Consider the following 47,558-nt stretch of genomic DNA (forward strand, 5'->3'; position numbering starts at 1 on the left):
GGGCATCGAGCCCCGTCCGACCCGGGCCTCCGGCGGGGATATTTCCGAAGCAGAGAAACGGTGGCCCGTCGCAGAACGGATGCATCGGCGGCCGTTGATCCACAGCAGGAGGCGGCGCGCCTCTCTTGCGATCCTCGCTGGACGATCTGGGCGGTGCGGAACGGCGCGCTATCTTCGGTTCACGAGTTGGAGGAGCTTCCATGAAACTATCCCGCCGCGCCGCCCTCGGCGCAACTGCCGCGCTTCCCGCCGCATCCCTTTTGCCAGCCACGGCCTCGGCCGACGCCCATTCCGGTCCGCCGCCCCAGTTCCGCACCTTCATGCTGGGCGACATGGAGGTGACCGTGCTGTTGGCCGGGCAGGCCAACCGAGAAGGCGATATGCAGGAGACGTTCGGCATGAACGTCGACGCGGAAACCTTCGCACAGGCCAGCCGGGACGCCTTCATCCCGACGGATCAGGCGGTCTTCTTCTTCCAGCCGACGGTGGTCCGCACGGGCGGCGAGGTCGTCCTGTTCGATACCGGGCTGAACGTCGAGGGGATCACTGGAGTTCTGGGCGCTGCTGGGTTCGCGCCAGAGGACGTCACCCAGCTTGTCATCACCCACATGCATCCCGACCATATCGGCGGGCTGTCCGAAGGCGGAACGCCCACCTTCGCCAATGCGCGCCACATCACCGGCGAGACCGAGATGAGCGCCTGGCAGGCCAATCCCAACGATCCGTTCACGGAGAAGGTCGCCCCGCTGGCCGACCAGTTCGAGCTGATCGCGCCGGGCGCCGAGATCGTCTCGGGGATCACCGCCGTGGACATGTTCGGTCATACGCCGGGCCATATGGGCTATCGCATGTCTTCGGGCGACGCGCAGGCGATGCTCTGCGCCGACATGACCAACCACTATGTCTGGTCGCTGGCCCATCCCGACTGGGAGGTCCGGTTCGACATGGACAAGGAAGCCGCCGCCGCGACCCGCCGCCGCGTCCTGGGCGAGATCGCCACGGACCGCATCCCGATGATCGGCTACCACATGCCGCATCCGGCCGTCGGCTATGTCGAGACGGCGGGGGACGGGTTCCGTTGGGTGCCGGAGAGCTATCAGTTGATGCTCTGAGTGGGGGCCGCTGAGGCGGCTTCTTCCCAAGCGCGTGGGACCGGACCGCATTCGCGGTCCGGTCGCTGCGGTCCAGTGGCATCCGTCCGACGCGGCGGTCAAACGGCCCGTCCGACACGATGGTGCAGGGGGCGGGAGGATGCCGGGCGCTCTGGTCGTTGCGGGCGGTTCAGGTCGGATCGACGCGCCAATGCGAACGGAGATCCCGCAGACCGGCTTGGATCAGGTCACGGAGAGCCGCTTCGTCGATCCGGTCGAGCGATGAAATATTCAGACAGGCCTTGCCCTCCCGATGAGGTCCGAGCCGCTGGAGGATCGGACCGCAATCGGCATAGCCCGGCAGGATGTAGACACTGAGCCCACGCGCGCGTGGCGCGAAGCCCGTGGCGAAGCACGTGCCGGATCTTCCGGACTCGTAGATGTAGTCGTAGCTGCCATAGCCGATCATCGCGCTGCCCCACAGGCGCGGGGCGAAGCCCGTGACATCCCGGAAGACCGCGTCGAGCCGCGCACATTCCGCGTCGCGCGGCGGAGGTTGCGCCGCGAGAAACGCGGTCGCCTCCGCCTCCGGGGCGGGGTTCTGCGGCCGGCGCGCTGTCATGCGGAAAGCCTAGCACGAACCGGCCGAGGCGTCCTGCCGCCCGATCCGCGGGGTCCGGAGCGGCCGGGCGGGAGGGGCCATATGGACGGATCGTCAAGAGACGTGGGGCAAGCGGCCTAGAGGTCGGCGGTGATCACCGGCCACGCTTCGTCCGCGGCCTCGATGAAGCCGGCGCGGTCGGTGTCCCACGTCTCCTGAACGCTGTCGTTGAAGTTCAGGTAGAGCTTTCCGTCCACGATCGCCCAGTTCTCTGGCTGGGTGGAGAAAAGCTCGGACTTCGCGGCGACCGCCCAGGCGCAGAAGCCGCCATATTGCGGGGCATAGGCCAGCGGGTCGGCGGCGAAGGCGTCCCGGTTCTCGGCGCTTGCGAAATGCCATGTCGCACCCGCCCAGTCGTGGCTGTATTCGGCCGAGCCCGTCATGGGCGCGCCGTCGTTGAAATAGGCCACCGGATCGGTGCCTCGGATCGCGACCCCGTCTTCGGCGAAGACGCGGGCGGGCGGCAGCGTGCGCGGGATCAGGGCGTAGGCGCCGGCGGCGGCCGCGACGGTGACGGCACCTGCGCCGATGAGCAGATTGCGACGGGTTGGCATGGATCTCTCCGGGTCATGGGGTTGACCGGAACCTAGCCGACCGGGGCGGACGTTTCAGCCCGCCCCACGGCGATGTGAGATCAGGTGAGTTCCCGCACGGTGCGGAGAGCGTCGCGGACGGCCTGGGCCTCGGCCTCACGGGCGGCGAGGTTCGCCTTGGTCTCCTCCACGACTTCGGGCGGGGCGGAGGCGGCGAATTTCGGGTTGTTCGCGCGTCCCGCCAGGCCCTTGATCTCTTTTTCCAGCTTGCCCAGCTGCTTGGTCAGGCGCGCCTCTTCGGCGGCGGGTTCGATCAGACCCTCAAGAGGCAGGGCGTAGCGCGCGGTGCCGACTGTGACGGCGGCGCTGCCCTTGGGGGCCTCGCCCGCGTCGGCGACGCCCTCGATCCGCGCGAGCCGCTGGATCAGCGCGCTGTTCGACGCGTAGGCGGCCTTGCCCGCCTCGTCATCCAGTCGCAGGACCGGGATGGTCTGGCCTGCGGGAACGTTCATCTGGGCGCGGGCGGAGCGGATCGCCTCGATGAAGGCGATGACCCAGCGCATCTCGGCTTCCGCCTGTTCGTCGACGATCTCTGGCGTCAGTCCGTCCGGCCAGTCGCCGTGGACGAGGGGCGTGTCGCGCTTGGCCGTCAGTGCCCAGAGCTCTTCGGTGATGAAGGGCATGAAGGGGTGCAGCAGGACCATGCAGCGGTCGAGAACCCAGCCCATCGTGGCGCGCGTCTCTTCGGCGGCCTCGCCATCCATGAGCGGCTTGGCGAACTCGACATACCAGTCGCAGACGACGTTCCAGACGAAGCGGTAGAGCGTCTGTGCGGCCTCGTCGAATCGGTAGGCGGCAAGCGCGGCGTCGACGTCTTCGCGGACGCGCGCGGTTTCGCCGACGATCCAGCGGTTGACCGTGGCGCGGGGGTCCGGGCGCGGGCCGCCGAAGGTCGCGTCGTTCATCTGGGCGAAGCGGACCGCGTTCCAGAGCTTGGTGCCGAAGTTGCGGTAGCCCTTGATGCGGTCCTCGCTGAGCTTCAGGTCGCGGCCCATGGCGGCCATGGAGGCGAGTGTGAAGCGGACGGCGTCGGCGCCGTAGACGTCGATCAGGTCGAGCGGGTCGAGGACGTTGCCCAGCGACTTCGACATCTTCTGGCCCTTGGCGTCGCGGACGAGGGCGTGGACGTAGACGTCGCGGAAGGGGACCTTCTCGGCGAGCGGGGCGTCCTTTGGCAGCACGGCGGTCTGCATCATCATCATCCGGGCGACCCAGAAGAAGAGGATGTCGAAGCCGGTGATGAGGGTGGAGGTCGGGAAATACTTCCGCACCTCCTCTGTGTCCTCGGGCCAGCCGAGCGTGCCCAGCGGCCAGAGGCCGGAGGAGAACCACGTGTCGAGGACGTCGGGGTCTCGTTCAATTGAGATTCTACGAGCAGGTCGGTCTTCAACCCGATAGTACTTAACCGAGAAGCCATGGTTCGAGCCGATAACGCTCTTCGCGTACACTTTCTCGAGCCCGTGCCGTTCGGCCATTTCGTTGTAGCCGTCTAGGTCGTCCTGCTCTTCTTCCTGTGCTTCGTCCCACTGCCTCTCGAAAACTTCGATATGAAGCCCTGGGAAAGCCTTCTCGTAGAACCGCTGCGCTTCCTGCAATGCAATGTGCGGTTCGGATGCGCAGAAGAACTCGTAATCCGCAGGGCTAGGCATCTGTTCTGCATCAAACTTAGGCCCATACCAAACCGGAATACGGTGCCCCCACCAGAGCCGGCGCGAGATGCACCAGGGCTCGATGTTGCGGAGCCAGTGGAAATAGACCTTCTTGTCGGCTTCCGGGAGGATGCGGGTCGTGCCGTTCTCGACCGCCTCGATGGCGGGGCCGACGATCTTGTCGGTGTCGACGAACCACTGGTCGGTCAGCATGGGCTCGATGACGACTTTCGAGCGGTCGCCATGGGGCTGCATGATCGCCTTTGGCCCGACCAGCGGGACGAGTTGGTCTTCTTCCGTGCGGGGCTCGCCGCCTTCCTCGGGGGCGAGCGGGGCTTCGCCGGTCGCGTCCTTGCCCGCCGACGCGGCGCCCTTGCCCAGTCGGGGGTCGGTCGCGGGGACCATGACGGCCAGGCCCTCTGCGGTGATTTCCTCCACGACCTTGGCGCGGGCGTCGAACCGGTCGAGGCCGCGCAGATGGTCGGGGACGAGGTTGATCGCGTCGGTCTCCGCCTCGGTGAGCGTGCGCTTGCCCTGCGCGACCTCCATCGCGATGGCGGCGGCTTCGGCATAGGGCGCGCCATCGGCGCGCATGGCCGCCTTGGTGTCCATCAGCCGGTAGCAGGGGATGCCGCCGCGCTGCGCGACGCCGTAGTCATTGAAGTCGTGCGCGCCGGTGATCTTGACCGCGCCGGAGCCGAAATCGGGGTCCGGATACTCGTCGGTGATGATCGGGATCAGGCGGCGATGCTCCTTCGGTCCGACAGGGATTTCGCAAAGTTTCCCGACGATTGGCGCGTAACGTTCATCCGATGGATGAACCGCGACGGCGCCGTCGCCCAGCATCGTCTCGGGGCGCGTGGTGGCGATCGAGATGTAGTCGCGCGTCTCGCGGAAAAGCTCGTTTCCGTCCTCGTCCCGCTCGACATACTCGTAGGTGGCGCCGCCCGCGAGCGGGTACTTGAAGTGCCACATATGGCCCGGCGTCTCGATGTTCTCGACTTCCAGATCGGAGATGGCAGTCTCGAATTTCGGGTCCCAATTGACCAGGCGCTTGCCGCGATAGATCAGGCCCTTTTCGTACATCTCGACGAAGACCTTGATGACCGCGTCGTGGAAATTCTGCCCCCCGCCGATGGACTGATCCGGGTCTCCGGGCGCGCCGCCCATGGTGAAGGCCTCGCGATCCCAGTCGCAGCTTGCCCCGAGGCGCTGAAGCTGACCGATGATCGTGCCGCGCGATGCGTGCTTCTGCTGCCAGACGAGTTCGAGGAAATCCTCGCGGCTCATGTCGGTGCGGCGGCGGTTGGTCTTGGCCAGTTCACGCTCGACGACCATCTGCGTGGCGATACCGGCATGGTCGGTGCCCGGCTGCCAGAGCGTGTCGTGGCCCCGCATCCGGTGCCAGCGGACGAGGATGTCCTGCAGCGTGTTGTTGAAGGCGTGCCCCATATGGAGCGAGCCGGTGACGTTGGGCGGCGGGATGAGGATGGAGAACGTCTCGGCCCCCGGTTTGGCGTTCGCGCCGGCGGCGAAGCACTTGTTCTCCAGCCACATCTCGGTGATGCGCTTCTCGGCCTCGGCGGCGTCGAAGGTCTTGTCCATGCTCGTCTCGGCGATCATCGGGGCGCTCCGTCTCGGTCGGGCGCCCGGATAGCGGGAGAGGCGGGCGAGGGAAAGCCTGCTGCTGGCAGTCTGCGATGCGCGTGGCGCTCATGTCGGCGCGCCGGGGTCCGGCGCGCCGTGGCTGCGCCCTAGATCCAGCCCATCCCGTAGGCGGCGGCGGCGAGCGTCAGGGCCGACCAGCCCAGCGTCAGGGCGAGGCCGGTCCGGTAGGAAAGCGTGCCGAACTGCACCAGCGCGAGGGCCGCGAGCGGGATGGCCTGCATCGCATGCGTCGCCATGAAATGCGCGGGCCGCAGGTCGCCGGGGGCGAGCGTCCAGCCCAGAAGCGGCAGTCCCGCCCCCTCGACCGGAGCGAAGGACAGCGCCATGCCCACCGGGATCGTCAGCGCCGCGGTCGCGATGAAGGCCCAGCCGGTCGCGCGCTCGACCTCGGACCAGCCGTGGCGCAGGAGGGGCCAGCCGAAGGCTGCCGCCGAAAGCGCCAGCAGCACCGCGATCGGGCCCATGGCCGTCTCGTAGAGGGTCTGCAACCATGGCACGGTCACGTTGTAATGCGACCGGGTGCCGAGTGCGGCTGCGCTGGCGATCCAGACCATCTCGGCCGTAGCGGTCGCGATGGCGATCCCCGTCCAGACGCGCAGCCAGCGGCCCTCGCGGATGGGCGCGGGCAGGGCGCGGATGCCCCAGTGGAGCGTGGCGAGGAAGAGCGCCAGCGCGGCAGCGAACTTGAGCGGTTTGAGCCAGATCCGCTCTCCGTCGAGCGGGCGGGGGTCGAAGGCGATCAGCACGAGGCAGGCGAGCGCGACGAGGGCGAGGATTGCGGCCGCGCGCATCAGGAGCGCCGGACGGCGGTCGGGCATGTCGAGGGGCAGGGCGGTCATGCGGGTGTCTCCTTGCGGATGAGGGTGAGCGCCGTACGGAGCGCGAGATAGGACAGCAGGCCCACGGGGCCGAGCATCAGCGTGAGGTAGAGGCAGGGCAGGATCGCCAGATGCGGCACCCCGCTGCGGCGCGCGTCGCGGGTGATCCAGCCACCGACGGCGAGGTCGAAGGCGAGGAAGTGGATCCAACCCACGGTCGTCGCGCCCCGGTCGGTGAAGAGCAGCATCACGTTGTCCAGGCTGTCGAATCCGCCCGGCGCGCCGGGCAGCCAGAGTGCCGCGCCCAGTGCGTAGAGGACGTAGAGGGCGAGCGGGATCGCATAGGCGCCGAGCGGCAGGGGCCAGCGCCATGCCAGAGGCGAGACGGCCAGCACTACCCAGCCCGACAGGGCCAGCGGCGAGGCGAGCGAGAAGAGGAAATCTGGGGTCATCGGCGCTCCGATAGCTTGTCTTGACAGTGACAAGACCGAGGATGGGGCATATCCTGACAGTGTCAAGAAAAGATTTTGACGCTGTCAGGATTGCGCGGTATGAGGCGCCATGGACGGATCGAAACCCTATCATCATGGCGACTTGCGCGCGGCGCTTCTGGACGCTGCCGAAGCGGAACTGGCAGAGAGCGGCGTCGAGGGGTTCTCGCTGCGCAAGGTCGCGCGGCGCGCGGGTGTGAGCCATGCCGCGCCGGCGCATCATTTCGGTGACGCGAACGGTTTGCTGACCGCCTTGGCGGCGCAGGGTTTCGAAAGGCTGGTTGCGATGAGCGAAGCCGCGGACGATCCGCGGGCCGGCGCCAGAACCCGCGCCCTGATCTACGGCGGCGCCTACGTGGCCTTCGCGGTGGAGCATACGGCGCTCTTCCGATTGTGCTTTTCGTCCGGGCGGCCGGATTACCGCGACCCGGCTCTTCGCATCGCCGCGGATGCCGCCTTCGAGCGTCTGGCCGGGTTCGTCGCCGAACTCGATGGGCGACCGACCGAATGGAACGCGGAAGGGCTGCGGCATAGCTACGCGGTCTGGGCGGTGACGCACGGCCTCGCGGATCTGCTGTCTTCGGGCAAGATGCACCATTTGTCCGACCTCCCGCCGGAGGCGCGCGACCGGATGGTCGCGGATCTGATCGCGACCTCGCTGGATGCGGGCAGTGGACACGGACCCGCCGACGACTAAGGTCCGCTCCGACAAGATACGTTCGTCCCCGGAGAGACCCATGAACGCTCCTCGCGAGAAATTTGGCCTGAGCCAGTCCAACAAGCGGATCGAGGATCTGCGGCTCGTGACAGGCACCGGCCGCTATGTGGACGATACCGCGCCCGAAGGCGCATTGCACGCCTATGTCCTGCGATCTTCGGTGGCGCATGGCACGATCACAAAGCTGGACGTCGACGAAGCGCGGCGGATTCCGGGCGTCGCGCTGGTGCTGACATCCGGCGATCTGGGAGACCTGGACGCGACGCTTGGGACGACGCCGGCCACATCCCCGGCCGACGGGCGCAAGGGCACGACACCCGAGCGGCCTCTTCTTGCGAAGGAGCGCGTGCGCTTCGTTGGCGAGCCGGTCGCGCTGGTCGTCGCCGAGACGCGCGCGCAGGCGACCGATGCCGCAGAGGCGATCTGGCTGGACGTGGACGACCTGCCGGTCAAGCTGTCGGTCGAACCGGGGGGTGACCCTGTCCATGAGGAATCGCCGGACAACGTGGCCTATGTCTGGGAGAAGGGCGACGAGGCGCGGGTGGATGCCGCGCTCGAGGCCGCCGCGCACAGGGTCGAACTGACCGTCGATGACAATCGCATCATTTGCGCCTCCCTCGAGCCGCGTGGCGCCTGGGCCGCGATCGAGGACGGGCGCCTGCATGTCTGCGTGAACGGGCAGGGCGTCTGGGGCACCAAGGGCAGCCTCGCCCGCATCCTGAAGATGGACAAGGCCGACATCCGCGTGACCAACCCGGATGTCGGCGGCGGGTTCGGGATGAAGGCGATGGACTATCCGGAGACGTTCCTTGTCGCCCATGCCGCCCGGACGCTGAACCAGCCCGTGCGCTGGATGGCCGAACGGGGCGAGTCGATGCTGTCGGACAATGGCGGCCGCGACCTGATCTGTGCCGCGACGCTGGGCTTCGATGCGGATCACCGCCTGGTCGCCTACAAGTGCGAGAACTGGGCGAATATGGGCGCCTACAATTCCGGCTACGCCCAGAACATCCAGTCGGAGCTCTTCGCCAAGGTCTTGCCCGGGGTCTACGATGTGCAGGACGTCTTCATGCGCTCGACGGGGATCTACACCAACACCACGCAGGTGGATGCCTATCGCGGCGCCGGCCGACCGGAGGCGATCTACGTGTTGGAGCGCGCGATGGACTACGCCGCGCACGAACTGGGCGTCGACCGCTTTGCCCTGCGGCGCAAATCGTTCATCGCGCCCGACAAGTTCCCCTACGAGACCGCCACGGGCGAAACCTACGATGTCGGTGACTTCGCCCGCGTGCTGGACCGTGCGATGGTCGAGGCGGATGTGGACGGCTTTGCCGCGCGCCGCGCCGAAAGCGAGGCGCGGGGCAAACTGCGCGGGCTGGGGGTCTGCTACTACATTGAGTCCATCCTCGGCGATCCGTCCGAGGGCGCCGCGATCGAGTTCACCGAGGACGGGCGAGTGACGCTCTATGTCGGGACGCAGTCGAACGGGCAGGGGCACGAGACCGTCTATCGCCAGTTCCTCGCGACCGATCTGGGGCTCGACCCCGAGCTGATCGACGTCGTGCAGGGCGACAGCGACCGCATCGCCAAGGGCGGCGGCACAGGAGGCTCCCGTTCGGTGACGACGCAGGGCTCTGCGAACCGGGCGATGGCGCAGAAGGTGGTGGCCGACTACTCGGCCTTTCTGGCCGATCATCTGGACGTCGAGGACGTCTCCTTTGAGGAGGGCACGTTCCGGCCCAAAGGGTCGAACCGGACGCTGACCCTGATCGAGGCGGCGGAGGAGGCGCGCAAGGCGGGCCGCGCCGATCTCTTGAAGATCGAGGAGCGGGCCACCTTGCCGGGCCGCAGCTATCCGAACGGCTGTCATCTCTGCGAGGTGGAGATCGACCGCGAGACCGGCCATCTGGAAGTCGTCCGCTACACGGTGGTGGACGATTTCGGCAACCTGATGAACCCGATGCTGGCCGAGGGGCAGGTCCATGGCGGGGTCGCCCAGGGGATCGGGCAGGCCACGACGGAGCATGTGGTCTACGACGAGACAGGGCAACTCCTGACGGCGAGCTTCATGGATTACGGGATGCCGCGCGCCTACGGGTTGCCGATGATCGCGTTCCATTCCGAGCCGGTGCCGTCGACGGCGAACGTGCTTGGCATGAAGGGCTGCGGCGAGGCGGGCACGGTCGGCGCGATGGCGGCCGTCGGCAACGCGGCGCTGGACGCGCTATGGGGTCTGGGCCTGCGCCGCGTGGACATGCCATTCACCCCCCAGCGCGTGTGGTCCCTGCTGCAAGAGGGGCAGGCGATCGCGGCGCAATAGGGCCGTGTGATCGGGGCGGCCTAGCTGGGCTAGGCCATGACCGGCGTCTCGGGCGGACGGCACCTTATCCCGGCCTCTCAGATCGGAACGCGCCCCTTTCATGTGGGGCGGGTCCCGTTGGAGACGCCGGGAACTGGAGGTCTGACGCCTTTTCAGAGGCCTGGATTGAATTCACGAGAGTATGGAGGCCGATCCCCTGATCGGCGCTCCTCTTTCGTCTTTGTGCTATCGGACAACCTGTCGATTGACCCCGAGGTGGCGGCTGCGATCGCGCATGTCGCAGCCACCAATCGCGCTTTCACCGTTCCGGCAGTGTCATCCAGTCGGTCATGGCGACGTCGGCATGGGCGAAAGTGGGAAGCTGCGCGGCAAGCTCCTCCATGTTGCCGATATCGTTCTCGTTGAGGAATTCCTGCGTGATCAGGGCGGGCGGGATGACGACCTGACGACCCGGATCCTCGCCCGCCATCAGCATCGCCAGCGCGCGGACCGAGACCTCTCCGACGACGGCCGGGTTGGTCGCCGCCGAGGCGGCCCACGGGCTGCCGGGCTCTCGCATGGCGTTGATGTTGGCAGTCGACATGTCGGCCGAGTAGATCTTCAGATCCTGAGCCATGCCCGCCTCGTTGGCGGCGATGACGACGCCCTTGGCGAACTCGTCATAGGGCGCGAAGACGACCTCGATCATCGGATTGGCCCGGAGTACCGCGCTGGCCTGATCTGCGACCGAGTTGGCGATGGGGTTGTCGAGTGTGCCCCACGAGGCGACTTCCTCGATGCCCGGATAGCGCTCCTTGAACTCGCGCCACGTCTCGTCGCGGCGGTCGAGCGGCGCGATGCCCGCGACGTAAACGTATCCCGCCTGAAAGCTTTCGCCGTTGTCGGCGATCGCCTGCTCCAGGGCGAGGCGGGCGAGGTCGCGGTCGGACTGCTCGATCTGCGGCACGGCCTCGTTCTCGACATTCACGTCGAAGGCGACGACGGGGATCCCCGCATCCACGGCGCGCTGCACGGCGGGGACCATGCTCTCGGTCAGACCGTGCTGGACGACGATGCCATCCACACCGAGCCCGATCGCCTGGTCCATCATGTCGGATTGCAGGGCGGCGTCCTGGCGGCTGTCGAAGACGCGCAGTTCTATGCCGAGCGCGTCGGCCTGGCGCTGGACGCCGGACAAGTAGGCCTGGAAGAAATCGCCGGTGGACAGGTAGCGGACCAGGGCGATGGTCGGCGTCTCCGTACCGTCGAAGGGCGGCGGGGCGTCCTGTCCGGCGGCGGGCAGTGCGAGCGTGGCGGCCGTCGCCGCCAGCAGGATGCGTCGAGTGAGCGTCATGGGTTCCTCCCTGTCATGACTAGCATTTCCGGACTGACAGCCCGAAGGTGAACATCAGCGCCGCGACCAGCACCGCGCCCTTGATGGCGTCCTGAGTGTAGTAGGGGGCATTCATCATGGTCAGCCCGTTCAGCAGCAGCCCGACGAAGAGCGCGCCGATGGCGGTGCCGATTGCATTGGGCTTGCCCGCGCCGAAGACGGCGAAGCCGATCAGCGCGGCCGCGACCGCGTCCAGCAAAAGCGAGTTGCCCGACGAGACGTCGCCCCGTCCCACGCGCGCGGCCAGCAGAATGCCCCCGATGGAGGCGCAGACGCCGGAGATCATGTAGGCCGCGATCTTGTACCGTTCGACATTGGCACCGGCGAGGCGCGCCGCTTGCGGGTTCGACCCGATGGCGTACATGACGCGGCCCCAGCGGGTGAAGGTCAGGAAGATGGTGATCGCCACGGCGAGCGCCAGCATCACGAGGACCGAGATCGGCACGGTGTCCCAGACCCGGTATCGCCCGAGCGCAAGGAACTCGGCGGTGAAGCGGCCTTCGGCCGTGGTGCCGTCGGGCAGGGACATGCCGGTCGCGATGGACCGCCCTGCCGTTGGGATCAGCTGCAGACCCAGCAGCAGGAACATCGTGCCCAGCGTCGCCAGCAGATCCGGCACCCGCAGCTTCACGATCAAGAGCCCGTTCACCATGCCCACCGCGAGGCCCAGTGCCAGACAGGCCGCGATAGCCATGAGCGTGCCGCCCTCCCAGACGACCATCACGTAGGAGGCGGCCATCAGGGCAGAGGCGGCGACCGAGCCGATGCTGAGGTCGAAACCGCCCACCACAAGCGTACAGGTCACGCCAAGCGCGAGGATCGCAACAATGCTGACCGACTGGAGGACGATCACCAAGTTGCGCACTGACAGAAAGGCCGGCTCCGCGCTGGCGAAGTAAGCGATCATCGCAACGAGCAGGACGATCAGCCCCCACCGCACGGCCAGCGCGCGAAGGTCCGCCTTCGGCTTCGCGGCCCCGGTGCGGGATGGGCTGGTAGCGGTGTCGGACATAGGGAGCTCCGGTCGGGTCGGGGAAAGGCGTCAGGCGGCGGAGGACATCTGCTGGACGATGGCTGCGCGGCTCAGGTCTCCGATGGAGTGCTCGCCCACGACCGCGCCGTGCGACAGGACGATTATTCGGTCCGCGACCTCCAGCGCCTCGTCGAGATCCGCGCAGAGGATCAGCGTGGCCCGCCCTCCGGCGGTCGCGCGCAGGGCGTGACCGATGTCGCGGCGGGCGGCGATGTCGACGCCCTGGAACGGCTCGTCCAGCATGAGGAGGCGACAGGGCGCGGTCAGCCAGCGGGCAAGCACCACCTTTTGCTGGTTCCCGCCCGAGAGCGCCGCGATCGGGTCGTCCGGGCCTTGGGCGACGATCCCGAGCCCTTCGATGGCCTCTGCGGCGCGCGCCCGTTCCCGCCCGCGGCGCACGAGGCCCAGCCCCGAGAAGGCGCCGAGAAATGGCAGCGTCACGTTCCGCGAGAGATCGAAGTCCGGCACGATCGAGCCGCCGCTGCGGTCCTCGGCGGCCATGAACACGCCACGTCCGACCGCATCGGACGGGTGCACGGGTGCGTAGGGCGCGCCGTCCAGCGTCAGCCGCCCGCCGGTCGCGCGGCGCTGGCCATAGAGCGTCTCGGCCAATTCGGTCTTGCCCGCGCCGACCAGCCCGACGATCGCCGTCACCTCGCCTTCATGGAGCGTCAGGTTCAGAGGCGCGGTCCCGCGCAGGACCGGAAGGCCCTCGATCCGCAGCACCGGGTCGCCCGCGGGCACCCGCGCATGCGCCGCGTCGTCGAGCGCCATGCCCAGCATCGCGCGCACGGCCGCATCGTAGTCGAGCGGGACCACGAAATCACCTGTGATCCGACCGTCGCGCAAGGTGACGATCCGGTCCGCCAGTCGCCGGATATCGCCCATGCGATGCGAGATGTAGAGGATCGGCACGCCTTGATCGCGCAGCCCTTCGATCACGGTGAAGAGCCGCTCGGCTTCGGTGTCCGAAAGGGCCGAAGTCGGCTCGTCCAGGATCAGCAGCTTCGGGTCGTGGGCCAGCGCGCGGGCGATGGCGACCATCTGGCGGTCGGCGGGGGGCAGGTCCCCCAGTTCCGCCGTCAGAGATACGTCGAGGCCAATCCGATCCAGCATCGCCTGCGCCGCGTCCCGGTGTGCGGCGCGGCGGAAGAATGGCGCGCCGCCCGCGCAGAGGCGGTCGATCATCAGGTTCTCGAGCACGTCCATCGTCAGGACAACGTTCTCGTTAATGATCTGATGGACGACGACGACCCCGGCGCGCAGCGCGTCCGACGGCGAGGTCGGCGCGAAGGTTCTTCCGTCCAGCCGCATCGACCCCGCCGTCGCGGTGTGCACGCCCGCGATGATCCGCACCAGCGTCGACTTGCCCGCACCGTTCGCCCCCATGAAGGCGGTCACCGATCCCGGGACCAGCGCCAGGTCGATCCCACGCAGCACCTCGGACGGCCCGAACCGCTTGGTGATGGCCTTCAACTCCAGGCTCATGATGTCCTCCCCGGCGAACCATCAGGCCGCCCGACGATGAGGTTGCATCTCGTTTTGTCATATGTCAACAAGCTATGAAAAATGTCAGAAGCGATCCGGGGGGCGGCAGAAACGCATGAACCAGCACGCCGAAAGGACGGCCGTCCAGGTCAGGCAGGGCGCCGTCGCGCCTCCGAACTTCGACGCCTACATCCCTCTCGACACCGACACGGTGGCCGACCGGCTGTCGGCATATTCGGCAGTCGCGGGGCAACTCGGGGGGGCACCCGCAGACTGGCGGGTGCGCGAGGTCGGGGATGGCAATCTGAATTTCGTCTACATCGTCGAGGGTCCCGAAGGTTCGGTCTGCGCCAAGCAGGCCCTTCCCTATGTCCGCCTCGTCGGGGAAAGCTGGCCGCTTCCACTGTCGCGTGCCTTCTACGAGCATGCCGCCCTCATCCGGCAGGCCGAAGATGCGGGGCAGGATGCCGTGCCCGAAGTCCATATCCATGATGGACCGCAGGCTCTGACGGTCATGGAGAATCTTGCGGGGCATGTGATCTGGCGCGGCGCCCTGATCGAGCGGCAACGGCACGACACCGCCGCCATCGTCCTCGGTCGCTTCTGCGCCGACACCCTGTTCCGATCGTCGGACCTCGCGCTCGACCCTGCGCTCAAGAAGCGGGAGGTTGCGCTGTTCTCCGGAAACGACGCACTCTGCCGCATCAGCGAGGATCTGATCTTCACCGACCCGTATCACGACCACGAGATGAATGCAGTCACGCCGGGCACCGAGGACGCCGTGGCCGAGATGCGCGCCGACACCGTTTGGCGGGTGGCGATCCAGGAGTGGAAATGGGCCTTCATGACACGGTCGGAGTCCATGCTGCATGGCGACCTGCATTCCGGCTCCGTGATGGTGACGCCGCCGGGCGGAGGCGAACGGGTTCGCGTCATTGATCCCGAGTTCGCCTTCTACGGGCCGATGGGGTTCGACCTCGGCGCGGTGCTGGCGAACCTCTGGCTCAACGCCGGTGCACAGCCCGGCTGGGGCGAGGGGTGGCAAGACCAGCAGAATTGGGTGCTGGACCAGGGCGGCCGTTTCTGGGACGCCTTCGCAGCTCGCTTCACGGACCTCTGGCGCACGGAACGGCGGGGCGAGGCGATGGTTGACCGCGTGCTGCGCGACGCGGACGAGGCAGCGCTGGAGGCGATGCTCGCGCGGATCCAAAACGATGCGCTTGGCTTCGCAGGTGCCAAGATGGCGCGACGGATCGTCGGGCTCGCCGGAGTGGCCGACCTGCGGACGATCCCCGAGATGGACGCCCGGGCCGCCTGCGAGATACGCGCCTTGCGCCTCGTGGGGCATCTGGTGAAGGAGGCGGCGGCGATCGGTTCGGTCGCAGCCGCAACGGACATGGCGCGCGATCTGCTGCGCCCGCGAGGAGCTGCGACATGAAGGTTAAGGGAATTCCCACCCGCACGATCTGGCCGCTGCGTGCCGACGGAGCGGTCGGCATCATAGACCAGACCCGCCTCCCGCACCGCTACGAGACGGTCGAACTGCGTACGCTCGAGGACGCCGCACGCGCCATCGCCGACATGCTGGTCCGCGGTGCGCCGCTGATCGGGGCGACGGCGGCCTACGGCATGGCCTTGGCGATCCGGGACGATGCCTCCAAAGCGCGGCTGTCGGAGGCTTACAAGGTGCTGCACGCAACCCGACCCACGGCGATCAATCTCCGCTGGGCGCTCGACGAGATGATGGGGGTGTTGAAGCCCCTGCCGGAAGGCGACCGAGAGGACGCCGCGTGGGCCCGTGCCGCCGCGATCTGCGACGAGGATGTGGAAATCTGCCGCATGATCGGCGTCCATGGCATGGACTTGATCCGCGAGATCGCCGAGCGGAAGGATGGACCGGTCAACGTGCTGACCCACTGCAACGCCGGCTGGCTCGCCACGGTCGACTGGGGCACCGCGACCTCGCCGGTCTATCACGCCCACGACGAGGGCCTGGACGTCCACGTCTGGGTCGACGAGACCCGCCCCCGCAGCCAGGGCGCGGCGTTGACCTCTTGGGAACTCCTGAACCACGGCGTGCCACACCACCTCGTCACCGACAATTCCGGCGGCCTCCTGATGATGCGCGGCATGGTCGACCTCGTGATTGTGGGCACCGATCGCACGACCGCTTCGGGCGACGTCTGCAACAAGATCGGCACCTACCTGAAGGCGCTGGCCGCGAAGGATAACGACGTGCCCTTCTACGTCGCGTTGCCCTCGCCCACGATAGACTTCCGGCTCGATGACGGCATCGACATCCCCATCGAGGAGCGAAGCCCAGACGAGGTGAGATGGGTGCCGGGGCTGACCCGCGACGGCGACATTTCCGAAGTGCTGATCTGCCCCGAAGGCACGCCTGCCGCCAATCACGCCTTCGACGTCACGCCAGCGCGGCTGGTGACGGGGCTGATCACGGAGAAGGGCGTCGTCGAGGCCGACAAGTCCGCCATCGCCAGGCTCTTCCCGGAACGGGTCGCCGCCGAATGAGCGACGACGACCCCCGCGCCGCGATACTGGCGGCTTGCCGCGCCATGAACGCGAGCGGGCTGAACCAGGGCACGTCGGGCAACGTCTCGGTGCGCGACGGCGCGGGAATGATCATTACCCCCTCGGGCGTACCCTACGATGAGACGACGCCCGAGATGATCGTCCCGGTCGATGCCGAAGGACGGCCCTCGGGACCACTCAAGCCTTCCTCCGAATGGCGGATGCATCTCGAAATCTACCGCGCACATCCCGAGGCGGGAGCGGTGGTTCACGTCCATTCGCCCTATGCCACTGCGCTCTCCTGTCACCGCCGGGGGATCGGGGCATTCCACTACATGGTCGCAGTCGCGGGCGGCACCGATATCCGCTGTGCGGACTACGCGACCTTCGGGACGCAGGCCCTGTCCGAGGCGATGCTCGCGGCGCTTGAGGGGCGCCGTGCCTGCCTTCTGGCAAACCACGGTCAGATCGCTTTCGGTCCAACGCTCGACAAGGCATTGTGGCTTGCGGGTGAGGTCGAGACGCTGGCCCGGCAGTACATCCTGGCCGCCGCGCTCGGTGAGCCCGCCAAGCTCGACGAAGCCCAGATGGCCGAGGTCTTGGATGCCTTCGTCGAGTACGGGCGCCAGCCTGACCGCGAGTCAGGGACGGCGTGAGCGATCTCGCCGCTTCCCTGCCGGGCGCCGCGGCGCGCGCGGCCTATCTTTACCACGTCGAAGATCTCAGTCAGGCGGAGGTTGCGGCGAAACTCGGCGTCTCGCGAGCCACCGTCCACAATCTGCTGCGCGAGGCGCGCGAGACCGGTCTGGTGCGGGTCACGCTTGATCCGGATCTCCTGTCCCGCGCCGAGGCCGCCCAGAATCTTACCGCGCGATACGACCTTCAAAGCGCAGTCGTATTCCCGGGCGACAATGAAGAGGCCGCCCTCAAGGCCGCAGCCGGAATGCTGGAGGGGCTCGTGCCGCATGGTGCCCGCCTCGGGGTCGCCTGGGGCGAGACCGTCTATCGGCTCGCCCAACATCTGCCGCCAGCCAGGAGGGGTGACCTGACCGTCGTGCAGGTCGTGGGGTCCATGGCCTCGCCGCACGGCTTCAACGCCGAGGACTGTTCCAGCCTGATCGCGCAGCGGTTCGGCACGACCTGTGTCAACTTGCACGCCCCCGCGGTGCTCTCGAACCCTGCCCTTGTCGCCGCGCTGGAAGCGGAGCCCATCATCGCACGTCAGCTCGACGCGCTTCGAGGGTGTGATGCGGTCCTCTTCGCGGTGGGCCTCGCGGACAAGGACAGCCACATCGTGCAGGCTGGCGTGGTCGATCCGGCGACGCTGGACGACTACGCGGCGCGCGGCGCCGTCGGTGTCGTGGCGGGCCGGTTCATCGATGCGGAGGGCCGGGAAATGCGGGGTTCGATGGATGGACGCCTGATCGGGATCGACCTTGCCGCGCTGCGCGCCGTCCCGCTCCGCATCGGCGTGGCCTTCGGTGCGCGACGTGCGGGTTCGTTGCAGGCGGCGTTGCGCAATGGCCTGGTCACGCATCTCCTCACCGATTCCGGAGCGGCAGGTCCTCTCCTCTCACGGTTCAGCGGCGCTGCGGCTGAATGACCATTGCAGCCGATCGTCCCGGAATGATCCGCGTGGATTGAATGCTGCCTCGCAAGGCGAGCGTTCGGGCACGCCCGCGCCGTCTCGGTGAACGGTTTCGGTGTCGGCTCCGGCCGCGTCACCAGAGGACATCCGGCTGAAATGCTGCAATCGCGTCCCACATTTGCAGGTCGGATCAAACGCATGCGAGCCATCACGACCGAGGGAGCCCGTGCGGTCGCTCTTGTTCGCGGGGTTCGGTAGTCCGTCCCCACCGTGGCCGTGGGCCGAGTCTCCTGCAGAGCTACGTGCGCAGGCGAAGGATGGCGTGCGCGTCCAGCGTGACGCGACCATCGAGCGGCTCCGCCGCGTCCAGGAAGGCCGGGTCGCTCCGGGCCGCCTCAAGCGATCCCGCGTCCAGGATCGCACCCGCCGCACCGTTCGGCAGCGCCACCTCAATCGGTTCGGGCCGACGGTTCGCGAGCCAGATCTCTGTTCCCCCTTCTTCGCGTGCGGCAAGTCCCGCGACCGGCCCGCTGGCCGGCAGGCCAAGATCGAGGAGCGTCGCGCCTTCGAGCCGTGCCAAGCCGCGCAAGACGTGAAAGACGGGAAAGAGTTGACCTGCTTCCCAGCCCGGTTGCGGGAAGTTGGCCGGAGCAGCGACCGCGCCGAAGGGTCCCGTACAGCCGCCCAGGGCGACGGCGCTTGCCCCTCCCGCTGCGAAGTCAGACGCATAGCCCAACGTCCAGGCGGCACCGAAGAGGCCGCGCTGGCGCGGATCATTCCAATTCATCGCCTGGCGAATGTTTTCGGGGTTGGCCTTTGCTGCCTCGCCATAGGGGTTGTCGCGCACGCCGATTGCGGACGGACCGACCGCCCACGGCGTCCCGCCCGCGATATCGCGGACGGAGGCGATGATTGCGCCGTGGGCTTCGCGGGTCTCCATGACCGAGCGGTCATCGCCCGCATGGACCATCGGCGAGGTCGTGAAGCTGACGAGGTCGAGCTTGCCATCTGGCGGATGCTTGCGGTTGAGCTCTGTGAAGTAGGAGAACATGCCCCCGCCGATCCGCGCCTTGGGGAAGGCGGCGCGGGCCGCGTCGTAGAGACCTGCGGCGTCTGGCGCGTCCGGCCAGACCGAGCCGGGCAGGGTGCATTTCAGGTCCGGGGCGGGCGATAGGAGGACGGTGCCGAAGGGCGCCCCCAGATCGGCGGCGAGATGACCCAGTGCGGCGACCTCCGCGCCGGCTGCGTCGTCGTTCGCCTCGGCAATCACGGCCTCCAACCATGGCGAAGCGCCGATGGCGCGGGCGATCCCGAGCATCGCCTCCAGCGTGGCGCGATCGTGGCCCGCGCGGGGATCATGGTGCAGCATCAGATAGGCCGGCCCGAGGGCGCGGAGGGCATCGGTTTGGGCGAGCGCGGTGTCCGCGTCCTCTGGGCGCAGGCCGAGGCCCAGAGGCGGCATCGGTCCAATCTCGGAGCCTGTCGCGATCTTGACGGCGCCACTCGCCGTCGTCGCAGCGCCTTGGCCCGAGACGGTCACGGTGACCGTCTGGTCGATCGTCTCGCCCGGCTCGATCCGGTATGGCCAGGGCAGGGCGAGGGGGCGGACATAGGTCTTGTAGGAGGCGTCGGTCCAGTTGCGCTGATCCTCCATCTCGTAGGTGTCACCTTCCATCAGCGTGCGGACCGTCAGGCCCCCCGGCGTGGTGTGGGTCAGAGCGCGAAGGTCCATCATCGGCTGGACCGGGTCGATGATGACGGGAAAGCGGCCCTCGACGGTGTCGCCGCCCGTATGCTCGATGGTGACGGGTTCGCCCGCGATGCCGTTGATCGGATGCAAGATGACAAAGCCGGTTCGGTTTGTCAGGAAGCCGGACGGGCTCTCGCCCCTTCCTTGAAAAGTCAGGGTTCCGTCGGGCCGGCCCTCGATCCGGGCATCGTAGGCGAAGCTGTCCTCGCCCTCGCGCGCCACGGCGGAATAGGTCACGCGGAAACCTGCCTCGTCCTCCTCGACTGACATATCCGAAATCTCGGGCGCGTAGGTGCCCCAATCCTTGTCGCGCACGATGAAGGAGACGGCGCGAAGCACCTCCTCCCCGTTCCAGCGGATGTAGCGCAGATTGCCGGCCTCCAGTTCGGCGGTCAGGTGGCCCGCCCGCAGGATGCGGGGGGCGGGGACGTCTTCCTCGGTTCCGAAGAGGGCGAGCGCGCGGGTCAGGGTCATGGGACTGGTCCTCAGGCGCGGGTCGAGCGCCAGTTGATGAGCCGCTCGGCGAGCAGCGCGATGATGATGATCGAGCCGATGGCAGTGCCCTGCCAGAAGGGCGACACACCCATCAGATTCAGCCCGTTGCGGATCATCACCATGATGAGCACGCCAAGCAGCGTTCCGATCAGAGAGCCGCGCCCGCCATAGAGGCTGGCCCCGCCGATCACGACGGCGGCGATGGCATCAAGCTCCAGGCCGTTGCCAGCCATCGGATCGGCGGACATGACCTGTGCGAGTGAAAACGTGACCGCCACCGCCGAGAGCGCGCCGGCCACGACGTAGGGCATGATCGAATAGAACATGGTCGACAGCCCCGCCGCACGCGCTGCCTCGAAGTTGGAGCCGATGGCGTAAATCGTGCGTCCGCCCTTGGTGTAGGTCAGGTAGGCCCAGGCAAGAATGTAGAGAGCCACGAGGAACAACACGTTCGCGGGAATGCCAAGGAAACTCGAGTAGACGATAGCGTCGAGGTCCGGCGGCAGCCCCGAGATCGAGCGCTGGCCCGAGAATATGAAGGACAGCGACCGCCCGATCGCCATGACGCCCAGCGTCACGACAAAAGGCGCTAGCCCGAACACTGCGACGAGCACCCCGGAGAAGAGCCCTATTGCTGCCCCCGCCAAGACGGTCAGCGGGATGGCAACCGGGATCGGCAAGCTCTGCAGCATGAGGGCGAGCAGGATGCCGGTCAGGCCGAAGACCGCGCCCACGGAGAGGTCGATGCCACCGGTCAGGATGACGAAGGTCATTCCGACCGCGACGATGCCGATCACGACCGATTGGTCGAGGATGTTGAAGATGTTGCGCTCGGTCAGGAAGAACGGGGAGGACAGCGACAGGACCACGGCCAGGAGTAGAGCAAGGCCAAGCATTCGGATTTCCAGCGAGCCCAGGATGGCGGTCAAGCGGCGCGGCGGGCGGGGTGCGTCGTCCTGCGCGGGGGCGGCGGCGTCGCTCATTCGGTCTCCTCCGGTCGGGTCAGGCTATGGACGCGCGCGGCCACGTCGGCCACGGGCGGCGGGTCCACGTCGCCGGGCAGGGTAAGGCCGATCCAGCCGAGGTCGTGGCCCCGGCGGTCGGTCATCTGGGTCAGGAGCGTCTGACGGGCGCCGTCGGCCTCGGGCGTGAAGGTCTCGGCGCGCACGGCCAGCGCCGCCGGGATTAGCGTCTCGTCGGCCCGTGCAGCCTCCCCGGGGGCGAGTTCCGTGCCGGGGCGCCCGCCCGCCGTGGCGAGGCAGATCAGCTCCTCGCCGTCGATCAGCGTCCAGAAGGCCGTTCCCCCGTGGCGTTGTACGAGGTCCTGAAGCAGCGCCTGATTGCGCGCCGTAGATGTGCGCGGAGCGGCGAGCAGGGTCAGTTTCTCTTCGGTCAAACGGCTTGCGGGAAGGTCCGCGATGGTCAGCCCGTCGGAGACGACGACCACGCGCTCGGCAAGGCCCAGAAGCTCCTCGAAGTCCGAAGAGATGACAATCACGGCAAGCCCCGCATCGGCCGCGTCCTGGAGGAGGCGGTAGATCGAGGAGCGCGTGCCGATATCGACTCCCTTGGTGGGCTCGTCGAGGATCAGGATGTCCGGCTCGGTTAGCAGCCAGCGGGCGATGATGATCTTCTGCTGCATCCCGCCCGAATAGTTGAGCAGGCTCGTGTCGAGCCGATCGGCGGGCAATCCCAGGTCGGCGATCAACGCGGCCATACGGTCGGCCCGACGATTGTAGCCGCGCCAGAAGCCGCGATGCTGGCCCATCAGCGCAATCAACATGTTCTCGCGGACCGACAGGTCGGGAACGATGTTCTGCGCGCGTCGATCCTCGGCGACGAATCCCATTCCGGCGCGTACGGCGTCGACCGGCTTGCGCAGCTTCGCGGGCTTGCCGCGCACGAGGATCTCACCGGCTTGGCGCGGGCGCAGGCCCCAGATCGCTTCGACCGCCTCGGAGCGGCCCGCGCCGACGAGGCCGCCGAGCCCGAGTATCTCGCCGCGCCGCACCGAGAAGCTGACGTCGCGCACATGGGGCAGGGCGCGCAGGCTCCGCACTTCAAGCACTGTCTCGCCCGCCTCGCGGGGGCGGCGCGCGGAGTAGATCGCGCCGATGTCCCGGCCAACCATATGCTCGATGATATCGCCTTGGGTGAGGCTGGATGTGGCGACGTCCTCGGCCACGCTTACGCCCTCGCGGATGATCGTAACCCGGTCCGTGATGGCGAAGACTTCCTCCAATCGGTGCGAAACGAAGGCAAGAGCCCGCCCCCCGTCGCGGAGCCGGGCCATTACGTCGAAGAGACGGTCGACCTCAGTCGCGGACAGCGACGCGGTCGGCTCGTCGAAGATGATCAGCCGCGCGTCAAGCGAGAGAGCCTTGGCGATCTCGACCAATTGCCGCTGTGCGGCGGACAGGGTGCGAACCTCCTTGTGCAGTGGGAGAATATGCTCGTGGCCCAGCCCGGCGAGGATCTCCCCCGCCCGCGCACGCATGGCCGAGTAGCTGAGCCGTCCCGGGGTGGCGAGCGAGGGCAGGAAGATGTTCTCCAGCACCGAGAGATCGGGAGCGAGCGAGGTTTCCTGGGCGACCAGCGCAATGCCCCGCCCAAGCGCGTCGCGCGTGGAGGCAAGGCGCAGAGCTTCGCCGTCGAACGCGATCTCGCCGCCCGAGGGTTGGATGTGGCCAGAGACGATACGAGAGAGAGTGGATTTGCCAGCGCCATTGGCGCCGAGCAGGCCGACCACCTCCCCTGGGCGTAGAATTAGGGACGCATCGCGAAGGGCCTGGGTTTTGCCGAAGCTTTTGGAGACGCCGGAGGCCATCAAGAGCGGCGTCGCCCGGGCGGCTTGACCCTGCGGTGAGGAGATCGCGTCTTTGGTGTCGAGCATGGACGGCTGGCTTCCGGGGCAGGCGGTTTGGCGGGGCCGGGGCGGTCGAGGCCGCCCCGGCCCATCTTAACGGTGCCGCGCGCTGCCGCGCTACTCAAGCTCGTTGGCGAAGACGGTCTCGCGGATCGTGTCGAGCTGCTCGTCGATGTTCTCGGAGGTCACGATCAGGATCGGCACGGTGATCTCTTTCTCGGGCGTGCCGCCCGACAGATGCTCGACCATCGCTTCGGCCGAGCGCTGACCCATCAGGTAGGGCTGCTGCATCCCTGACACGACCAATTCGCCCGACTGCAGCAGCGGCACGAATTCAGGGATGCCGTCGAAGGCTCCCACGAGGATTTCGCCATCCATTCGGGCCGCCTTAATCGCGCGCAGGGCGCCCAATGTGGGCCCGTCGGTCTGCACGAACATGCCTGTCATCTGCGGGTTCGCGGTGATCATGTCTTGCGTGAAGCGAAAGGTCTCGTCGGCCGTGTAGGCCTGCATTTGCTGCAGCCCGGCGTCCCCGGTGATGCCTGCCTCGGTCACGGCATCCTTGAAGCCTTGGGTCCGTGCCTGCCCATTGAGGCGCGCCTGACTGATGCCGACGATCCCGATGGAGCCGCCCTCCTTCCCCTCTGCCTGCATCGCCTCGGCCAAGGCTTGGCCCACGCCGTTGGCCCCCTCGTAGTTGTTTGAGCCGATCACCGAGACGAACTCGCCCGAGTCGGTGCCGATATCCGCGATCACGACCGGGATGCCTGCTTGCTGGGCGAGGTCGAGCACCGCAGGCGCGGTGGACGAGTCGGTGGGCGACAGGATGATGCCGGCCACGCCGCGCGCGATAGCATCCTGCGCGTTCTGCAGCTGCGTCTGCGGGTCGTTGGTGCTGTCGAGCGCAGAGAAGCCGTAGCCGTTCTCCTCGGCGACGTTGCGGACGCCTTCAGAGACGTAGCGCCAGAAGGCAAGGTCGAGGCCGGGGGTCATGTAGACGAGCTCCCCGTTCTCCTGTGCTAGCGTGGCGGACGCCGACAGCCCGAGCGCGAGGGCAGCCGTGGCGGCAAGTCCCGAGAATGTCCTGCGGTTGATCATGGTTGGTCTCCTCCGGTTGTCGGATGCCCGTCGGTCTTCATCAGTCGGCGGGTCGTTTCGTAGATACGGCGCTCATGCACGCCGAAGGCCTCCGCCGCTGCTGCGCCGTCGCGTGCCTCCAGAGCGGCAAGGATGGCCTCGTGATCGGCGATACTGCGTCCAATGGCGCCAGGGCGCGACACGGCGCGCCGCCGATGGTTCAGCAGGTAGGCGTAAAGCGTAACCGCGAGGTCCGAGAGCACTTGGTTCCCCGCCGAGCGGTAGATGACGGCGTGGAACTCGCGGTCGAGGATCAGGTAACGCACGGGGTCGTCCTTGGCGCGGCGCTGTTCCTCTATCAGGTCGGCGAGGCGGGCCAGGGTCCTCGCCTCCGGGGCGTGAGCGGCCAGCCGGGCGAGATGGCCCTCGACCAGCAGGCGCCCTTCGTGGACATCGTCCAGGTCGTACTCCGCCATCCCGGGCAGGACCTTGCGCAGGCCGAGTTCGCCCACCTCGGCCGAGGCCACGGTCGTCCGCGCGCCCTGCGCGACCGAAAGGATGCCGCGGGTCGACAGGATCAGCAGCGCGCCACGGATGGTCTCTCGGCTCACGCCCATTGCGCTGGAGAGCTCGCGCTCCGAAGGCAACGGGTCGCCGACCGACAGCGCGCCGGAGCCGATCATCGTCGCCAGCCGCTCCGCGATTATGTCCTTCATCGAGCGACGGGCGGCGGCCCGCAGGCTCTCCTTCAGGTCCGTCTGATCCAGAATCGCCGTTGTCCGCGCCATTTGTCCTCCCGCGATCCGCCCGCGCCGCGTTCGGTTCCTGTGCCTGTCCGGTGATCCCGGACCTGCGCGAAAGGAACCCAATCTACGTCGCTGGGTGATCGTCGGCATGCGCACGCCGACGACCGGGGCAGGATGTCCCTGCCGGTTTGTCATTCCTGTTCCAGACCTTCGGGCGCGTTGGGCAAGGTCTTCATCCATGCACCCAGAACGTCGGCGTAGTAGCCGGCGTTGTAAGTCGTCCCATGGCCGCGCGTCTCCGCGTCCTCGGGCACGATGTAGAGCTCCGCATCCGGGATCAGAGCCATGTTCTGCTCCAGCATCGGGAGTTCGACCGGATTGCGCTCGTCGTCCTGGCTCAGGATCACGAGCACTCGCGCCTCGATCTCGCCGAGCTTCGGCGTCGGATCGAAGTTTCGCGAGGCATTCCACATGTACATGACATCGTTGGCGTCGCCGACCGTGGTTTTTGCTTTGCGGTCGTCGACGAAGGCATCGGCCTGCTCGCGGGTAGCGCCGATCTCCTGCAGCCGCAGGTTACCGTTCGAAGTGGCGATGCCGAACCAGGCCGACATGTATTGCAGCATCGGCGGCTGCTCGTCGTAGTCGCCGCCATTCCACGCGGGGTCGTCGCGCACCGCGTCGATCACCATCCGCCGCATCATCCAGTTCCGGCCTGCCATCGGGCCGGGCAGCGAGGCTATGGGCACGCCGCCGTCCATGAAGTCCGGATATTCCGTAAGCCAAGTCCACGTCAGCATCCCGCCCATCGAAAAACCGATCTTCAGGTGCAGCCGGTCAATGCCGAGATGATCTTCAAGTAGCATCTTCTGTGCGTTGACCATGTCCATCAGCGTCTGCTCTGGAAAGTCGGTGCGGAGTCCGTCCGAAGGCTTGGACGACTGTCCCGCCCCGATCGCGTCGACGAGGATTAGGAAGTATTTCTCGGCGTCGAGCGGCTGTCCGGTGCCGTAGAGGTTGCCCGCGAAGGGGTCTCCCAGCATCCCCTCCGCCTGTCCGGTCGTGCCGTGGGTGATGAGCACGGGCGGGTTTTCCGGGTTGCCGATGGTCAGGTAGCTGACTGTCATCTCCGGCAGGACGCTCCCGTTCTCGAAGGCAAAGTTCTCGATCACGTAGAAATCGCGCTCCGGCTCGGGGAAGGCCCGCTCCTGCGCGAAAGCCGTTCCGGCGGCGGCGAAGGCCACAACTGAGATGGCGGCCGCGAGGGCCGGTTGTCGGATCGTTCGCATGATATCCTCCCTACGCGACCGGCATGCTGGTACGGCCACAAGACCAGTTGTGACCACGCCGCCCCGACCTGTCAACGTGCAGTTGCAGCTCTTCGGGCAAAGGCGCCTTCCGGGACTGTCCATGGGCACTGCCGAGGGCCGGATCTGTGAGGGAAGGTGGAGATATGCATCTGTGCGGTCGAGACGGCTTTACCGGCTCTTCGGATATTGGGGTGATGGTCACGGGCCTGTACTGGAGGAGCCCCCTGTGCAGGAAATCAGAGTGCTCAAGACTGTACATAAAGCGGGGTTCGGGCCGCCATCGTTGCATTCAGATTCCGCGCGGTTCACCTCGCCGGTGCAGCGGATCAGTCTCGCACAGTGCTCGACTGGTTGCGTGCCAACGGGGCGCATCGTCCATCGGTGCCACGTCTTCGTCGGCAACCCCTTGCTGCGCGTTCCGCCTGCAAGACCGCCCACTCGACGTGACAGCCGCCCCCGGCGTCGCGCGTTGGCTTGAAGCGTTCCCACGTTTCCGGAGGCGTCGTTTCCTCCCGGCCTACCGGAGATCCGGCGGTGTCTGATGCGGCTTGGTAGTTGCTGCCTGGCTGTTCTTTGCGACCGCATCGGCCACGGGTACGGTTTCTAGCCACACGGCCTTACGTCCCGAGGTCCGGGCAAGGATGGCTAACCTTCTTGTCCTGTGCCGAGATGTGCCGCCGAGGGTCGGCTGGCGGCGAAGGCTGCGTCTCTTTGAGCGGATCATCGCGGAGCCGGCGCTCGATGCGCTCGACGGCGCCTTTTTGTCAGGCATTTGCTGGGCGGAAAGATATGCCCGCGCAAGACCAAGTGGCGCAGTTCAAGCGTCTCCCAAAGCCTCCCACGTTTCACGAAACACTTGGCGCGGTACCCGATGAAGGCCTTACCCGGGTCCCGTGGCGCATTGAGACCGCCATCGGCTATCCGATTCCGTCAGGCCTGTTCGAGGTGGTAGATGTTCCGGCCCGGTGCCACGGCCCACGCGCGCCTATCGGCATCGGATCCAAGCGGATTAGGATACTCGATCAGATCGGGAGTGCTCGTCTCCCTCGTTCCCCGGATCTCGGAAACCACCATCTGACCTTCGAGCGGATTGGGGGATCCGGCGGGGGCAGAGGGGCCGCGCCCTCTTCGACGATCACACCCACAAGACGTCGGAACTAGCCCGTGCTAGGCTCAGAGCCGCGTTTTCGCTGAGGGAAGGCGAGGCCAACGCGCCATTGCTCCTGACGCTCTCAATGAGCCAAGCCAGGTCGTGGAGCGGCCCGCGCCGACGGAGCGGATCATCGTGCGACGCCGGTCCAGGGTGCGGTTAGCGAGTACGTGCGGGATGTGACATCCCGCCAAGCTATGCCGCAGAGCTCCCAACGTGAATTACTGGCAGGCTTCGCGCAGCAAGGCTTCAGGCAAGGCAAACGCTCTACGGCATCGGCCAATCGCGTGGGGTCACGCTGTCCGACCTGCACGTCCCACCGGGGCGGAGCGCCCCACCTATCAGGAACGGGGCGGGTCCGGGCAATCTGCGGATCGGCGGCAGCGCCTTCGCGGCGGCGGATCCGAGCGTTCAGATCCGGGGTTTGATCCCCATAAAAGGAATCGTTGCGATGCCGGTGAGGCTGCACGCAGAACAAAGCGGAGCCGCGGCCGGAACAACGCGATCAGCGTGTCGAATGTGCTGGAGAAGATACTGACGCTCCACTTCGCGAACGGCTTCAAGGCCCAAATTGGGAGCGAGGCGAACCAGCAACGAGCGCTTCGGCATGGATACTGCGATGTCGACGTTCTCCTAACGAGCGAGATTGACGTGTTTCTGACGGCCGTAAGTCGCAGGGCCATTCCGGCCGATAAAGGTGCAGACATCTTCATCGCGATCCATTTCAATGGCTGAAAACACGTGAGCACACTTGGGGCGGAGAACCGGGTCCGCAGCACGCAGGAGAGCGCGCAATCCAAACATGGTGATGACCTGCGCCTGCTGCAGCGGTCCATACCCAAGCCCTTAGCGTCATACAGGCCATCCAAGCGAACTCGCATTGGACGCGCGGGACCAAGCAGACCAAGATCGACCGGCCGAACTGCATGGGCGTCCTTTGCGACCCTGGCCGAGGCTTGAGCGGCGACATGCGTCGGTCCATTCTACCGGAAGCGGAGTTCATTCCTACCCGGATGTCGAGCGCCTCTTCATCAGCGGCGCCGATGCCGACCGATGTACGGAGACGTACATCGCGGCCGGCTCCTACAAGCGTGCCTTGTACCACTTGCCTCGTCGTCGCGGATCTCTGTGCATATGTGAAGATGCCTGCAAAGGGCATCGAGCGGTGCCTCCGGTCGCGGGAAGATGGCTGGCTCAGGAGCCCACATGGTCCACGGTGGGTGAATTCGCGTTCAATAGACAGCGAATTAAGCGGTGATGCTCCTCAGGCCGGGCAAGGTACGGAACCATGTCGCGGAGATCACCGGCCGTGGCGCCGCGGCACGGGCCGGCATCTTGGAAGCCAAACGCCTCCAACTGTCCGAGCAGGTTCGTCACCTTCGACGCGTCGAGCACAGCGCATGTGTTTGCGGCAGGCTTGTGCGATCCGCGACGATTTCGGGCTGGCCGAACAGCGCCGCGCGTGCGGCGGCCTCGAAAATGAGCAGAGCACTCGACATCTAGCTGGTCGCCCAGTTGTCTGATGCCGTCTCTGTCGTGCGACCCTGCTTTGGCGCCGTCTCACGGGTTCTGTGCGAACGCGCCCATTCGGATACGGGACTTCGGGCTACAGATGTCTTTATCGTCTATGCGGAGACACCATGCGGTTTCTCGATCACGTGTACAGTCGAGGCGGATCAGCCATACCTCTGCCGGTGGTCATCCCCGCAACGCGCGCCTATGTGCAGCGAGGCAGCGCGGACCTTTGAAGTCTGACACATGATACACATCGCGGCCCACTATCTTTCGCGCGGACCAAAGCAACGACACATGACGCAGGTCGACGACCACGCACGCCTCTCCGTTGCTCCCATGATGGATGGTGGCGATTCGTGTTATTTCTCAGAAGGTTGCGAGATGTCGTGTGCAGCTGATGCTCATGTTCCGATCGCGCGATTTCGCGCTGCATGCGGTTGTTTTCGGTGGCTCGGACGCCTGAACCTTGGAACACGCCGACCCGGCTGACGCATCAGGGCGCAAATCCTCTAAATTGGGGCGCCGTCGCGGGTCCTTCAGGCATCGAAACGGGCGTTCGGGCGATGTCGTTTATCCGGCAGACCTAACTGCTTCGCGCAGCTCAGCGTGAAGGATCCAGTTTCCAGGGTCCTCATCGTTTCTTTGCCGGCCTCGGTACCCGAGAAACATCGTTCCGTCGTGGTCGCTGGCAGCAGCGTCAGGGGTTGCTTCGAGCGAAAGGTAGCTGGCAATCAACAGTCCGGCCGACGCGAGCGCGCGATTGGCCGAAGCGTTCGATTTGTAACCGGCCGCGCTCGCGACACGCGGCTCGGACAAGCCTTCATCGTCGGCCAGGGCCAGGGCGGTCAGCATGGCGCGTTGCGGGCGCGAAAGGGCAACCTGCACAATTGCTTCTACGAATTCCTCGGTGCTCGGAACGGCAAGACCCGTTTCCGGATCGGCCCGACGATCGTCGGTTCTTCGAATTTCCCGCGCATCTATGGCCTCGTGCAAGGCGGCAACGGCGGCCTCTTCCGTCGAACCTTTGGCTTCGGCGATCATCCCGCGCGCGTTCGTCGGCGGTTTCGGAAAGGCCCTGGCCACGTATTCCCCGGAAAGGCGCCCGGACTTGATCTGGTATCGGCCGTGTTCGCCCAGCTGAATCGCGGACTTTGTATCTGACGAGCGCTCGGAAACCTTCTTTTTCTTCTTGTCCTTGAAAAGTTCGCGGCCGGTCGCCGTACGGACTTCCGTGTTGAAACGCGTCATGGTGATGTTCTCCTAAGACGGTGACCGGCAGGAGCTGCGTGTCCCACGGCCACCTCAATTGCCTCGATCATGCCGCTCGCGCGCACGGGTCAGTTCCACAGTCGCTTAAGCAAACCACGGTTTCGCAAGCCGGCCGGATCATTAACAGACGCACGACTGGTGTCGCATGGCTCGGAGCGAGCACCATCGCGCAGGCAGCCATTGGATTGATTGTCATGGGCCAGTAGGCAGCCTTGCGAAGTACGCAAAACGACGCAAGCTACGCCCTCATTTCAAAGCCGCCGCGTGCGGACCGCCGAAGGGGGGGCCGGGGTGCACGAGACCGGCTTCGTACACGTGGCAGAATACGCGTGCAGGTCGCATTTCCGGTGCTGATACGGTGTTCGATCACGGTGCCAGGGCACTCCGCTCGGAGTGCCCTGTCGTTGTGTTCAGGCGAGCGCGAGATTGGTCGCGCTTTCGCGGCCATCGCGGCCCGTCTCGACCTCGAACGTCACCTTCTGAGCGTCCGAAAGGCCGGTCAGGCCGGCGCGTTCGACGGCGGAGATATGGACGAAAACGTCCTTACCGCCTGTATCCGTCTCGATGAAGCCGAAGCCTTTTTGGGTATTGAAAAACTTCACGGTGCCGTTGGCCATGTCCGTGGTCTCCTGTTCAGGTGCTGCCCACAGGATGCGGCAGCCCGGCAAAGTCAGACTTAGAGATCGACTGAAGCCGGATGAACGGAAGCAGAAGGTCGCAGAGAAAAACGCTCGCCCGGCTGACATGCGCCTTGCCGAAGCGACTTACAAGGGTTGTCTTGCGATGTCGCGAAATTGCTTAACAGGTGATGACCGCTAATGGGGCGGCATTGAAAAGCCATCGTCGGCTTCCTATATATAATTGGCGTTATCGCTCTGCCGCGTGAGCAGGCGGGTTCACTTCCGCCCCCGGCCATGACGCTCCGTTTTCCCACATCACGAAGGGGGGACGCCGTCCAAGGCGGCTCCGGGCACAATGCGGTGCCGGAGTGTCCGCCCTAGGTGCACCCCGACCAACCGCGCGTTTGCGTTCGGCGGTGACGCCGGACGCAAAGTTCGGCCAAGGAATGACATGACTTTCAATGAACTCGGGCTCAATGCTCGCATGGTCTCGCGGCTCGACGCCCTGGGACTGACTCGACCGACCCCTATCCAAGAACAGGCGATCCCACAGGCGCTGCAAGGCCGCGACATTCTGGGCATCGCCCAGACCGGGACCGGCAAGACTGCCGCTTTCGGCATCCCGTTGGTCGTGGCGCTTTCCAAAGCTCAGGAAAAGGCCGCGCCGAAATCGGCGCGCGGGCTCATCCTTGCGCCGACGCGTGAACTGACCAAGCAGATCGTTCACAGCCTTCAGGGGCTGACGGCCGATCTCCGCATCACGCTCGTCGTGGGCGGAAAGTCGATCAACGCGCCGGCCGCGAAGCTCGCTCGTGGTACCGACATCCTCGTCGCCACGCCGGGCCGGCTGATCGACCTGATGGATCGCCGCGCCGTCGATCTCAGCAAGACAAGGTTTCTGGTCCTCGACGAGGCGGACCAGATGCTCGACATCGGCTTCGTCCACGCATTGCGCCGCATCGCGCCGATGTTGGGCAAGAACCGCCAAACCATGATGTTCTCGGCCACGATGCCGAAGGCAATTGCGGAGTTGTCCGGGCACTACCTCGACAAGCCGATCCGCGTTGAGGTGTCGCCGCCGGGCAAGGTTGCCGACAAGGTTTCCCATAGCGTGCATTTCGTTGCCAAGGACCAGAAGCAGGGTCTTTTGATCGAACTGCTGGACGGGCACCGTGACGACCGCGCGCTGGTCTTCTCGCGCACGAAGCATGGCGCCGAGCGGCTCATGAAGCACCTCGACCGGGCCGGTTTCGCGGCCACCTCGATCCACGGCAACAAGAGCCAGGGGCAACGTGACCGGGCCATCGCTGCTTTCAGGGAAGGATCGGTGCGTGTCCTTGTCGCGACGGATGTCGCGGCGCGCGGGATCGACATCCCTGATGTCGGCCATGTCTACAACTACGATCTACCGAATGTGCCGGAGAATTACGTGCACCGGATCGGGCGGACCGCCCGTGCCGGCCGCGACGGACGCGCGGTCGCGTTCTGCGCCGCCGACGAAGTGGCGGAACTCAAGGCCGTCGAGAAGGTGCTTGGCATGCGCGTCCAAATCGCCGGAGGCCGCGCTTGGGAAGGGTTCGGAGACGCTCCGAAAGCGAAGAAAGGGCGGCAGTCACGACGGCGGTCGTCTTCGCGACGTCCGGAGCGGATGGCCGCCTGACATCAAACAGCAGACGGCTTCGAGCCTGACGCGGAAGACAGCGCTGGTCCGGCAGCTGACTGCGACCCGGACAAGCTTTCACAGCGAGGCCGCGCTTTCTCCGCAGGAGGATACTTCAATGAATACTCCCGAATGGCTCAAACCCGGCATCTATGATGTCGTGATCGGTGCCGCGGTCGTCGGTATTGGCGGCTTCACGTGGGGCGGCTGGGTGACGGGTGGGACAGCGCATGACAGGGCGATAGCCATGTCCCGCACGGACGTCGTCGCAGCCATGGCGCCGGTGTGCCTCGACATGGCGCAGGCCGATCCGAACCGCATGGCGAAGCTTGCGGTCATCCGCGATACCCAGACCTACCAGCGCCGAAATGCGCTCATGGAAGCCGGCTGGGCGACTGTGCCCGGCGCCGAGGCGCCAGACCATGACATTGCCCAGGCCTGCCTGGCCTCTCTTGACGTCGATGCGTCGCCGGAGCGCCCGGAAGCTGCGGCGGACGAGGGATGAGCGGTTTCATCGCCACTGTCAGATCACGGATCCCGACGCCGGGCCTCGGCAGGGCAGTGATCGTTGCGGCCAGCATGATCGCCTACCTGGCATTTCCGGTCCTCGCGCAAGACGGCACCGGACCGATGCCCGAGAATGCGGAGGCACGAAATTATGGCGGCGGTTGGAACTGCGCGCTCGGGTACCGAGTGAACAGTGAGGAGTGTGTCGCCATCGACATCCCGGAGAATGCCTATGCAACCGGCCGGTCCTACGGTTCGGGCTGGGCGTGTCGTCGCGGGTACGAAGACGCGGGAGGAACGTCCTGCGCAGCGATCCCGGTACCCGACAATGCGTTCCTGCGATCCTCCGGCTTTGACTGGCAGTGCGATCGCGGCTACCGGCAGGATCGCGAGACCTGCCTTCCCATCGTGCTGCCAGACAACGCCTATCTATCCGACGATACCTCAGGCTCCGGATGGACCTGCGAGCGCGGTTTCACCGCCAGCTCCAGCACCTGCGTTCCGATTGCCGTTCCCGAGAACGGGTATCTCACCAATGCGGACTACGGTGACGAATGGGCTTGCGAACGAGGCTTCTTTGAAATCGATGGCCGTTGCGATCCCATCGCGCTTCCGGCGAACGCCTTTCTGGACACGGCGTCCTACGGGCCGGGATGGCGCTGTGAGCGGGGATTTAAGACCGTCGACACCACCTGTATCGAGATCGACCTTCCGGCAAACGCGCATCTCGATCGAACGGGAAACACATGGCGTTGCGATCGCGGCTTTCAACTCGCGGATGGGGAGTGCGTTCTTGGACGATAGTGCGCCACGATCGGACCACGGCGACTCGCCCGGCATCCGGATGCGGATAGGCTGTCGCCTTCGTTACCGGCTGACCCAGCCGACGCCGCTCATGGCAATACTGAACGTGCACTATTCGCGCTTCGGCGATCTCGAGCGTGCCGACTATCTCGTGACGCATCCGAGCGTGCCGCTGGAAAGCTATCGCGACGGATTCGGCAACTGGTGCACGCGTATGGTGGCGCCGGCGGGGGACTTCACCCTGTCCACCGACGGGATCTTTCGCGACACCGGATTGCCCGATCCGACAGCGACCGAGGCCGCGCAGCACGCCGTTCAGGACCTGCCTTTCGAAACCTTGGTCTACCTTCTCGGCAGTCGTTACTGCGATACCGATCTCTTGTCGGATGAGGCCTGGGGCCTTTTCGAGAGTACCCCGCCGGGCTGGGCGCGTGTTCAGGCGATCTGTGATTTTGTGCATTCAGCCGTCTCGTTCGACTACATGCAGGCAAGCGCGACCCGCACAGCGTCCGAGACGCTCGCCGGAGGTCAGGGTGTCTGCCGCGACTTCGCCCACCTCGCCATCGCCCTCTGCCGCTGCATGAACATCCCGGCGCGCTACTGCACCGGCTACCTGAGCGATTTCGGTCAATCGAAGCCTCATCCGCCTGACGATTTCGCGGCCTGGATCGAGGTCTTTCTGGGCGGTCGCTGGTGGGTTTTCGATCCACGAAACAACAGTCCGCGCTTGGGGCGGATTTTGATCGCGCGCGGACGGGACGCCGCCGATGTGCCTCTGACCCAGACATTCGGACCGAATACGCTGACACAATTCGACGTCTGGACATGGGATGCCGAGGACCACCCCGCCGAGGCGCCGTCCGGTTCTCGAAACTAGCGCCGCGCGTGTCAACGCCGGTTCTTGTCGGTCTGCCCGTCCTCGGCTCGCCGACGGGTTGGTTGGTCCGCCTGTGTGTGAGCGAGTTCGCAATATGAAACCATTTGGGAGAATTGAGATGACCGCCTCGATCAAGACGACCGCCGTATTTCTCCGCCCCTTCCAGCTTCCGAGTTTCAACGAGATCCTGCCACCCGGCGAATACGAGATCGAGACCCGGTTGCTCGAGCCCGTGGATTGTATCGAACCAGGCACCTGGACGTCGTCTGTTCTCGTGTATCTCCATCCGCGCGCCTCGTACCCCGGGCTCGGCCGAACGCTCTCCGTGCCGCTTGCCGAACTGGAGAACGCGGTGGCCAAGGACAAGCTCACCGGCAAGGCTCTGATGGATTACTTCCTTGAAGAGATGCTGGCCGACCCGATGATCCGACTTGTCATGCAGGCGGACGGTTGGAGCGAAACCGAGATGCGGCACCTTTACGCGGAGCGGTCCGAAGAAAGGTCCGGAGGTCCCGATTCCTCGGGCAGTCCAGCCTGCCCGCGAGAGGAGCAAGAATGTGACGAACCCGGACCGCGTGCCGGAAGCGGGCGCCCGGGCATCGGAGAATGAATTGCGGGTCCGCAATGCGGCACCACGTCCGGTCGCAAGCGGGCTGTGGTGCGGAGCTGGGACCAGCCCCATGAAGGATGACCCGATTGATCTTGACGGTCGCAGAACAGCAACCGGGCGACATGAAACGGAGATGCGGCGACGTCCTGCTAACGACCTGTCGTTCACAGCACCCTCCGGGGAACCACAGCCCGAAAATCTCGAAGGCCAAATGCTGGCGGAACCCGCACGGAAATGGATCGATGTGATGGAAGAGTGGCGGTTCCTTCTCGAACGATATTCGGAAACGCCCGAGGCCAATGACGAACGTATTCAGAAACTGATCAGGCGGGCCATTGGAGACATGGAGCGGCTGCGGAGACGCGAGGAGCGCAAGTGACAATGAAATCAGCGGACGCGGAAGTCCAGATTGCGAGGGCGATCGCCGATGCTGCCGCCGAGCGTGTCTGCCTGAAGTGCCGGTCGCCGTTCTGGAGCGAAGGGGTCGGTGAGCGCATATATTCGCGCTTCAAGGCGTCTTCCGTCTGGCGCGCGGCGATCTCCGAGGGTGGCGTACTCGGGCGCCGACGTTCTGGCGGTCGATTGTCGTAGGTCTCGCCGATGCCATCGGTCACCCTCACGCACACAACCTGCTATCGGTATCGCATCGCTGTTTCACTCGGGCCGCATCGGCTGATGCTGCGTCCGAGGGAAACCCGGGATCTCAGCCTGATGTCATTCGACTTGGAAGTCAGTCCGCAGGCCCGCATCGACTGGTCACACGATGTTGCCGGCAATGCGATCGCGACGGCACAGTTTGACGCGACGACGGAGTTGCTTTCGATCCGGTCGCGCGCCCAAGTGGACCTACGCGCCGCTGTTTGGCCGGTCTTCCCAATCGCCGCCTATGCCGCGTCTTATCCGTTTCCGTACACTATCCATGACCGGACCGATCTCGGGAATTTAGTCATGCCACAATTTGCCGACGATGCGGGGCGGCTAGCCCTTTGGGTAAAACCATTTATCATGGGATGGCCGACCGACACGCTTTCCCTTCTGAAGGACATCAGCAACGGTGTCACCGCTCAAATTGTTTACCAAAGCCGGGAGACGGAGGGCACTCAAGGACCGCTGGAGACCCTCGACCGGGGGTGGGGCTCGTGTCGCGATTTCGCCGTTCTCTTCGCAGGAGCGGTCCGGACGCTTGGCTTCGGTGCGAGGATTGTATCGGGATACCTCTTCAATCCGTCAGGAGATGAGCTTGGCTCCGCGGCCGCCGGCTCGACCCATGCCTGGGTCGAGGTATTCGTCCCCGGGGCAGGCTGGATATCGTTCGACCCGACCAACAGATCGGTTGGCTCCACCAATCTCATCCCTGTCGCCGTGGCGCGCAGGATCGAGCAGGCTGCCCCGGTATCCGGCAGCTTCCATGGAAGATCCGCCGATGTGTCGGCAATGGAAATCAAGGTGGATGTGAGGGATTCCTGAGCGCCTCTGTCCGGGGAGTCCTACTGCAAGAAGGATTGCGATTGCATCTTCGTGACGGAATTTGTTTCCAATGACGCGAAGGATCGGACAGACCCGCCAATTGGGCCGTTTGCTAAATTCGGACCCCACTCAATCACCGCCGTTCACTTGTCTTTGCGCGGGGCAGGGTGGCAGATCATCCGTCGCGAGCATATGGTGGGTATTGCGGGTACGTCGTGAATGCCGTCGGACCCAAGGAGATCGCTGAATGCCCTTGAACGCAGCCACCAAGGCCGCGCGATTGTCTACGGCCCCGATGATGGACTGGACCGACCGGCATTGCCGGGCATTGCATCGCGTGCTCAGCCGGCAGGCGCTCCTCTATACCGAGATGGTGACGTCGGCAGCGCTCGTCCGCGGTGGCGCGACGTCCCTGCTGGCGTTCGATCCGAAGGAACAGCCGGTCGCCCTGCAGATCGGCGGATCGGACCCGGTCGAACTTGCCGAGGCGACGTCGCTTGGCGTGGCCGAGGGCTATGCCGAGATCAACCTCAATGTCGGTTGTCCATCCGACAGGGTGCAGTCGGGATGCTTCGGCGCAATCCTGATGACGCGTCCTGCGCTCGTGGCGGACTGCGTCACCTCGATGATCGAGGCGGCCGGTCCCGTCCCGGTGACCGTCAAGTGCCGGATCGGCGTGGACGAGCAGGATCCACACACGGTTCTGCCCGATTTTCTGGCACGGATGCGCGATGCCGGTATCCGACGCGTCGCGATCCACGCAAGGAAAGCGTGGCTCCAGGGCCTTTCGCCGAAAGAGAACCGGGAGGTTCCACCCCTCGACTATCCGCTGGTCTACGAGATGAAGGCGCGGTTCCCCGATCTTCATCTCTCGATCAACGGCGGCGTCCCTGACCTTTCCGCGGCCGAGACGCATCTCCGTCATGTGGACGGTGTCATGATCGGGCGGGCCGCCTACCACGACCCCGCCAATGTGTTGATGCAGGCCGACAGCCGGATTTTCGGAGCTCCCGACCCCTGCGCCGATCGTCAGGCTGCGGCGCTCGCGATGGTTCCCTATATCGAGGCCCATCTGGCCGATGGCGGCAAGCTGTCCCATGTGACCCGTCACATGCTCGGCCTTTTCGCCGGCCTTCCCGGCGCGCGCGGGTGGCGACGCACGCTGTCGGAAGAGGCCAATCGCCCTGGCGCCGGCGTCGATGTCTTGTTTCGCGCGCTCGCCCATGTCACCGAAGCGGCTGCCTGAACCGAAAGCCAGCCCATGCCAGATCTCGCCACGCTCGCCCCGCTGATCGCGGTCCTTCTGGCCACGGGCGCGTTCGCAGGCATTCTCGCGGGGCTGTTAGGGGTCGGGGGCGGCATCGTCCTCGTGCCGGCCTTCTACTCCGTTTTCTCGGTGCTCGGATATGGCGGACCGGCGCTCATGCAGGTCTGCGTGGCAACCTCGCTCGCCACGATCGTCGTCACGTCGTGGAGATCCGTTCGGGCCCACGCGGCGAAAGGCGCGGTCGAGACGGACGTGCTGCGCGGTTGGGGGCCGGGCATCGTCGCCGGGGCTGCGGTCGGCGCGCTGGTCGCGACGCGGCTGCGGTCGGAGACGCTGACGGCAATCTTCGCGGGCCTCGCGCTCGCCGTGGCGCTCTACATGCTGCTCTCCAGAGCGCATTGGCGCCTGGCCGAGACGATGCCGGCAGGCCCGTCGCGCTGGGCCTACGCGGGCGGAACCGGCTTTCTCTCGGTTCTGATGGGGATCGGGGGGGGCAGCATCGGCGTTCCCGTCCTGACGCTTCACGGCACCCCGATCCACCGGGCCGTGGCGACGGCAGCCGGGTTCGGGATGCTGATCGCTGTCCCGTCGGTGCTGCTGTTCCTCATCCTGCCGACGGATGTGCCGCGCCCTCCGCTGACGCTGGGGCTCGTCAACGGCCCGGCCTTCGTGCTGGTGATCGCGATGACGTTTCTGACTGCCCCGGTCGGCGCCGGTCTGGCGCACCGTATGAACCCGGGACCGCTCAAGAAGGTGTTCGCCGTCTTCCTGCTGCTGGTGGCGCTCAACATGCTTCGCAAGGCCCTGTTCGGCTGAATGCCCGGGCCTAGGTCACGCGTATGGAAGAGCGTGCGTCATTGGAAACCCGCTGGCTGGATCTGACGCGCCGGCAGATGCCCGAGGCAGCGGCGGAGCGGGGCTGGCCGATCCGGTTCGACCACTGCTTTCAACGCGTTCTGCTCGACAATGCCGTCCGGGGTGTCTGGTACGATGCCATCACGGGCCGCCCGGCCTATCGCCATGCCCCGGCCGATATCCTGGTCACGGCCATCGAGTTGGGCGAGGCCGCGCTGGCTGGACGGGCCGACATCTCGGATCTGAACCGCCGCAGCCTCACATGGCGCGGCAAGCGGGGCCCGTCCGCTTGATCCGTCCTTCCCTGCATGGCACCCACGCCTCAAGGGAGATACGACCATGCGCACAGGCCTTTACCCCGGCACCTTCGATCCCATAACGCTGGGCCATGCCGACATCATCAAACGGGCCTGCCGGTTGGTCGACCGTCTGGTGATCGGCGTGGCGATCAATCGGGACAAGGGCCCGCTCTTTTCACTCGAGGAGCGGGTCGAGATGGTCGGTGCCGAAGCCGCGAAATGGTCCGCCGAAAGCGGCTGCGAGGTGGTCGTGCATCCGTTCGAGAACCTGCTCATCGACTGCGCCCGGGATGTCGGGGCCCAGATCATCGTCCGTGGTTTGCGGGCCGTTGCGGATTTCGAGTACGAGTTCCAGATGGTCGGGATGAACCGCGTGCTGGACGACAGGATCGAGACGGTCTTCCTGATGGCCGAAGCAGAGCACCAGGCGATCGCGTCCAAGCTGGTAAAGGAAATCGCCCGCCTCGGCGGAGACGTCTCCCATTTCGTCACGCCGGCGGTTGAAAAGGCGCTTCAGCACAAACAGAGTTAACGAAACGGAAATCTGGCTTTGACAGGTCCTGCGCCGGACAATAGCCTCTGGGCATTGATAATTGTGTATCGGTGCCTTTCGACATGCCACTTTATCCCTCTTCCGCTGCCACCCCCTCCGACCTCACCGTTGAATACGAAATCGACGCAGATCACGTGGAGCCATGGCACGAACGCTTTCTCTACCGTGACCAGAGCGGGACCCTCGTCCGGGAAGAAGCGATCCTGGACAGTGGAAACCGTCTCGATACTGACTATTACCCCGGTGGAGTTATCGAACGCCAAGTCGAAACCGACGTCATGGACCTCTTCAAGTGGCGCGAGATCGCTTCCGATTTCAACGCTTCTGGCGAACAACTCTCGGAGGTCGTGGTCCGGGATAACGGGATAACGACCACGACAACATTCGCGTTCAGCACGAACAGTTACTCCATCCTCCAGGAAGATGTTGAGGACGTGAAATCGTGGCGCTCGATCGAGGTGGCGTACGACGAGGAAGGCAAGCTCGACCTGAAAACCCGCATCGCCGATGACGGCTCGAAGACCGAGACCGAATTCGAAGACGGTGCCCGTGTGTCCCGCATTCAGACCGATGACGGCGATGCCCGCAAATGGGACAGCATCACGACCACCTATGACGAATCCGGCGATATCGTCCAGAAGATCAAGGTTCAGGATGACGGCCGGGTCGTCACTACCACCTACGAAGACGGCGACCGCATCTCGACCCTTGTTGAAGACACTGCGGATGCGTTCAGGTTCGAGACCCACCTCAAGATCTATGACCAGGACGGGCTTGCCGAAGATACCCGCGTCATGGATGACGGGACGACCACATCGAAGTTCTACGAGGGCGGCCAACTTTCCGAGCGCGAGGTAATCTTCTACGAAGAAGTCATCCTGCGCGAGCGCTTCGACGTCGTCGACGATCACGACTGGGCGCGGATCCTCGAGAAGTTCAATCTGGTCGGGAACATGACCTACCGCCTTACCGAGTACGATGACGGAACGGTGGAGGAGTTCGATCCGATCATCCTCTTCGGCTGATCGCCTCTCGCCATCGGGCGAGCGCTCTTTCCCCCGAGCCGGGGCCGTGCAATAGGGACGCGCCAACCGACCCTACGCCCCGGAGACGTGCGATGGAGATTCGCGAGGCCCTCACCTTCGACGACGTTTTGCTCGTTCCCGCCGAAAGCCGAGTCCTTCCGGGCGATGCGGATACACGGACGCGGGTCACCCGGTCGATCGGGCTGAACATCCCGCTGCTCTCTTCGGCGATGGATACCGTCACCGAAAGCCGGATGGCCATCGCCATGGCGCAAGCGGGCGGCATGGGCGTCGTTCATCGCAACCTCGACGTCGAGGCACAGGCCAGGGAAGTGCGGCGGGTCAAGCGCTTCGAGAGCGGGATCGTCTACAACCCCGTCACCCTGACCGCCGACCAGACGCTGGCGGACGCAAAGGCCTTACAGGAGCGTTATCGTGTCACCGGCTTCCCGGTCGTCGACCGCGATAGGCGGGTGGTCGGAATCGTCACCAACCGGGACATGCGCTTCGCGACCGATGACGCGACGCCGGTCCATGCCATGATGACGGCGGAGAACCTCGCCATCCTCCGCGAGCCGGTGGATACGGCCGAGGCCCGCAGCCTCATGCATGCAAGGCGGATCGAGAAGCTGCTTGTCGTCAATGCTGAGGGTAAGCTGACCGGCCTTCTGACGATCAAGGATTTGGAACAGGCAGTCCTAAATCCGCAGGCTTGCAAGGACACGCTGGGCCGACTGCGGGTCGCGGCCGCCACGACCGTCGGCGATGCCGGCTTCGAACGCTCCGAGGCGCTGATCGACGCGGGCGTCGATCTGATCGTGATCGACACAGCCCACGGTCATTCCGAGGGCGTCGGCCATGCGGTCGAGCGGGTCAAGCGCCTGTCGAACGACGTGCAGGTGGTCGCCGGGAACGTCGCCACCGGCGAGGCCACCCGCGCCCTGATCGGCGCCGGCGCAGACGCTGTGAAGGTCGGCATCGGCCCGGGCAGCATCTGCACCACCCGGATCGTGGCCGGCGTCGGCGTGCCCCAGCTTACCGCCATCATCGACAGCGCGGCGGCGGCTGGCGACATCCCGGTCATCGCGGATGGCGGCATCAAGTTCTCGGGCGATTTCGCCAAGGCGATCGCGGCGGGTGCGTCCTGCGCGATGGTCGGCAGCATGATCGCCGGGACGGACGAAAGCCCGGGCGAGGTCATTCTCTACCAGGGCAGAAGCTTCAAGTCCTATCGGGGCATGGGATCGATGGGCGCGATGGCGCGCGGCTCGGCGGACCGGTACTTCCAGAAGGATGCCGCCAGCGATAAGCTCGTGCCCGAGGGGATCGAGGGGCAAGTCCCCTACAAGGGCTCGGCCGGCACGGTGATCCATCAGCTGGTTGGCGGGTTGCGCGCGGCCATGGGCTATACCGGCTGCCAGACGGTCGAGCAGATGCGCACGCAGTGTAGCTTTGTCCGGATCTCGGGCGCAGGCCTCAAGGAAAGCCACGTCCACGATGTCCAGATCACCCGCGAGTCGCCGAACTATCGCGGCGCCTGATTTGCCCCGGCGCGCCTGGCCTCTACCTGTTCCGCCCAAGTCAAGCCGAAGGGAGAGACGACCATGGCCACCGGGACCGGAGAGCGCGCGGGCAATCGTCTGAAGGATCGCCCCGAATATGCGAGCAAACCCAAGCCGCTGACGCGTTCGCCCGAGACGACGGTCTACGAAGCGGTCTCGGCCATGACAGACCGCAATTACGGCTGCGTGATCGTGGTCGACCCCGAGGACAAGGTCATCGGCGTGGTCACGGAACGAGACGTGATGAACAAGCTGGTCGGCCGAGGCCTCGATGCCAAGGAGACCAAGCTCGAAGAGATCATGACGCGCGACCCACGCGTCGCCACCGAGGACGACCAGATGCTCGATTGGCTCCGGATGATGTCGAACGAGCGGTTTCGCCGTCTTCCGGTCGTGGATTCCGAGGGGCGCATCAAGGCCGTCTTCACGCAGGGCGATTTCGTCAGCTATACGTGGCCGGACCTGCTGGGACAGATGAGCAGTCTGGTAAAGGCGCAGGCCTCCGGGAACTTCCACTATCTCCTGATCGGCGGCGGCATCCTGATCTACGTTCTCGCGATGATCGTCGTCCTGTCTGTGATCTGACTTGACCGGGATGGCGGCCGGGTGCACCGGTCCGCCATGACTCCCGCCGCCCGACTTCAGGCCGCCATCGACGTCCTCTCCCCGGTTCTCTCCGGCGCTCCGGCCGAGCGGGAATTGACCCGTTGGGCGCGCGGCGCCCGATATGCCGGGTCGAAGGATCGCGCCGCCGTGCGGGATCACGTCTTCGATGCGCTCCGGATGCTTCGGTCATCGGCTTGGCTCGGCGGACTGGATGACAGGCCCGTCGAGAAGATGGACGCGCACGCGGTCGTGTCCGGTCTCCTGCGCCAGCAGGGACAGGAGCCTGAAACCCTCTTTACCGGCAGCGGCTATGCGCCTCCGCGCCCACCCCCGCCCGGTCCGCCATTGGAACAGGCGCCCGAAGCGGTTCGCCTTGACGTGGCGGACTGGCTCCTGCCTCGCCTCTGCGCCTCTCTCGGAGATCGGACGGAGCCGGTCTGCGACGCGCTCCGCCACCGCGCCCCGGTCGATCTGCGGGTCAACCTCGCACGCACGACCAGAGAGGAGGTCGTGCGCCAACTCGCGGCCGACGGCCACGCGGCACATGCGATCGACGTCTCCCCCTCGGCCCTGCGCCTCGACGGCCCCGCGCGGGGGCTCAACCGGCTCCCGGCTTATCAGGACGGATTGTTCGAGTTGCAGGATGCCGGGTCCCAGACCCTTGTGGATCGGCTGCCGCTGCAGGACGGGATGCGCGTGCTCGACCTCTGCGCAGGCGGTGGTGGAAAGACCCTCGCCATGGCCGCAGCCGCGAAACTGGAGATCTCGGCTCATGACGCGATACCCGAAAGGATGCGCGACCTGCCCGCCCGCGCCGCGCGCGCCGGCATCGAGGTCGATCTTGTGGAAGACCCTTCAGGCCCGTTCGATCTGGTGGTCTGCGACGTGCCCTGTTCGGGCTCCGGCGCCTGGCGCCGCCAGCCCGAAGCGAAATGGCGCCTGACGCCCGAGCGCCTGACGGAACTGCAGTCGATTCAATCGGATATCCTGCGCCGGGCAAGCTCCCTCACCCGGCCGGGCGGCACGGTCGCCTACATGACCTGCTCTCTGCTGCGAGACGAAAACGACGCCGTCGTCGAGCGATCCGGCCTGAGCGTGGTCTCACGCTGGTCCACGGATCCCCTTGCCGGAACCGACGGATTCTTCATCGCACTGATGCATCCCTGATCGTTTCGTGCGGGATGGCGCGACAACTAACTTAAGGTTCGGTTAATGTTTCATCGCTAGGTGATCCTCGATTGAGTCGGAAGGGTTTTCCGTGAGCGAAGGCATCTGGGAGGCGCGATTGGACGCGACGGCAGAGCGGGTCGACAGGATCGGGCAGCGGGCCTGGATCATTCTCGCCGCCGCGCTTCTCTTCGCTGGCGCAGTCCCACTTATCTCAGATCGTGCCGTCCAGATCGGACTCGCGGCGATATCCGTGACGCTGGCCGTCGTTTCCTTCGGGTTATGGGTCGCGAAGCGGATGCGGGCAAAGCGCGCGCGCCGGCAGCTCGAGGGCATCATGACCTTCGTCGAACACGACAGCGCGCCCGCCTTCTGCACGGATCAGCAAGGCGCGATCGTCGTGCAGAACCGCGCGGCCGCCGATCGGTTCGGGCCTGCGCCAGGCGGTGTTCTCTCTCGTGTTCTAGAACCGCTCTTTGCCAATCCGGACGCAGTGGTTCACCGCCTGCGCGAACAACTCCGCGATCATGGCTCTGCGCGCGAGGACGTGGTCACCCGGCGAGGGCATGTCCGGGTTTCCGCGCATCGCGTCCCCGATGGGGAGCTATGGCGCCTCGAAGACATGGTCGACCGCCCGACCCGGACGGGCGACGGGATCGGCCTGCCGATGCTGACTGTCGGGTCCAGCGGCACGATCCTCTACATGAACGAACCGCTCCGTTCGGCTCTGGGCCGCCGGATCACCCGGCTCGATGATCTTTTCGACGATCTTCCGCTGCGAAATGGCGCCGTCCATCGCATGCGTGCCGGGAAGGAACCGGTCGAGGTGCGCGTGGTCCTTTCGCGCCCCGTTGCAGACCGGAAGGAGATCTTCCTCCTCCCCGTGGAGGAGGGTGCGCATCAGGACACGGGCTCTGACCTGACGCGCCTGCTCGATTCTCTGCCCATCGCGGTCCTTCGGATCGACGGGCGCGGCAACGTCGTCTCGCTGAACCGCCTCGCACTCAAGCTCTTGCCAGCAGCGGCCGAGGGGAACCTCTCGCTCGCCGCCCTGGTCGAGGGGTTGGGCCGGTCCGTGGATGAATGGGTCGCCGAAGCGATCGACGGACGTGGCCTCAATCGGCCCGAAGTCGTCCGCGTTTCCCACCAGGGAGAGCGCTATCTTCAGATCACCCTCGGCCGCCCCCTGACATCCGACGGGCGCGGGCTCATCGCCGTCCTGAACGACGCGACCGAGTTCAAGTCGATCGAAGCGCAGTTCGTCCAAAGCCAGAAGATGCAGGCAATCGGTCAGCTGGCGGGTGGCGTCGCTCACGATTTCAACAATCTGCTCACAGCGATCTCAGGCCATTGCGATCTTCTTCTCCTACGTCGCCAGGAGGACGATCCGGACTACGCCGATCTCAGTCAGATCAACCAGAATGCGAACCGCGCGGCATCCCTCGTTGGACAGCTTCTGGCCTTCTCGCGACAACAGCCGCTCTCGCTGCAACATCTCGACCTGCGGGAAACGCTCAGCGAGATGACGCATCTGCTCAATCGCCTCCTCGGCGAACGCGTGCGCCTTATCCTCGACCACGATCCGGCACTCGTCGCGATCCGCGGCGACAAGCGGCAGCTCGAACAGGTCCTGATGAATCTCGTCGTGAACGCACGCGACGCAATGCCGGATGGCGGCGAAGTCCGGATCACGACCCGGTGCCGTTACCTCGAACGTGGCCTCACCCGCGACCGCGTGACCGTCCCGCCCGGCTTCTACGTCGTGGTGATCGTGACCGACCAGGGGGTCGGCATCCCGCCGGAGCGGATCGGCCGCATCTTCGAGCCGTTCTATACCACAAAGAAAACCGGCGAGGGGACGGGTCTCGGCTTGTCGATGGCCTATGGCATCGTGAAGCAATCGGGCGGTTACATCTTCGCCGACAGCGAGCCCGGCACCGGCGCATCCTTCACGCTCTATTTCCCCGCCGGGCACGATCAGACCGCCGCCGCGTCCGAGGAGACGGCCATGGAGACATTTGACCTGAGCCGGAGCACCCGTTCGCCGGATGCCGTCGATAGCGGGACCGCCTCGCCACTTCACCTTCCCGCTCCGGACGTCCCAGCGATGCTTCAGACCGCGAATGGCGATGTCATCGAAGCCGAAACCGCGGACGGCGACCCCGGATCTGGGGAGAAGCGCGATCCGGCGGATATCGAGGGCGATATCACAGGGGTCAACGAAGTCGCGCCTGTTGACATCGTCGCCTCGGTTGAAAACGCAGAGGCGACGGATGCCGACAACTCAGATCACTCACCTCGCTCAGGGAGAGCAGGGACGTCGGATCAGGCTCCTGCGGCCGAAGCGGCGCCGAAGCGCCACATTCCGGTTCCTGAAGAAGGTGGTGAGGACGAGTTGCTCAGCAGGGTCGCCGATGCCGCCCGTGAGGACGGCTTCGAATACGCCGACGAGGACGGGCGGTATGACAGCGCAGCCACAGACGCGCCCGAAGAGAGGGAATTGACCGTTCTTCTCGTCGAGGATGAGGCTCCCGTCCGCGCTTTCGCGTCACGCGCCCTCCGGCTCAAGGGCTACGCTGTCGTCGAAGCGGACTCGGCCGAAGACGCGCTTTCCCGCCTTTCGGACGAGAGCCTCCATATAGATCTTTTCCTCACCGACGTGATGATGCCCGGCAAGGACGGTCCGACCTGGATCAAGGAGGCCCGAGAGATGCGGCCGGACGTCCCCACCGTTTTCGTATCAGGCTACACTCAGAGATCCCTCATCGATGGGAAGATGCCGGTGCCGAACTCCACGTTCCTGCCCAAACCATTTTCACTTTCGGAGCTGAGCCGCGCCGTGGTCGACGTCCTCGAGAAGCACCGCGACGACCGCCCTGCGGCTTGACCGGAGAAGAGCGCCCCGGACGGCGACCCAGACTTCGCAGAAGCAGCCGCTGGATCCACCGTGCCACTCGGATATCCGCATCGTCACTCGTGAAGGCAGGTCGGGTAGGGAGTGAGCAGGACAGGGAAAGGCCCAGTGGGACGTTTCACCGACGAGCGGCCAATGGGTTGGGTGTGAAATGTGCCTAAAGATGCCGCGACGCGACTACCATGCTTGGCCGACACGACGAGGCAACAGGCGTGATTTGCGCAACGAGCATATCGGTGCGCCGACATCACCTTCGTGCCGGTGCGCAACGGGTTCCTCTACCGCGTGGCGATCATGGACTGGGCGACACGCAAGTTTTCGAGCTTGCGGCTTTCGAACACGATGCACGCCGACTTCTGCGTCGATGCTTTGAACGAAGCCATCACCAAATACGGCCCGCCGGAGATCGTGAACATGGATAAAGGATCTCAGTTCATGGAATCGGCCTGGATCACGACGCTGATCGAGGCTGGCGTGGGCGTCTCGATGGATGGTCGTGGCCGCTACCTGTGACCTGCTCCCCTCTGAGTCCGCGTTTATGAGTTAGCTCTGTTCAGGGTTTGGT

Annotated in this window: 40 protein-coding genes; 24 read left to right on the forward strand and 16 right to left on the reverse strand. The window is 65.7% G+C overall.

All coding sequences use genetic code 11. The features are described 5' to 3' along the window. The first annotated feature begins 200 nt into the window (after window positions 1-200). Entirely contained in the window at window positions 201-1,112 is a 912-nt protein-coding gene (locus jaqu_RS12870; RefSeq protein WP_043919404.1) for an MBL fold metallo-hydrolase, read from the forward strand. A 169-nt stretch (window positions 1,113-1,281) separates the two neighbouring features. Here the strand turns inward: jaqu_RS12870 and jaqu_RS12875 are convergent, their stop codons facing one another. The 5 genes from jaqu_RS12875 to jaqu_RS12895 all read right to left on the reverse strand — a co-directional run bounded on the left by jaqu_RS12875 (window position 1,282) and on the right by jaqu_RS12895 (window position 6,932). After that, window positions 1,282-1,713 carry a DUF1801 domain-containing protein gene (locus jaqu_RS12875; RefSeq protein ID WP_043919405.1) on the reverse strand — a complete coding sequence of 144 codons (432 nt, stop codon included), beginning with the start codon at window positions 1,711-1,713 and terminating at the stop codon, window positions 1,282-1,284. 116 nt (window positions 1,714-1,829) lie between these two features. Further along, on the reverse strand, window positions 1,830-2,306 hold the full coding sequence (locus tag jaqu_RS12880; RefSeq protein ID WP_043919406.1) for a YHS domain-containing (seleno)protein: 477 nt from the start codon (window positions 2,304-2,306) through the stop codon (window positions 1,830-1,832). An 80-nt stretch (window positions 2,307-2,386) separates the two neighbouring features. Further along, complete coding sequence (locus jaqu_RS12885; RefSeq protein WP_236687853.1) at window positions 2,387-5,617, reverse strand: valine--tRNA ligase; 3,231 nt, start codon at window positions 5,615-5,617, stop codon at window positions 2,387-2,389. 131 nt (window positions 5,618-5,748) lie between these two features. Further along, entirely contained in the window at window positions 5,749-6,501 is a 753-nt protein-coding gene (locus jaqu_RS12890) for a hypothetical protein (RefSeq protein ID WP_043919407.1), read from the reverse strand. Next, the gene (locus jaqu_RS12895) at window positions 6,498-6,932 is read right to left on the reverse strand and encodes an ABA4-like family protein (protein ID WP_043919408.1); all 435 of its coding nucleotides are present in this window, start codon (window positions 6,930-6,932) and stop codon (window positions 6,498-6,500) included. Before jaqu_RS12895 ends, jaqu_RS12890 begins: the two co-directional genes overlap by 4 nt. Window positions 6,933-7,041: 109 nt before the next feature. On the opposite strand from jaqu_RS12895, the gene jaqu_RS12900 reads away from it, so the two are divergent. Together jaqu_RS12900 and jaqu_RS12905 are read left to right on the forward strand one after the other, a co-directional pair. Continuing rightward, window positions 7,042-7,668, forward strand: a complete 627-nt coding sequence (locus jaqu_RS12900) for a TetR/AcrR family transcriptional regulator (RefSeq protein WP_052500950.1) — start codon at window positions 7,042-7,044, stop codon at window positions 7,666-7,668. A 40-nt stretch (window positions 7,669-7,708) separates the two neighbouring features. Further along, on the forward strand, window positions 7,709-10,012 hold the full coding sequence (locus jaqu_RS12905; protein ID WP_043919409.1) for a xanthine dehydrogenase family protein molybdopterin-binding subunit: 2,304 nt from the start codon (window positions 7,709-7,711) through the stop codon (window positions 10,010-10,012). Between the two features lie 298 nt (window positions 10,013-10,310). Here jaqu_RS12905 and jaqu_RS12910 read toward each other — a convergent pair whose 3' ends face one another. From jaqu_RS12910 to jaqu_RS12920, 3 genes are read right to left on the reverse strand one after another with little or no spacing between them, the layout of a single operon-like run. Further along, window positions 10,311-11,345 (reverse strand): substrate-binding domain-containing protein, encoded by a 1,035-nt coding sequence (locus tag jaqu_RS12910; RefSeq protein ID WP_043919410.1) that lies wholly within the window; start codon window positions 11,343-11,345, stop codon window positions 10,311-10,313. A gap of 19 nt (window positions 11,346-11,364) precedes the next feature. After that, a complete protein-coding gene (locus tag jaqu_RS12915) occupies window positions 11,365-12,396 on the reverse strand; it encodes an ABC transporter permease (protein WP_043919411.1) in 1,032 nt (343 codons plus the stop codon). A gap of 30 nt (window positions 12,397-12,426) precedes the next feature. Continuing rightward, complete coding sequence (locus jaqu_RS12920; RefSeq protein WP_043919412.1) at window positions 12,427-13,905, reverse strand: sugar ABC transporter ATP-binding protein; 1,479 nt, start codon at window positions 13,903-13,905, stop codon at window positions 12,427-12,429. A 115-nt stretch (window positions 13,906-14,020) separates the two neighbouring features. Between jaqu_RS12920 and mtnK the strand changes: the two genes are divergently transcribed. Genes mtnK through jaqu_RS12940 form a run of 4 tightly spaced genes read left to right on the forward strand, consistent with a single transcriptional unit; the run spans window position 14,021 to window position 18,037 of the window. Continuing rightward, window positions 14,021-15,343 carry an S-methyl-5-thioribose kinase gene (gene mtnK / locus jaqu_RS12925; RefSeq protein ID WP_052500951.1) on the forward strand — a complete coding sequence of 441 codons (1,323 nt, stop codon included), beginning with the start codon at window positions 14,021-14,023 and terminating at the stop codon, window positions 15,341-15,343. After that, window positions 15,340-16,434, forward strand: a complete 1,095-nt coding sequence (mtnA, locus tag jaqu_RS12930) for an S-methyl-5-thioribose-1-phosphate isomerase (protein WP_043919413.1) — start codon at window positions 15,340-15,342, stop codon at window positions 16,432-16,434. The genes mtnK and mtnA overlap by 4 nt, the downstream gene beginning before the upstream one ends. Continuing rightward, window positions 16,431-17,090 carry a class II aldolase/adducin family protein gene (locus jaqu_RS12935; RefSeq protein ID WP_043919414.1) on the forward strand — a complete coding sequence of 220 codons (660 nt, stop codon included), beginning with the start codon at window positions 16,431-16,433 and terminating at the stop codon, window positions 17,088-17,090. The genes mtnA and jaqu_RS12935 overlap by 4 nt, the downstream gene beginning before the upstream one ends. Continuing rightward, entirely contained in the window at window positions 17,087-18,037 is a 951-nt protein-coding gene (locus jaqu_RS12940; protein ID WP_043919415.1) for a sugar-binding transcriptional regulator, read from the forward strand. Before jaqu_RS12935 ends, jaqu_RS12940 begins: the two co-directional genes overlap by 4 nt. Window positions 18,038-18,320: 283 nt before the next feature. Here the strand turns inward: jaqu_RS12940 and jaqu_RS12945 are convergent, their stop codons facing one another. The 8 genes from jaqu_RS12945 to jaqu_RS12985 form a co-directional block, all read right to left on the reverse strand. Next, complete coding sequence (locus jaqu_RS12945; protein WP_043919416.1) at window positions 18,321-20,246, reverse strand: hypothetical protein; 1,926 nt, start codon at window positions 20,244-20,246, stop codon at window positions 18,321-18,323. 11 nt (window positions 20,247-20,257) lie between these two features. Then, the gene (locus jaqu_RS12950) at window positions 20,258-21,250 is read right to left on the reverse strand and encodes an ABC transporter permease (RefSeq protein ID WP_084629820.1); all 993 of its coding nucleotides are present in this window, start codon (window positions 21,248-21,250) and stop codon (window positions 20,258-20,260) included. Further along, a complete protein-coding gene (locus jaqu_RS12955; RefSeq protein ID WP_052500952.1) occupies window positions 21,247-23,160 on the reverse strand; it encodes a sugar ABC transporter ATP-binding protein in 1,914 nt (637 codons plus the stop codon). The genes jaqu_RS12950 and jaqu_RS12955 overlap by 4 nt, the downstream gene beginning before the upstream one ends. A gap of 90 nt (window positions 23,161-23,250) precedes the next feature. After that, a complete protein-coding gene (locus jaqu_RS12960) occupies window positions 23,251-24,231 on the reverse strand; it encodes a substrate-binding domain-containing protein (RefSeq protein ID WP_201774367.1) in 981 nt (326 codons plus the stop codon). After that, window positions 24,228-24,998, reverse strand: a complete 771-nt coding sequence (locus jaqu_RS12965) for a FadR/GntR family transcriptional regulator (protein ID WP_043919417.1) — start codon at window positions 24,996-24,998, stop codon at window positions 24,228-24,230. Before jaqu_RS12965 ends, jaqu_RS12960 begins: the two co-directional genes overlap by 4 nt. A 149-nt stretch (window positions 24,999-25,147) precedes the next feature. After that, window positions 25,148-26,245 carry an alpha/beta fold hydrolase gene (locus jaqu_RS12970; protein WP_043919418.1) on the reverse strand — a complete coding sequence of 366 codons (1,098 nt, stop codon included), beginning with the start codon at window positions 26,243-26,245 and terminating at the stop codon, window positions 25,148-25,150. A 3,256-nt stretch (window positions 26,246-29,501) separates the two neighbouring features. Further along, window positions 29,502-30,179, reverse strand: a complete 678-nt coding sequence (locus jaqu_RS12980) for a hypothetical protein (RefSeq protein WP_043919420.1) — start codon at window positions 30,177-30,179, stop codon at window positions 29,502-29,504. Window positions 30,180-30,610: 431 nt separating this feature from the next. Next, window positions 30,611-30,817: a cold-shock protein gene (locus jaqu_RS12985; RefSeq protein WP_043919421.1), complete on the reverse strand. Its 207-nt coding sequence runs from the start codon at window positions 30,815-30,817 to the stop codon at window positions 30,611-30,613. Window positions 30,818-31,271: 454 nt separating this feature from the next. Between jaqu_RS12985 and jaqu_RS12990 the strand changes: the two genes are divergently transcribed. The 17 genes from jaqu_RS12990 (at window position 31,272) to jaqu_RS13070 (ending at window position 47,506) form a co-directional block, all read left to right on the forward strand. Continuing rightward, complete coding sequence (locus tag jaqu_RS12990; RefSeq protein WP_043919422.1) at window positions 31,272-32,480, forward strand: DEAD/DEAH box helicase; 1,209 nt, start codon at window positions 31,272-31,274, stop codon at window positions 32,478-32,480. A gap of 118 nt (window positions 32,481-32,598) precedes the next feature. Continuing rightward, window positions 32,599-32,985 (forward strand): hypothetical protein, encoded by a 387-nt coding sequence (locus tag jaqu_RS12995; RefSeq protein WP_043919423.1) that lies wholly within the window; start codon window positions 32,599-32,601, stop codon window positions 32,983-32,985. Beyond that, the gene (locus tag jaqu_RS13000; RefSeq protein ID WP_052500953.1) at window positions 32,982-33,791 is read left to right on the forward strand and encodes a hypothetical protein; all 810 of its coding nucleotides are present in this window, start codon (window positions 32,982-32,984) and stop codon (window positions 33,789-33,791) included. Before jaqu_RS12995 ends, jaqu_RS13000 begins: the two co-directional genes overlap by 4 nt. Window positions 33,792-33,882: 91 nt before the next feature. Further along, window positions 33,883-34,668: a transglutaminase-like domain-containing protein gene (locus tag jaqu_RS13005; protein ID WP_236687854.1), complete on the forward strand. Its 786-nt coding sequence runs from the start codon at window positions 33,883-33,885 to the stop codon at window positions 34,666-34,668. 118 nt (window positions 34,669-34,786) lie between these two features. Next, on the forward strand, window positions 34,787-35,278 hold the full coding sequence (locus jaqu_RS13010) for a hypothetical protein (RefSeq protein WP_201774368.1): 492 nt from the start codon (window positions 34,787-34,789) through the stop codon (window positions 35,276-35,278). A 70-nt stretch (window positions 35,279-35,348) separates the two neighbouring features. After that, window positions 35,349-35,657 (forward strand): hypothetical protein, encoded by a 309-nt coding sequence (locus jaqu_RS21395; RefSeq protein WP_141134332.1) that lies wholly within the window; start codon window positions 35,349-35,351, stop codon window positions 35,655-35,657. Window positions 35,658-35,878: 221 nt separating this feature from the next. Then, window positions 35,879-36,745 carry a transglutaminase family protein gene (locus jaqu_RS13020; protein WP_043919425.1) on the forward strand — a complete coding sequence of 289 codons (867 nt, stop codon included), beginning with the start codon at window positions 35,879-35,881 and terminating at the stop codon, window positions 36,743-36,745. Window positions 36,746-36,992: 247 nt separating this feature from the next. Then, a complete protein-coding gene (gene dusA / locus jaqu_RS13025) occupies window positions 36,993-37,991 on the forward strand; it encodes a tRNA dihydrouridine(20/20a) synthase DusA (protein WP_043919426.1) in 999 nt (332 codons plus the stop codon). 15 nt (window positions 37,992-38,006) lie between these two features. Further along, entirely contained in the window at window positions 38,007-38,828 is an 822-nt protein-coding gene (locus jaqu_RS13030; RefSeq protein ID WP_043919427.1) for a sulfite exporter TauE/SafE family protein, read from the forward strand. Window positions 38,829-38,869: 41 nt separating this feature from the next. Continuing rightward, on the forward strand, window positions 38,870-39,160 hold the full coding sequence (locus tag jaqu_RS13035) for a hypothetical protein (protein WP_236687855.1): 291 nt from the start codon (window positions 38,870-38,872) through the stop codon (window positions 39,158-39,160). A gap of 46 nt (window positions 39,161-39,206) precedes the next feature. Continuing rightward, a complete protein-coding gene (coaD, locus tag jaqu_RS13040) occupies window positions 39,207-39,698 on the forward strand; it encodes a pantetheine-phosphate adenylyltransferase (RefSeq protein ID WP_043919429.1) in 492 nt (163 codons plus the stop codon). An 83-nt stretch (window positions 39,699-39,781) separates the two neighbouring features. Then, the gene (locus jaqu_RS13045) at window positions 39,782-40,744 is read left to right on the forward strand and encodes a hypothetical protein (RefSeq protein ID WP_141134333.1); all 963 of its coding nucleotides are present in this window, start codon (window positions 39,782-39,784) and stop codon (window positions 40,742-40,744) included. Window positions 40,745-40,836: 92 nt separating this feature from the next. After that, window positions 40,837-42,285, forward strand: a complete 1,449-nt coding sequence (guaB, locus tag jaqu_RS13050; RefSeq protein ID WP_043919431.1) for an IMP dehydrogenase — start codon at window positions 40,837-40,839, stop codon at window positions 42,283-42,285. Between the two features lie 63 nt (window positions 42,286-42,348). Continuing rightward, complete coding sequence (locus tag jaqu_RS13055; protein ID WP_043919432.1) at window positions 42,349-42,891, forward strand: CBS domain-containing protein; 543 nt, start codon at window positions 42,349-42,351, stop codon at window positions 42,889-42,891. 36 nt (window positions 42,892-42,927) lie between these two features. Continuing rightward, window positions 42,928-44,079 carry an RsmB/NOP family class I SAM-dependent RNA methyltransferase gene (locus jaqu_RS13060; protein WP_043919433.1) on the forward strand — a complete coding sequence of 384 codons (1,152 nt, stop codon included), beginning with the start codon at window positions 42,928-42,930 and terminating at the stop codon, window positions 44,077-44,079. A gap of 91 nt (window positions 44,080-44,170) precedes the next feature. Further along, window positions 44,171-46,966 carry an ATP-binding protein gene (locus jaqu_RS13065; RefSeq protein ID WP_052500954.1) on the forward strand — a complete coding sequence of 932 codons (2,796 nt, stop codon included), beginning with the start codon at window positions 44,171-44,173 and terminating at the stop codon, window positions 46,964-46,966. A 273-nt stretch (window positions 46,967-47,239) separates the two neighbouring features. Continuing rightward, window positions 47,240-47,506 (forward strand): DDE-type integrase/transposase/recombinase, encoded by a 267-nt coding sequence (locus tag jaqu_RS13070; protein WP_084629822.1) that lies wholly within the window; start codon window positions 47,240-47,242, stop codon window positions 47,504-47,506. Window positions 47,507-47,558: the final 52 nt, after the last annotated feature.

Origin of the sequence: Jannaschia aquimarina (genome assembly GCF_000877395.1) — a bacterium.
Taxonomy (GTDB): Bacteria; Pseudomonadota; Alphaproteobacteria; order Rhodobacterales; family Rhodobacteraceae; genus Jannaschia; species Jannaschia aquimarina.

What these genes read in the sequence shown, in the direction of transcription:
- jaqu_RS12870 (WP_043919404.1), top strand. Translation starts at nt 201, where the DNA reads ATGAAACTATCCCGCCGCGCCGCCCTCGGCGCAACTGCCGCGCTTCCC.
- jaqu_RS12875 (WP_043919405.1), bottom strand. Translation starts at nt 1,713, where the DNA reads ATGACAGCGCGCCGGCCGCAGAACCCCGCCCCGGAGGCGGAGGCGACC.
- jaqu_RS12880 (WP_043919406.1), bottom strand. Translation starts at nt 2,306, where the DNA reads ATGCCAACCCGTCGCAATCTGCTCATCGGCGCAGGTGCCGTCACCGTC.
- jaqu_RS12885 (WP_236687853.1), bottom strand. Translation starts at nt 5,617, where the DNA reads ATGATCGCCGAGACGAGCATGGACAAGACCTTCGACGCCGCCGAGGCC.
- jaqu_RS12890 (WP_043919407.1), bottom strand. Translation starts at nt 6,501, where the DNA reads ATGACCGCCCTGCCCCTCGACATGCCCGACCGCCGTCCGGCGCTCCTG.
- jaqu_RS12895 (WP_043919408.1), bottom strand. Translation starts at nt 6,932, where the DNA reads ATGACCCCAGATTTCCTCTTCTCGCTCGCCTCGCCGCTGGCCCTGTCG.
- jaqu_RS12900 (WP_052500950.1), top strand. Translation starts at nt 7,042, where the DNA reads ATGGACGGATCGAAACCCTATCATCATGGCGACTTGCGCGCGGCGCTT.
- jaqu_RS12905 (WP_043919409.1), top strand. Translation starts at nt 7,709, where the DNA reads ATGAACGCTCCTCGCGAGAAATTTGGCCTGAGCCAGTCCAACAAGCGG.
- jaqu_RS12910 (WP_043919410.1), bottom strand. Translation starts at nt 11,345, where the DNA reads ATGACGCTCACTCGACGCATCCTGCTGGCGGCGACGGCCGCCACGCTC.
- jaqu_RS12915 (WP_043919411.1), bottom strand. Translation starts at nt 12,396, where the DNA reads ATGTCCGACACCGCTACCAGCCCATCCCGCACCGGGGCCGCGAAGCCG.
- jaqu_RS12920 (WP_043919412.1), bottom strand. Translation starts at nt 13,905, where the DNA reads ATGAGCCTGGAGTTGAAGGCCATCACCAAGCGGTTCGGGCCGTCCGAG.
- mtnK (WP_052500951.1), top strand. Translation starts at nt 14,021, where the DNA reads ATGAACCAGCACGCCGAAAGGACGGCCGTCCAGGTCAGGCAGGGCGCC.
- mtnA (WP_043919413.1), top strand. Translation starts at nt 15,340, where the DNA reads ATGAAGGTTAAGGGAATTCCCACCCGCACGATCTGGCCGCTGCGTGCC.
- jaqu_RS12935 (WP_043919414.1), top strand. Translation starts at nt 16,431, where the DNA reads ATGAGCGACGACGACCCCCGCGCCGCGATACTGGCGGCTTGCCGCGCC.
- jaqu_RS12945 (WP_043919416.1), bottom strand. Translation starts at nt 20,246, where the DNA reads ATGACCCTGACCCGCGCGCTCGCCCTCTTCGGAACCGAGGAAGACGTC.
- jaqu_RS12950 (WP_084629820.1), bottom strand. Translation starts at nt 21,250, where the DNA reads ATGAGCGACGCCGCCGCCCCCGCGCAGGACGACGCACCCCGCCCGCCG.
- jaqu_RS12955 (WP_052500952.1), bottom strand. Translation starts at nt 23,160, where the DNA reads ATGCTCGACACCAAAGACGCGATCTCCTCACCGCAGGGTCAAGCCGCC.
- jaqu_RS12960 (WP_201774367.1), bottom strand. Translation starts at nt 24,231, where the DNA reads ATGATCAACCGCAGGACATTCTCGGGACTTGCCGCCACGGCTGCCCTC.
- jaqu_RS12965 (WP_043919417.1), bottom strand. Translation starts at nt 24,998, where the DNA reads ATGGCGCGGACAACGGCGATTCTGGATCAGACGGACCTGAAGGAGAGC.
- jaqu_RS12970 (WP_043919418.1), bottom strand. Translation starts at nt 26,245, where the DNA reads ATGCGAACGATCCGACAACCGGCCCTCGCGGCCGCCATCTCAGTTGTG.
- jaqu_RS12980 (WP_043919420.1), bottom strand. Translation starts at nt 30,179, where the DNA reads ATGACGCGTTTCAACACGGAAGTCCGTACGGCGACCGGCCGCGAACTT.
- jaqu_RS12985 (WP_043919421.1), bottom strand. Translation starts at nt 30,817, where the DNA reads ATGGCCAACGGCACCGTGAAGTTTTTCAATACCCAAAAAGGCTTCGGC.
- jaqu_RS12990 (WP_043919422.1), top strand. Translation starts at nt 31,272, where the DNA reads ATGACTTTCAATGAACTCGGGCTCAATGCTCGCATGGTCTCGCGGCTC.
- jaqu_RS12995 (WP_043919423.1), top strand. Translation starts at nt 32,599, where the DNA reads ATGAATACTCCCGAATGGCTCAAACCCGGCATCTATGATGTCGTGATC.
- jaqu_RS13000 (WP_052500953.1), top strand. Translation starts at nt 32,982, where the DNA reads ATGAGCGGTTTCATCGCCACTGTCAGATCACGGATCCCGACGCCGGGC.
- jaqu_RS13005 (WP_236687854.1), top strand. Translation starts at nt 33,883, where the DNA reads ATGGCAATACTGAACGTGCACTATTCGCGCTTCGGCGATCTCGAGCGT.
- jaqu_RS13010 (WP_201774368.1), top strand. Translation starts at nt 34,787, where the DNA reads ATGACCGCCTCGATCAAGACGACCGCCGTATTTCTCCGCCCCTTCCAG.
- jaqu_RS21395 (WP_141134332.1), top strand. Translation starts at nt 35,349, where the DNA reads ATGAAGGATGACCCGATTGATCTTGACGGTCGCAGAACAGCAACCGGG.
- jaqu_RS13020 (WP_043919425.1), top strand. Translation starts at nt 35,879, where the DNA reads ATGCCATCGGTCACCCTCACGCACACAACCTGCTATCGGTATCGCATC.
- dusA (WP_043919426.1), top strand. Translation starts at nt 36,993, where the DNA reads ATGCCCTTGAACGCAGCCACCAAGGCCGCGCGATTGTCTACGGCCCCG.
- jaqu_RS13030 (WP_043919427.1), top strand. Translation starts at nt 38,007, where the DNA reads ATGCCAGATCTCGCCACGCTCGCCCCGCTGATCGCGGTCCTTCTGGCC.
- coaD (WP_043919429.1), top strand. Translation starts at nt 39,207, where the DNA reads ATGCGCACAGGCCTTTACCCCGGCACCTTCGATCCCATAACGCTGGGC.
- jaqu_RS13045 (WP_141134333.1), top strand. Translation starts at nt 39,782, where the DNA reads ATGCCACTTTATCCCTCTTCCGCTGCCACCCCCTCCGACCTCACCGTT.
- guaB (WP_043919431.1), top strand. Translation starts at nt 40,837, where the DNA reads ATGGAGATTCGCGAGGCCCTCACCTTCGACGACGTTTTGCTCGTTCCC.
- jaqu_RS13055 (WP_043919432.1), top strand. Translation starts at nt 42,349, where the DNA reads ATGGCCACCGGGACCGGAGAGCGCGCGGGCAATCGTCTGAAGGATCGC.
- jaqu_RS13060 (WP_043919433.1), top strand. Translation starts at nt 42,928, where the DNA reads ATGACTCCCGCCGCCCGACTTCAGGCCGCCATCGACGTCCTCTCCCCG.